At 49.3% G+C, this 57,671-nt stretch carries 53 protein-coding genes, 1 tRNA gene, 1 pseudogene and 1 riboswitch (2 of these 56 only partly in view); of the genes and pseudogenes, 2 read left to right on the forward strand and 53 right to left on the reverse strand.

Annotation, left to right across the window (positions count from 1 at the left end; all coding sequences use genetic code 11):
* The 21 genes from rplC to Q4E64_RS02805 form a co-directional block, all read right to left on the reverse strand.
* Nucleotides 1-239 carry the beginning of a 50S ribosomal protein L3 gene (rplC, locus tag Q4E64_RS02705; protein ID WP_293728719.1) on the reverse strand. The gene continues 406 nt to the left of window position 1, outside the view, so only the first 239 of its 645 coding nucleotides appear in the window; the start codon lies at nucleotides 237-239; its stop codon lies off the left edge, out of view.
* Nucleotides 240-254: 15 nt separating this feature from the next.
* Entirely contained in the window at nucleotides 255-566 is a 312-nt protein-coding gene (gene rpsJ, locus Q4E64_RS02710; protein WP_277247731.1) for a 30S ribosomal protein S10, read from the reverse strand.
* 185 nt (nucleotides 567-751) lie between these two features.
* Nucleotides 752-1,942: an elongation factor Tu gene (gene tuf / locus Q4E64_RS02715; protein ID WP_303166111.1), complete on the reverse strand. Its 1,191-nt coding sequence runs from the start codon at nucleotides 1,940-1,942 to the stop codon at nucleotides 752-754.
* A gap of 36 nt (nucleotides 1,943-1,978) precedes the next feature.
* Complete coding sequence (fusA, locus tag Q4E64_RS02720) at nucleotides 1,979-4,081, reverse strand: elongation factor G (RefSeq protein ID WP_303166112.1); 2,103 nt, start codon at nucleotides 4,079-4,081, stop codon at nucleotides 1,979-1,981.
* Nucleotides 4,082-4,116: 35 nt separating this feature from the next.
* On the reverse strand, nucleotides 4,117-4,587 hold the full coding sequence (gene rpsG, locus Q4E64_RS02725; RefSeq protein WP_009144757.1) for a 30S ribosomal protein S7: 471 nt from the start codon (nucleotides 4,585-4,587) through the stop codon (nucleotides 4,117-4,119).
* A gap of 46 nt (nucleotides 4,588-4,633) precedes the next feature.
* Entirely contained in the window at nucleotides 4,634-5,014 is a 381-nt protein-coding gene (gene rpsL, locus Q4E64_RS02730) for a 30S ribosomal protein S12 (RefSeq protein ID WP_009144758.1), read from the reverse strand.
* A 68-nt stretch (nucleotides 5,015-5,082) separates the two neighbouring features.
* Nucleotides 5,083-5,334 carry a ribosomal L7Ae/L30e/S12e/Gadd45 family protein gene (locus Q4E64_RS02735; RefSeq protein WP_303166113.1) on the reverse strand — a complete coding sequence of 84 codons (252 nt, stop codon included), beginning with the start codon at nucleotides 5,332-5,334 and terminating at the stop codon, nucleotides 5,083-5,085.
* A gap of 330 nt (nucleotides 5,335-5,664) precedes the next feature.
* The gene (locus tag Q4E64_RS02740; RefSeq protein WP_303166114.1) at nucleotides 5,665-7,053 is read right to left on the reverse strand and encodes a sodium:solute symporter family protein; all 1,389 of its coding nucleotides are present in this window, start codon (nucleotides 7,051-7,053) and stop codon (nucleotides 5,665-5,667) included.
* A 328-nt stretch (nucleotides 7,054-7,381) separates the two neighbouring features.
* Nucleotides 7,382-10,099, reverse strand: coding sequence for an NHLP bacteriocin export ABC transporter permease/ATPase subunit (locus tag Q4E64_RS02745; RefSeq protein ID WP_303166115.1), 2,718 nt, complete (start codon nucleotides 10,097-10,099; stop codon nucleotides 7,382-7,384).
* A 12-nt stretch (nucleotides 10,100-10,111) separates the two neighbouring features.
* The gene (locus tag Q4E64_RS02750; RefSeq protein ID WP_303166116.1) at nucleotides 10,112-12,265 is read right to left on the reverse strand and encodes an NHLP family bacteriocin export ABC transporter peptidase/permease/ATPase subunit; all 2,154 of its coding nucleotides are present in this window, start codon (nucleotides 12,263-12,265) and stop codon (nucleotides 10,112-10,114) included.
* Nucleotides 12,258-13,217, reverse strand: coding sequence for a biotin/lipoyl-binding protein (locus Q4E64_RS02755; protein ID WP_303166117.1), 960 nt, complete (start codon nucleotides 13,215-13,217; stop codon nucleotides 12,258-12,260). Before Q4E64_RS02755 ends, Q4E64_RS02750 begins: the two co-directional genes overlap by 8 nt.
* A complete protein-coding gene (locus Q4E64_RS02760) occupies nucleotides 13,192-14,379 on the reverse strand; it encodes an efflux RND transporter periplasmic adaptor subunit (protein ID WP_303166118.1) in 1,188 nt (395 codons plus the stop codon). The genes Q4E64_RS02755 and Q4E64_RS02760 overlap by 26 nt, the downstream gene beginning before the upstream one ends.
* Nucleotides 14,380-14,468: 89 nt before the next feature.
* Nucleotides 14,469-14,696, reverse strand: a complete 228-nt coding sequence (locus Q4E64_RS02765) for a hypothetical protein (protein WP_303166119.1) — start codon at nucleotides 14,694-14,696, stop codon at nucleotides 14,469-14,471.
* 30 nt (nucleotides 14,697-14,726) lie between these two features.
* Entirely contained in the window at nucleotides 14,727-14,903 is a 177-nt protein-coding gene (locus Q4E64_RS02770) for a hypothetical protein (protein WP_303166121.1), read from the reverse strand.
* Between the two features lie 28 nt (nucleotides 14,904-14,931).
* Complete coding sequence (locus Q4E64_RS02775) at nucleotides 14,932-15,087, reverse strand: hypothetical protein (RefSeq protein WP_303166122.1); 156 nt, start codon at nucleotides 15,085-15,087, stop codon at nucleotides 14,932-14,934.
* Nucleotides 15,088-15,107: 20 nt separating this feature from the next.
* Nucleotides 15,108-15,734 carry a hypothetical protein gene (locus Q4E64_RS02780; protein WP_303166123.1) on the reverse strand — a complete coding sequence of 209 codons (627 nt, stop codon included), beginning with the start codon at nucleotides 15,732-15,734 and terminating at the stop codon, nucleotides 15,108-15,110.
* A 35-nt stretch (nucleotides 15,735-15,769) separates the two neighbouring features.
* Nucleotides 15,770-16,210 (reverse strand): hypothetical protein, encoded by a 441-nt coding sequence (locus Q4E64_RS02785; RefSeq protein WP_303166124.1) that lies wholly within the window; start codon nucleotides 16,208-16,210, stop codon nucleotides 15,770-15,772.
* An 86-nt stretch (nucleotides 16,211-16,296) separates the two neighbouring features.
* A complete protein-coding gene (locus tag Q4E64_RS02790; protein ID WP_303166125.1) occupies nucleotides 16,297-16,941 on the reverse strand; it encodes a hypothetical protein in 645 nt (214 codons plus the stop codon).
* An 84-nt stretch (nucleotides 16,942-17,025) separates the two neighbouring features.
* Complete coding sequence (locus Q4E64_RS02795) at nucleotides 17,026-17,673, reverse strand: hypothetical protein (protein ID WP_303166126.1); 648 nt, start codon at nucleotides 17,671-17,673, stop codon at nucleotides 17,026-17,028.
* A gap of 42 nt (nucleotides 17,674-17,715) precedes the next feature.
* The gene (locus tag Q4E64_RS02800) at nucleotides 17,716-19,089 is read right to left on the reverse strand and encodes a radical SAM protein (RefSeq protein ID WP_303166127.1); all 1,374 of its coding nucleotides are present in this window, start codon (nucleotides 19,087-19,089) and stop codon (nucleotides 17,716-17,718) included.
* A 38-nt stretch (nucleotides 19,090-19,127) separates the two neighbouring features.
* Entirely contained in the window at nucleotides 19,128-20,036 is a 909-nt protein-coding gene (locus Q4E64_RS02805) for an N-acetyltransferase (RefSeq protein WP_303166128.1), read from the reverse strand.
* A gap of 332 nt (nucleotides 20,037-20,368) precedes the next feature.
* On the opposite strand from Q4E64_RS02805, the gene Q4E64_RS02810 reads away from it, so the two are divergent.
* A tRNA-Arg gene (locus Q4E64_RS02810) sits at nucleotides 20,369-20,445 on the forward strand.
* Nucleotides 20,446-20,757: 312 nt separating this feature from the next.
* Here the strand turns inward: Q4E64_RS02810 and Q4E64_RS02815 are convergent.
* The 12 genes from Q4E64_RS02815 to Q4E64_RS02870 form a co-directional block, all read right to left on the reverse strand.
* Complete coding sequence (locus Q4E64_RS02815; protein ID WP_303166129.1) at nucleotides 20,758-21,240, reverse strand: metallophosphoesterase; 483 nt, start codon at nucleotides 21,238-21,240, stop codon at nucleotides 20,758-20,760.
* Nucleotides 21,237-21,830, reverse strand: a complete 594-nt coding sequence (locus tag Q4E64_RS02820; protein WP_303166130.1) for an XTP/dITP diphosphatase — start codon at nucleotides 21,828-21,830, stop codon at nucleotides 21,237-21,239. Before Q4E64_RS02820 ends, Q4E64_RS02815 begins: the two co-directional genes overlap by 4 nt.
* Before the next feature lie 46 nt (nucleotides 21,831-21,876).
* Nucleotides 21,877-23,202, reverse strand: coding sequence for a histone deacetylase (locus Q4E64_RS02825; protein ID WP_303166131.1), 1,326 nt, complete (start codon nucleotides 23,200-23,202; stop codon nucleotides 21,877-21,879).
* On the reverse strand, nucleotides 23,202-24,860 hold the full coding sequence (locus Q4E64_RS02830; RefSeq protein WP_303166132.1) for a hydantoinase/oxoprolinase family protein: 1,659 nt from the start codon (nucleotides 24,858-24,860) through the stop codon (nucleotides 23,202-23,204). The genes Q4E64_RS02825 and Q4E64_RS02830 overlap by 1 nt, the downstream gene beginning before the upstream one ends.
* Nucleotides 24,861-25,023: 163 nt before the next feature.
* Nucleotides 25,024-25,425: a putative toxin-antitoxin system toxin component, PIN family gene (locus Q4E64_RS02835; protein WP_303166133.1), complete on the reverse strand. Its 402-nt coding sequence runs from the start codon at nucleotides 25,423-25,425 to the stop codon at nucleotides 25,024-25,026.
* On the reverse strand, nucleotides 25,422-25,697 hold the full coding sequence (locus tag Q4E64_RS02840) for an AbrB/MazE/SpoVT family DNA-binding domain-containing protein (RefSeq protein ID WP_303166134.1): 276 nt from the start codon (nucleotides 25,695-25,697) through the stop codon (nucleotides 25,422-25,424). Before Q4E64_RS02840 ends, Q4E64_RS02835 begins: the two co-directional genes overlap by 4 nt.
* A 248-nt stretch (nucleotides 25,698-25,945) precedes the next feature.
* Entirely contained in the window at nucleotides 25,946-27,181 is a 1,236-nt protein-coding gene (locus Q4E64_RS02845) for a Glu/Leu/Phe/Val dehydrogenase (protein WP_303166135.1), read from the reverse strand.
* A 209-nt stretch (nucleotides 27,182-27,390) separates the two neighbouring features.
* Nucleotides 27,391-28,581: an HD domain-containing protein gene (locus tag Q4E64_RS02850; protein WP_303166136.1), complete on the reverse strand. Its 1,191-nt coding sequence runs from the start codon at nucleotides 28,579-28,581 to the stop codon at nucleotides 27,391-27,393.
* A 35-nt stretch (nucleotides 28,582-28,616) separates the two neighbouring features.
* The gene (locus tag Q4E64_RS02855; RefSeq protein WP_303166137.1) at nucleotides 28,617-28,982 is read right to left on the reverse strand and encodes a YccF domain-containing protein; all 366 of its coding nucleotides are present in this window, start codon (nucleotides 28,980-28,982) and stop codon (nucleotides 28,617-28,619) included.
* Between the two features lie 149 nt (nucleotides 28,983-29,131).
* Nucleotides 29,132-30,475 (reverse strand): sodium:alanine symporter family protein, encoded by a 1,344-nt coding sequence (locus Q4E64_RS02860; RefSeq protein ID WP_303166138.1) that lies wholly within the window; start codon nucleotides 30,473-30,475, stop codon nucleotides 29,132-29,134.
* Nucleotides 30,476-30,602: 127 nt separating this feature from the next.
* Nucleotides 30,603-30,695, reverse strand: a riboswitch (glycine riboswitch).
* Between the two features lie 162 nt (nucleotides 30,696-30,857).
* The gene (locus Q4E64_RS02865; RefSeq protein WP_303166140.1) at nucleotides 30,858-32,438 is read right to left on the reverse strand and encodes a glycosyltransferase family 39 protein; all 1,581 of its coding nucleotides are present in this window, start codon (nucleotides 32,436-32,438) and stop codon (nucleotides 30,858-30,860) included.
* Between the two features lie 81 nt (nucleotides 32,439-32,519).
* Nucleotides 32,520-32,894, reverse strand: a complete 375-nt coding sequence (locus Q4E64_RS02870) for a hypothetical protein (protein ID WP_303166142.1) — start codon at nucleotides 32,892-32,894, stop codon at nucleotides 32,520-32,522.
* Nucleotides 32,895-32,946: 52 nt separating this feature from the next.
* Here Q4E64_RS02870 and Q4E64_RS02875 point away from each other — a divergent pair, with 52 nt between their 5' ends.
* Nucleotides 32,947-34,008: a Fic family protein gene (locus Q4E64_RS02875; RefSeq protein ID WP_303166144.1), complete on the forward strand. Its 1,062-nt coding sequence runs from the start codon at nucleotides 32,947-32,949 to the stop codon at nucleotides 34,006-34,008.
* Nucleotides 34,009-34,160: 152 nt separating this feature from the next.
* On the opposite strand, the gene Q4E64_RS02880 is transcribed toward Q4E64_RS02875, so the two are convergent.
* From Q4E64_RS02880 to plsX, 20 genes and pseudogenes are all read right to left on the reverse strand, one after another.
* On the reverse strand, nucleotides 34,161-35,456 hold the full coding sequence (locus Q4E64_RS02880) for a cell wall metabolism sensor histidine kinase WalK (RefSeq protein ID WP_303166145.1): 1,296 nt from the start codon (nucleotides 35,454-35,456) through the stop codon (nucleotides 34,161-34,163).
* The gene (locus Q4E64_RS02885) at nucleotides 35,446-36,111 is read right to left on the reverse strand and encodes a response regulator transcription factor (RefSeq protein ID WP_303166146.1); all 666 of its coding nucleotides are present in this window, start codon (nucleotides 36,109-36,111) and stop codon (nucleotides 35,446-35,448) included. Before Q4E64_RS02885 ends, Q4E64_RS02880 begins: the two co-directional genes overlap by 11 nt.
* A gap of 217 nt (nucleotides 36,112-36,328) precedes the next feature.
* Nucleotides 36,329-36,835 (reverse strand): hypothetical protein, encoded by a 507-nt coding sequence (locus Q4E64_RS02890; protein ID WP_303166147.1) that lies wholly within the window; start codon nucleotides 36,833-36,835, stop codon nucleotides 36,329-36,331.
* Nucleotides 36,836-36,919: 84 nt separating this feature from the next.
* Nucleotides 36,920-38,047, reverse strand: coding sequence for a hypothetical protein (locus tag Q4E64_RS02895; protein WP_303166148.1), 1,128 nt, complete (start codon nucleotides 38,045-38,047; stop codon nucleotides 36,920-36,922).
* Between the two features lie 111 nt (nucleotides 38,048-38,158).
* Nucleotides 38,159-39,091 (reverse strand): hypothetical protein, encoded by a 933-nt coding sequence (locus Q4E64_RS02900; RefSeq protein WP_303166149.1) that lies wholly within the window; start codon nucleotides 39,089-39,091, stop codon nucleotides 38,159-38,161.
* Nucleotides 39,092-39,127: 36 nt separating this feature from the next.
* A complete protein-coding gene (locus Q4E64_RS02905; RefSeq protein ID WP_303166150.1) occupies nucleotides 39,128-39,784 on the reverse strand; it encodes a hypothetical protein in 657 nt (218 codons plus the stop codon).
* Between the two features lie 409 nt (nucleotides 39,785-40,193).
* Complete coding sequence (locus Q4E64_RS02910; protein ID WP_303166151.1) at nucleotides 40,194-40,583, reverse strand: hypothetical protein; 390 nt, start codon at nucleotides 40,581-40,583, stop codon at nucleotides 40,194-40,196.
* Nucleotides 40,584-40,637: 54 nt separating this feature from the next.
* Nucleotides 40,638-41,162 (reverse strand): NAD(+) diphosphatase, encoded by a 525-nt coding sequence (locus Q4E64_RS02915; RefSeq protein ID WP_303166152.1) that lies wholly within the window; start codon nucleotides 41,160-41,162, stop codon nucleotides 40,638-40,640.
* A gap of 77 nt (nucleotides 41,163-41,239) precedes the next feature.
* Nucleotides 41,240-45,262 (reverse strand): DNA-directed RNA polymerase subunit beta', encoded by a 4,023-nt coding sequence (gene rpoC / locus Q4E64_RS02920; RefSeq protein ID WP_303166153.1) that lies wholly within the window; start codon nucleotides 45,260-45,262, stop codon nucleotides 41,240-41,242.
* A 20-nt stretch (nucleotides 45,263-45,282) separates the two neighbouring features.
* Nucleotides 45,283-49,020, reverse strand: a complete 3,738-nt coding sequence (gene rpoB / locus Q4E64_RS02925; protein WP_303166154.1) for a DNA-directed RNA polymerase subunit beta — start codon at nucleotides 49,018-49,020, stop codon at nucleotides 45,283-45,285.
* A 276-nt stretch (nucleotides 49,021-49,296) separates the two neighbouring features.
* Nucleotides 49,297-50,283 (reverse strand): ComEC/Rec2 family competence protein, encoded by a 987-nt coding sequence (locus tag Q4E64_RS02930; RefSeq protein WP_303166155.1) that lies wholly within the window; start codon nucleotides 50,281-50,283, stop codon nucleotides 49,297-49,299.
* 227 nt (nucleotides 50,284-50,510) lie between these two features.
* Nucleotides 50,511-51,278, reverse strand: a pseudogene (locus Q4E64_RS02935) (cyclase family protein).
* A gap of 137 nt (nucleotides 51,279-51,415) precedes the next feature.
* A complete protein-coding gene (gene rnc / locus Q4E64_RS02940; protein WP_303166159.1) occupies nucleotides 51,416-52,135 on the reverse strand; it encodes a ribonuclease III in 720 nt (239 codons plus the stop codon).
* 17 nt (nucleotides 52,136-52,152) lie between these two features.
* Complete coding sequence (gene fabF / locus Q4E64_RS02945) at nucleotides 52,153-53,412, reverse strand: beta-ketoacyl-ACP synthase II (protein WP_303166161.1); 1,260 nt, start codon at nucleotides 53,410-53,412, stop codon at nucleotides 52,153-52,155.
* A gap of 16 nt (nucleotides 53,413-53,428) precedes the next feature.
* Nucleotides 53,429-54,379, reverse strand: a complete 951-nt coding sequence (locus Q4E64_RS02950; protein WP_368501491.1) for an NAD(P)H-dependent flavin oxidoreductase — start codon at nucleotides 54,377-54,379, stop codon at nucleotides 53,429-53,431.
* A gap of 95 nt (nucleotides 54,380-54,474) precedes the next feature.
* A complete protein-coding gene (locus Q4E64_RS02955) occupies nucleotides 54,475-54,705 on the reverse strand; it encodes an acyl carrier protein (protein WP_021720057.1) in 231 nt (76 codons plus the stop codon).
* Between the two features lie 43 nt (nucleotides 54,706-54,748).
* Entirely contained in the window at nucleotides 54,749-55,492 is a 744-nt protein-coding gene (gene fabG / locus Q4E64_RS02960; protein WP_303166163.1) for a 3-oxoacyl-[acyl-carrier-protein] reductase, read from the reverse strand.
* 28 nt (nucleotides 55,493-55,520) lie between these two features.
* Nucleotides 55,521-56,462 carry an ACP S-malonyltransferase gene (gene fabD / locus Q4E64_RS02965; protein ID WP_303166165.1) on the reverse strand — a complete coding sequence of 314 codons (942 nt, stop codon included), beginning with the start codon at nucleotides 56,460-56,462 and terminating at the stop codon, nucleotides 55,521-55,523.
* A gap of 81 nt (nucleotides 56,463-56,543) precedes the next feature.
* Complete coding sequence (locus Q4E64_RS02970) at nucleotides 56,544-57,533, reverse strand: beta-ketoacyl-ACP synthase III (RefSeq protein WP_303166167.1); 990 nt, start codon at nucleotides 57,531-57,533, stop codon at nucleotides 56,544-56,546.
* Between the two features lie 12 nt (nucleotides 57,534-57,545).
* A protein-coding gene (gene plsX / locus Q4E64_RS02975) for a phosphate acyltransferase PlsX (protein ID WP_303166168.1) crosses the window boundary here: on the reverse strand, nucleotides 57,546-57,671 show its end. It continues 882 nt past the right edge of the window; 126 of the gene's 1,008 nt are visible here — the last part of the coding sequence; its start codon lies off the right edge, out of view — the gene reads right to left on this strand; it ends in the stop codon at nucleotides 57,546-57,548.

Raw genomic sequence — 57,671 nt, forward strand, 5'->3', positions numbered from 1 at the left:
ACAAACTTAACAGGCGCAACGCCAGCTTTGTCAAAATGGCCTTTCATCGGTTTGGTGGTATGTTTTTCTTTAATTTCACCAAAACCAAGTTGAACAGCATTATAACCGTCTGTTTCTTCGGTTTTGTTTTGAAGTACAACGCAGGGACCTGCTTCTACAACAGTCACAGGAATCAGTCGTCCGTCAGCTTCAAAAATTTGGGTCATGCCCAGTTTTTTGCCTAAGATACCTTTAGCCATTATTGCACCTCCTCCTTACAGTTTAATTTCGATATCTACGCCAGCGGGAAGATCCAAACGCATCAAAGCGTCAACGGTCTTAGCGGTGGGTTCCAGAATGTCTACAAGTCTTTTGTGAGTACGCATTTCAAATTGCTCACGGGAATCTTTGTTTACATGCGGGGAACGCAGAATAGTGTAAATATTTTTTTCAGTAGGAAGGGGAATCGGACCGGAAACCTGAGCACCGGTACGTTTTGCAGTTTCTACAATCTTGGTAGCACTTTGATCCAGTGCTTTGTGGTCATACGCTTTCAGGCGTATTCTAATCTTTTGAGACTTAGCCATTAAAAAATATCCTCCTAAATCGCCCAGTTTCTATGAACGGACATACTCCGTGAAAATCTCCCTGTCTAACAGGCAAGCAACCTTTCACATCATCGCAGGGCCATACCAACAAACATAAGAATATGAGGGGGTCCTTTTAGCCCCCCTCATACCAGGGATCTAACTAAAATAAATTACTTGGTAAATTATACTTCTTCTACTTCGGAAACAACGCCGGCGCCAACGGTACGACCGCCTTCACGGATAGCGAAACGCAGGCCTTTTTCGATGGCGATCGGAGTGATCAGCTCTACTTCCATGGTTACGTTATCGCCAGGCATTACCATCTCTACGCCTTCCGGCAGCTCGGTTACGCCGGTTACGTCGGTAGTACGGAAATAGAATTGCGGACGGTAGCCGTTGAAGAACGGAGTATGACGGCCGCCTTCTTCTTTGGTCAGTACATATACTTCGCCTTTGAATTTGGTGTGCGGATGGATGCTGCCCGGTTTTGCCAGTACCTGGCCGCGCTCGATTTCCTTACGGTCCACGCCGCGCAGCAGGCAGCCGATGTTATCGCCGGCTACTGCTTCGTCCAACAGTTTGCGGAACATTTCTACGCCGGTTACTACGGTGGACTTCTTCTCGTCCTTCATGCCGACGATTTCTACGGTGTCGCCTACTTTTACGGTACCGCGCTCTACACGACCGGTTGCTACGGTGCCGCGACCGGTGATGGTGAATACGTCCTCGACGGGCATCAGGAACGGTTTGTCGGTTGCGCGCTCAGGCAGCGGAATGTAGCTGTCTACTGCGTCCATCAGTTCCATAATCTTTGCTTCGTATTTCGGGTCGCCTTCCAAAGCTTTCAGTGCGGAACCTGCTACTACAGGAATGTCGTCGCCGGGGAAGTCATAGGAGCTCAGCAGTTCGCGAACTTCCATTTCTACCAGTTCCAGCAGCTCTTCGTCGTCTACCATATCTACTTTGTTCAGGAATACTACCATTGCAGGTACGCCTACCTGGCGGGCCAGCAGGATGTGCTCACGGGTCTGGGGCATCGGGCCGTCGGCAGCGGATACTACCAGGATAGCGCCGTCCATCTGAGCTGCGCCGGTGATCATGTTCTTTACATAGTCGGCATGGCCCGGGCAGTCAACGTGTGCATAGTGGCGGGTTGCGGTTTCATATTCAACGTGTGCGGTGTTGATGGTGATGCCGCGCTCGCGCTCTTCCGGAGCCTTATCGATCATGGAATAGTCCATGAATTCTGCGCCGCCGCGTGCTGCCAGTACTTTGGTGATGGCTGCGGTCAGGGTGGTCTTGCCATGGTCAACGTGACCGATGGTGCCGATATTCAGATGCGGTTTAGTTCTTTCATATTTAGCTTTTGCCATTGTGAATTTCCTCCTTAGGTTTTGTTAAAACTAGGCTTAGTTAGTGCCTTTGTTTTTAGCAATGATTGCTTCAGCAATGTTTCTAGGTACGTCTTCGTAATGGTCTACTTCCATAGAGTAGTTGCCGCGGCCCTGGGTCTTGCTGCGCAGGTCGGTTGCATAGCCGAACATTTCAGCCAGCGGAACAAATGCGCTGATAACCTGAGCGCCGTTACGAGCTTCCATACCGTCGATACGACCACGGCGAGAGTTGATGTCGCCGATTACGTCGCCCATGTATTCTTCAGGAACGGTAACTTCGACTTTCATGTAAGGTTCGAGGATAACCGGATTTGCTTTTTCAGCGCCGGCTCTGAAGCCCATGGAACCAGCAATCTTGAAGGCCATTTCAGAAGAGTCGACTTCATGGTAAGAACCATCATATACAGCAACGGCGATGTCAACCATCGGATAACCGGCAACTACGCCGTTTTCCATAGCTTCCTTAACGCCTGCTTCGATAGGAGCGATATATTCCTTAGGAATAGCGCCGCCGACAACCTTGTTTTCGAACAGGAAGCCTTCGCCAGGTTCGCGCGGAGTAATCTCCAGCCAGCAGTGACCGTATTGGCCTTTACCGCCGGACTGACGAACGAACTTGCCTTCGGATTTAACGGCTTTGCGAATGGTTTCACGATAAGCAACCTGCGGATTACCAACAGTACAGCCTACTTTGAATTCGCGCAGCAGACGGTCAACAATGATGTCCAGGTGCAGCTCGCCCATACCGGAAATAATGGTCTGGGAGGTTTCCGGATCAGTGTGAACGCGGAAGGTCGGATCTTCTTCTGCCAGTTTTTGCAGGGCAATGCCCATCTTTTCCTGGTCAGCTTTAGTTTTAGGTTCAACTGCAACAGAGATTACAGGATCGGGGAATACCATGGATTCCAGAATGATCTCGTTTTTCTCATCGCAGAGGGTATCACCAGTGGTGGTGTCTTTTAAGCCTACAGCAGCTGCGATATCACCGGAATAAACCTGTTCGATTTCTTCACGGTGGTTAGCGTGCATTTGCAGGATACGGCCGATACGCTCGCGTTTGCCCTTAGTGGAGTTGTATACATAAGAGCCAGCGGTCAGGGTACCGGAATATACACGGAAGAATGCCAGCTTACCAACGAAGGGGTCGGTAGCAATCTTGAAGGCCAGTGCGGAGAACGGAGCCTCGTCGCTGGACGGGCGCTCGTCTTCTTCGCCGGTGTCAGGATTTACGCCTTTGATATTCGGAATATCGGTAGGAGCGGGCATGAATTGAACTACTGCATCCAGCAGAGGCTGTACGCCTTTGTTCTTATAGGAAGAACCACAGCATACGGGGGTCATGTTGCAAGCGATGGTTTGCTTACGGATACCGGCGATCAGTTCCTCCTCCGTCAGCTCTTCGCCTTCCAGATATTTCATCATCAGTTCGTCGTCGCCCTCGGCAACCGCCTCAACTAAAGCTGCACGGTACTCTTCGGCTTTTTCCTTCATGTCTTCCGGAATATCAACGAACTCTTCTTCCTTGCCCAGCGCATCGTCATAAACGATAGCTCTCATTTTAATCAGGTCTACCATGCCCTGGAAGGTATCTTCAAAGCCGATAGGCAGCTGAATGGGAACTGCGTTGGCGTTCAGGCGGGTTTTCATCATATCGATTACGCGATAGAAGTCAGCGCCGGTAATATCCATTTTGTTTACATACGCCATACGGGGTACATGATACTTGTCAGCCTGACGCCATACGGTTTCAGACTGAGGCTCAACGCCGCCCTTAGCGCAGAAAACTGCAACGGAACCATCGAGTACACGCAGGGAACGCTCAACCTCTACAGTGAAGTCAACGTGGCCCGGAGTGTCGATGATGTTAATGCGGTGCTTGTCGAATTGATGCTCAGAACCTTGCCAGTAGCAGGTGGTAGCAGCAGAAGTAATGGTTATACCACGTTCTTGCTCCTGAACCATCCAGTCCATAGTAGCGGCGCCTTCATGAACTTCGCCGATTTTATGGGTTTTGCCGGTATAGAACAGGATACGTTCGGTGGTAGTCGTTTTACCGGCGTCGATGTGAGCCATGATGCCGATATTTCTAGTTCTCTCAAGCGGTATTAATCTGCCCACTTCTAAATCCTCCTCAAAACAAATGAGTCAGGCCATTACCAGCGGTAATGAGCAAATGCTTTGTTTGCTTCTGCCATTTTGTGGGTATCTTCGCGTTTCTTAACGGCTGCACCAGTGCCATTGGATGCATCCATGATTTCACCGGCAACGCGCTCGTACATGGTTCTTTCGCCACGCAGACGAGAATAGTTTACCAGCCAGCGAATACCCAGAGTGGTTTTACGGTCAGCACGGACTTCCACCGGAACCTGATAGTTGGCGCCGCCAACACGGCGAGCACGAACTTCCAGCAGCGGCATTACGTTCTGCATAGCAGCGTCGAATACTTCCAAAGGATCCTTGCCGGTTTTTGCACGAACCAGGTCGAATGCATCGTATACGATACGCTCAGCAACGCCTTTTTTGCCGTCGAGCATAATTTTATTAATAAATCTAGTTAAAAGCTTAGAACCGTACACCGGATCCGGCAGTACGTCTCTTTTAGTTACAGGGCCTTTTCTCGGCATGTGTTTCCCTCCTTAGGATTAAATCATTCTTAATGTTTTCTTGAAATTATTTCTTTGCTTTAGCACGTTTTGCACCGTACTTAGAGCGAGATTGGTTGCGGTTAGCAACGCCTGCAGTATCAAGAGCACCGCGAATGATATGGTAACGCACACCAGGAAGGTCCTTAACTCTTCCGCCTCTGATCAGAACAACACTGTGTTCCTGAAGATTATGGCCGATACCCGGAATATAAGCAGTAACCTCGATGCCGTTGGTCAAACGTACACGAGCTACTTTACGAAGTGCAGAGTTAGGTTTCTTCGGGGTAGTGGTGTAAACACGGGTGCATACGCCACGTTTTTGCGGGCATTCTTTCAATGCCGGAGCAGTAGATTTGCTTTTCAGAACTTCTCTGCCTTTGCGTACCAGTTGGTTAATTGTAGGCATATCGGCACCTCCTTTCCAAACAATTAGATTTTAATGATTATAAAAACTCGGCTTGCGCCAAGCCCTTATCAAGCTTTGAGTATTGCAGCAGCCGCAGCCTTGACGTTAATGCCGCACGCCCGTCCGATATCCACCATGCTTTCCGTCGTAACGGCAGGCACGTTGTTTTCCCGGCACAGCGCGAGCAATTTCCCGGTAACGCGCTCGTCCGCATCAACAGCAATGTAGACCAGCTCCGCCGCTTGTCTTGCCACAGCCTTTTCCGTCTGCTTTACGCCGACAGTCCGCTGCTCAGCTTGCTTTAAAGCCTCAAGCGTCATCAGGTTACCTCCTTCATAGAGCGCATAGCTCACCCGCGATACTGATATATTGTAACATCTTAAACAAAGCGTGTCAACACTTTTTGCTAAAAAACTTAGGATTTTTAAGTGCGTTTTTTGCCCTGTTAATGGGCGTCTTTCTTTCCACGTTTCCTAGTGTTTCATTATGCGTGCCACGAACATTTGCGAAAACTAAAAGACATGTTCCCGTATCAAAATTATAACGCTGCTTCACTGTATTTCACAGTTTTTTTACAAAAAAAAGAGCTGTCACATTAGACGCTTTATTTTCGTCAATGCTACAGCTCCTTAGCTTTACAAAATATTTTATTAAGCCTGCTTTTTAGCCGGGCTGATAAGAGCAACCAGAACGTAAGCGGCAATGCACACCAACCACTCCATATAAATGACGTTCGGGAAAACGCGTACTGCCGGAGTAAGCTGCCACAAAACTAGCAGCACCAAGCCTGCCAGCAGCGTCCAAAAGCCTGCGGCTTTAGAAGTGTATTTGGGCATAAACAGCGCCACGATAACAATAACGCTGAAGGCCGCAGTCAAAGATAGGCCAATCATAATCGTGCCCAAAATACTGGAAACGCTCATAGCCAGCCCCAGCGTCAAAATACCGCTAATCATAACGCACAGGCGAGTCATAAGCAACTGCCGGGAATCGTCGCAGGACGGATTGATAAAACGCTTGTAAATGTCACTGGAAAACAGTGTGCCTGCGCTCAGCAGTAAATTGCAGGCCGTCGACACATCTGCCGCCCACAAAGCCGCCAGCGTAATACCGGCCAACACCGGCTGCAAGCCTACGATAACCTGCGGTAAAGCCAACGCAGCCTGCGCGTCAGGATACATAGCTTTAGCTACAATTCCCAGAAAAGCGGCCAGCACACCTACCGGCAGCATCAAAATGCCGCCCCAGACAAAGCCCTTTTTAGCCGTTGCCGCATCCTTAGCACCCAAAGAAATTTGCAGAATGCTCTGCAGGGAAAGATTTACCGTAATCAGCGTAACCACCCAGCTGGTAATCGTCACAGGGCCTACGCCGTCGATAAAGCTGAACCAGGGCACATTGGTCGGCAGCGCCGCAGCCAAATGCTCCATAGTGCCGATTTTGTTAAACTGAATTACCGTAGCGGCCAAAATACCAGCGTAAATCAGAATGATGTTCAGCACATTGGAAAGAGAAGCTGACCACATGCCGCCGATAAAGGTAATACCGATAAAAGTAATAGCGCTGACAATCATGCCTGTTTTGAAATCAAAAATATCGGGCAGAATAGCGTGCAGGATACTGCCGCCGGCAATATACTGCAAGGAAATAATAACCAGCTGAATAACAATCTGGCAGAACACGCCTAAGATTACCGCGCCGGTACTGTGATGGCGTTCGATAAGCTCGGTAATCGTCGTGATATTCTGCTCGCGGTATTTTTTTGCCATAAACAAGCCCATAACAATAGCGCCCAAGGCCCAGGCAATAGTATACCAGCCCGCGCTCAGGCCTACGCGGAAGGCATGCTCCGAAACGCCTATGGTAGAAGCGCCGCCCACGGCCAAGCCGATAATGGTTACGCAAATCAGCGGCGCTGACAGCTTACGTCCGGCCAGAGCAAAATTCTCATTGTTGCCCTCGCTGCGTTTCTTAGCGAACCAGGAAATGCCGAACAGAGCAGCAATATACAATATTAAAATAACTAGGGAAACGGGCACAAAAAATCCTCCTTCAAAATATATACGACTGTCAAAAAATACAACGCCCATACTGACGGGCACCTCTGTGCCGTCCTATATGGGCCTGATCGTGCAGCCTTTAACAGCATATATGCAACAGACATTTGTATTCATTATTATGCGCCCGCATCGTTTATACTAACAATCATCCCCATGAAAGCCCCATATAAACCTCTTGATGCTCACTGCATAGCAATAATACAGACATTAGCTAAATTATAGGCTATCGCTAAAAATTCGTCAATAAATTTTCACAAGAAAGCATTGACAAAATAAAAATAGCCTCATACTTTTCCTGCAAGCTGCATTAAACCAATTGCCGTTTAACCAAAGAGGCGAATACCCCTCCCATATTTATAAGTTCATAATAACTGCCGCTTTCCACTATGCGCCCCTTGTCCATAACTAAAATACGGTCGACGTTTTGCACGGTACTCAAGCGATGTGCAACGATAATTCTTGTCACACGCATAGCGTCTATACTATCGGACACCTTTTTCTGCGTCACATTGTCCAAAGCGCTGGTGGCCTCGTCCATAATGATAATCCTAGGATTATTTACCAAAGCACGCGCTAATAAAATCCTTTGCTTCTGCCCGCCGGAAATATTACCGGCGCCCTCGCTGATAATAGTTTCCATGCCCATGGGCATATTCATAATATCCTTATCCAGCCCTACCTTTTCTGCCGCCTTCCACGCGTCTTCCCTCGTCAAAGGCAGTGTGCCGACTATATTATCAAAAATTCGCCCCGTTAAAAGCCGACCGTTTTGCAAAACCACGCCCATCTGCGAGCGCACCGACGTTATGTCGATGTCCTCTAAATTATATCTGTCATAATAAATCGCCCCATATGCAGGTTTTTCAAAGCCCAATAACAACCTTATAAGAGTGGACTTGCCGCAGCCGCTTGTCCCGACAATAGCCACCGCCTCTCCCTCTTTAATATGCAGCGTTAAATTATCCAACACCATAGGTGCATTCTCGTCATACCTGAAAGATACTTTTTCTAAATCAATATCTCCGCGTAAAACGCCAACCTCTATATTATCAGAAGCAACCTCCGGAACGGTCTCCAAGACGGGAACCAGTCGCTCAAGATTAGGTTTAATGTTTAACAAATCACTAATCGTTGGCACTACAGAAATAATAACGGCATTAAAACCGCTAAAGGCGGCCTGGAAAGCTAAAAAGGTTGCATAATCCATATCCGGATTAGCGCCCTGGGCCGCCGCTTCTTTAATCCAATGCATGGTCATCGCATAAATTATCAGTGGCAATAAAAATCCCAAAACAGTATTTACCGCTTCAAGATAATTGCGCTGCCTGCGTTTTTTTACGTTCCAACGCCATTGTTCGCCGAATAATTTGGCCCATAAAGAATACGCTTGCTTTTCCGCGCCAGCTATCCTGAATTTATTCAAGCCGTTAAATATTTGTAAAACCAAAGCGGTTACCTTGCCGGATGCAATTACTATCTGCCTGTTTATACGCACAATATTATAATATATTACGCCTACAATCAGCAGATAGACAAACCACAAGGCCAAAGCGACAACAGTAAGCTTAGCGCTGTAATACAGCATCAATGCCAAACTCCAGAAAGAAAACGCCATATTAAACACAGCGCCGATACTGCTTCCCATTAACGAGTCGCATATACCGTGAATACTTTCTATACGAGTAAAAAGCTCGCCCACTTGATATTTACGGAAAAAACTCATCGGCAAAGACAGCACCCGCAGCATAATACCGCTGCTTAATTTTATATCGACGCTATTCTTTATGCGCATGATGGCAATATTGCGCGCATAGCCAATCCCCGCCATAGTAAAAGCGGAAACCAACAGCACCTGCGTAACCGTGCTCAGCGCCCGCCGATCGTTAATCGGTATTATATCGCTAAAAATAGTTCCTGTAATCAACGGCGTAAGCAGCGGCACCATGCCCGCAATAACGCTTATGAGCATAATCGCCGCAAGATCGTGCTTCCAGATATTCCGCAATACAAAGTTCAGCAAATCGCGCAGATTCAATTTAGGCTGCGTCAAAGCGGCGTAGCATACGAAAAAATTCTCCTGCAGTAATGCCGCTACGCTTTCGTCAACGCTAACCCCCAAAGGCTGGCTGGCGCTATAAGCTTTATAGCTTGTCGGCGTATCGGGCAGCAAAGCCGCCGGTTCGCCGGTATCCTTCCAAAATCCTATCAGCACGCCGCTATCGTTCCTATACCAAGCGTTATCCGGCTTTACCAAGCGCACATATACCCCTAGCCTCCGCAGCATTTTTTGCAGCAAGGATACGGCGTCGCCATTACTGCTTTCCAAATCCTGAAATTTTGCTACAGGCAAGGCAAAATATCTTGCTACGGCTTTTACCACCAATAAAACAGGTTTACCGCCGTCTTCCAAAGCGTTGGCGGCATAAGCCAGCTCCCGCCGTTCCGTATGCAATAAATTAGCGGCGGCGGCAGCCATGAGATTATCCTGCTGTTGCGCGCGGTTAACAAAGCTGAGTCTGGCCTGCTCCAGCTTTGCTTTAAATTCTTGCTGCGCTGCCGCTGCTAAAAGCCGACGGCTGTAGCAAAACTCCAACCAAATAGTTTCTTCCGGTGTTTCGCCTGTCAAGACGTCCTCTGCCTGGGAAAGTCCGTTGTAGATATCGCTATAACGAAGCCAGCGGCAGTCTTTAGTACTATAAAACCATTGGTTCATTTTGCGCCGCAAATAAGTCAGCTTTTCTCTTTCAGGCTCCGCCTGCAAAAGCTCCGCCACGGTTATAAAGGCAATCTCGCAATCTTCCAAGGCGGATATGTACAAGCCTATTTCTTTATTGTCCGGTACATTAAAAACCAAATGCCCTTCGCCGACCGTCATCAGATAAAGCTGCTGATAGTCTACGCCTTCTTCCCCGCGCGTCAAATAGACTTCCGCCTGCCCGTGTACGAGCTGGATAATCTGCTCCTCGCCGTACAGCGCGAAGCGCTTTCCCTGAGGCAATACTTCTTTTTTATAAAACTTAAACACGTTATTGCCTCCTCAATTTTCCACCAGCACGCGATAAAGACCCGCTTGCGCCATCAGCTCGTCATGAGTGCCGCGCTGTATTATCTTGCCCTTATCCATAACGATAATTTCGTCGCAATCGCGAATCGTACTCAACCTATGGGCTACAATTAAGCAGGAACAGCCGCGCCTGCGGATATTGTCCAACACTCTTTTTTCCGTAAGCGGGTCTAAAGCGCTTGTCGCCTCGTCCAAAACCAGCATTGCCGGATTATGCACCAAAGCGCGCGCCAGCTCCATTCTTTGCCGTTGCCCGCCGCTGAAATTCTTGCCGCCTTCGTCTACAGGCGCTTCATAACCGCCGTCAAGCTGCATAATAGTTTCGTCGATTTCCGCGTCTATCGCGGCTTCGCGCACATCCTTCGGCGTAATATTTTCGTCAAATAAGGTTATATTATCGCGTACCGAACCGGAAAAGAGAAATATTTCCTGATTAACAGCCGCGACGCCGTACGAAAGCAAATTTCTATTTAACTGTTGCCGTTCATAGCCGTCAAATAAAATTTTCCCGTCCCACGGTTTTTCTTCCCCTAAAACTAATTTTGCAACCGTTGACTTACCGCAGCCGCTGCCGCCTACCAAAGCGACCCAACGCCCCGGCCGCAAGTGCAAATTAAAATTTTCCAGTAACGGCGCAGATAATTTACTGTAGCCAAAAGTAAGGTTTTCCATACGCAGCTCGCCGCTAAAATAATCCTTCTGCGCCGTATTTTCCGAAGAATTATATAAGTAATCGTCCTTAGGGTAATTATAAATATCGTCCAAACGCCTCAGCATCATTTCGGTATTTTGCAGCCCCTGTCCTAAGGACAGCAATTTATTAACAGGCTCAGAAAAATTTCCCATAAGCATTTTAAAAGCTATAAAAGTACCGGCTGATAAAACTCCGTCCATGATTTGAAAGCCGCCGATAGTCATAATTAAAGCCACGTTAACGCCGCCCAAAAATTCCGGCAGCAAGCTTACGTTTTGACTGATAAACTGAATCTTTTGGCTTTCCTTCATCATTTTATTTTGCGCCCCGGACCATTTAGCAAAAAAGTCCGCTTCATTGCCGTTAGCCTTTAACGTATCGATGGACTGCAAGCCGTTGATGGTAATGGCCTGCAAAACGCCGTTTTCCTGCAGCATGAGCATGGCTTTTTCCATAATAAAGCTGCGCATTTTAAACAAAACGGCAATATTGAGAGCGCTGAACAACAAGCCAATCAGCGTAAGGGTTATGCTGTACTGGAACAGCAGCGCCAAATAAAAAATAGCAATAAACGTATCTATAACGGCAGTAGCTGCCTGCCGCGTCAGCATATCGGCTACCGATAAATTAAAGCCTATTCTGGAAGCTATTTCTCCCGCATGACGCTGCTGGAAAAAGCTGCCTGGCAAATGCAAAATATGCCACAAGAATCTTCCGGAATCCTGCAAGGTCAGCTTCGTTTGCCAGCGCGTCAGGCTCCATGAACGCAGACCCACTAAAAAAGCCTGCACTATACCCGTAAACGCCAACGCCAATAAAACGTTAAAATTCCAATCGGCATGACGCATAGTGATTACGTCGTCTAAAAACGTTTCGCTGATTGCAGGTATAGCTAAACCCGGCACGACCATGCACAAGCTTAAAATACTGATAAACAACGTCGCTTTGCGATCAGCTAACAGCTTCTGCCCTAAAACGCGACGTATATTATATTTTTTGCCGCCTGGCTTAAACGCCGCATCGGGCTCCATGTGCAGCGCGATACCGGTATACGAATAGCAAAATTTTTTAAAATCAATCGTTCTGTGCCCCGCCGCAGGGTCGTTAAGATAAACCTTATCACCCTCTATTCCCTCTAAAACTACAAAATGATTAAATTCCCAATGCAAAATTGCGGGCCACGGTTTATCGCGCAAGCTTTCCGCCTTCCAGCGAAATCCGCTCGCCTTCATATTATAATTTCTCGCGGCTTTTACAATGTTCAGCGCCTTACTTCCGTCGCGGCCGATGCCGCAGTCCTGACGTAATTGCTCCAATGGCACCCACAAGCCGTAATAAGCCAAAACCATAGCTAAAGACGCGGCGCCGCATTCCACAGCCTCCATTTGCAGAATGGACGGCGTTTTAACATGTTTTCTTTTTTTATCAGTCATTGCGCAACCAATTGCTGAGCTTGCCGAAAACTTTGCTGATAGGAGGCTTTCTTTCGACAATTATCATCCCGCTGTAAACGCTGCCGGGAGTAACCATAATATTATTATCAATCACCGACGACCATAAATATCCGCTGCTATTATCCTTATCACGAATCAATTCCACATGGATTTCCATCGCCGCTCCGTCGCATTTTTCCAACGCCACGTCCGCCAGCGCTTTGTTGCCTAACGTCTTGACCATACGCTCCGCGCTCACGGGATATTCCGAAGTTTCGCGTACTATCCCCAGCAAGCTACCGTATTCCGAAGCGTCGATATCGTTAGGCTGCATTTGCACAACCATGCCCGGCTTAACCTTTTTGCCGCCTGCAGCCGGAGCATACATTACGCCGTGCATATCGTTGCTCTTCTGGTCGCGGCGAACGGAAAATAAATCCGTTCCTGCGCCGACAACAGACCCATCGGTTATTTTTATTTCGCTGACGATGCCGTCGAACGGGCTGTACACATAACGGTAAGTATCGTATTTTTGCGTAATACTATCGTATTGCGCTAAGCTCGACATAGCGTCGGTATTTGATTTTGCCAGGCCGATACTATATTCGGCCATAATTTTATCCTCCGCCAAATCCGGCTGCTGCAATACCGCCAGCAAATCTCCCGCCTTAACGCGCGCGCCTTTATGAACATAAATTTTTTCTATCTGTCCCGAACTCAAACTTTCTACATTAACTATACCGCCGGAATCGACGAGCATACCAAAGCCGTTGACTTTTTCGGCAATAACGCCGAAGACAGACCACACGCAAACGGATAATACCAATAACGCTACCGCAAGCAAAGCCGCCCAGCCGCCCAAAGGAATAATCGTCAGCAGGGAATCCATCTGATCCGGATTGCGTAAACGCTCCAAGGCCTGACTGCTAAAAAGCTTCTCTGATTCCTTCACGCCTGTACACCTCCACCTTCGCGCCTTCCTGCAAGCCTTCCTTGCCGGAAATTATAACCTCGTCGCCTTCCTCAAGCCCACTTAAAATTTCTGTATATGTATCGTTAGCAGCGCCCGTAGTTACCTTTCGTAACTGCAGGCGTTTGTTTTCATCCACAATAAACGCTGCCTTTCGCTCATCGTCGATATTGAAAAGCGCTTTATTATCTACGCACAACGCTTTATAGCTAATAGCGTCGACTATTTTTACATCTCTATATACGCCCGTTTCCAAAAGCCCGGCTCTGTTGTCAACCTTCCAAGTGATAGTATAAATAGGAGCCTCCACATCTAAAGGCGGTTCTGTTTCCGCCAACGCAAGCTTAACTTTATTTTCTATATTCTGCCCCTGCAGCTTATATGAAGAATCAAAACCTTTTTCCAAAAAATCCGCTTCATTAAACACTAAATATTGTTCCGATTCGGACAAGCGTAAATTCTTGACGTCCCTATAGGAAAGATTTTTTTGAAAATAAAGCTCGCGAAAATCTCCGATTAAAGCGACGGACTGACCCTTCTGCACATAATCGCCTTTTTCGGCGTATAAGAGTAGCGCTTCGCCGTCCAGCGGAGCTGTAACCGCCTGATTGCCGTGCATATTTTTTAATTGCTGGTATTCCGCTTCCAAAACCTCTACCTCGGTGGCGGCGGCTTTAGCCGCCGCTATATAAGAATCGTATTCCGAACGCGAAACTGCGCCAACCTTCACCAACGTCGCCCTGCGCTCCTTATCCGCCTCAACCTTGACATATTCCGCCTGCGCCGCCGCTATCTTGCTTTGCAGCTTGGACAATTCCAAATCCATATCGTCGTTATGGATTTTATATAAAACCTGCCCGCGTTTTACCGCTTGGCTCTTTTGCACATAAACGTCCGTCACCCTGCCTTCAACGCGGGCGACGACGTCCGTCATGGTTTCGGAAAATAATTTTATACTGCCATAGCTGTACTGAGGCGCCAACATCCTGTAGCCTACTTCGGCTACTGTCAACGAATGAGCGCGTTCCTCCATCATTTTAGCTATGTTGTTTTCACTTTTAATATTCAAATAAAACCCATAAACAACGAGCGCAGCGCTCAACGCAATAACGCCGCCCACCGCGTAAAGAAAATATTTTTTCATAATTCCAATCCTTAAATCCCATGGCTTTATTCCGGTGTTTTAACTATTCGGCCGTTTTCCAAACTACCGGTCGTTCAAGCCCGGCTCTTTCACCATTCTCCTGAACGTAAAAGGTTTTCCACCTTTTTCAAGTTACTATCCTCCAACTCCTTTTTCATTTTGTTTAACATAAAAGTATCCGTCGAGTAGCTGCCGCCTAAGCCCGCTCGTTTCACCCCGCTACATTCTATACTGCCGCCGCCTGCTACCGCTTCCATTTCTTTTTCCGTAAGCTGTTCATTTTTGGCATTGGCGATAAATTCTTTGTTCCCCTCCATAATGGCCCTTCCTTTCGTTTATACTTTTATTTAATTCTTGGTTTCCCAAATTACCGACTTTTTCGCTTCCTCCTCTAGTATCCTAATCAGCTCTTTGGGTTTCTGAAACTCCAGCTTATAGAGGCTGCCGCCTGCTACCGCTTCCATTTCTTCGTTCGTAAGCTGCTCGCTTTTAGCATTAGCGATAAATTCTTTGTTCTTTTCCATAATAATCCTTCCTTTCGTTAATATTTCTTTAATCCTCGGTTTTCCAAATTACCGGCTTTTTCACTTCGCTCAAGAAAGCTGGCGCCTTAACTCTCAACTTTAAGTCGCTACCCCCTGCTACCTTTTCCATTTCCTCGTTCGTAAGCTGCTCATTTTTGGCATGATCGATAAATTTTTTGTCCATAATTCATTACCTCCTTAACCCTAAAAATCCCTCGCCACGAATTTTCCACAGCCGGGAGCGTGGATATCGCATTTATTGCATTTCTTGCCGCCGGCCACCGCCAGCAAATCATCGTCCGTTAATTCTTCTTTGATGCCGAAGTTAATGCGCACGTCGTCCTGTCCCAAAGTAAACAGCAGAACCTTAGCGTATCCGTCAATTTTTTCGTCGACTACGCATTCCTCGTTTTCAAAAATTCTTACGGCGTGTCCATCCTCAACATTACCTGCAAACACCGCGTAAAAACCGCGCGGTACGATTACTTTATCGAACTCTTTTAATTCCGCCGCCATGTATTCGCCCTCCGGCAACGCTTTAACAGCCTCGCCTTTGATTCCTTGGGCGTAAGTTTCTATCACCGCTAATTTAGGAACAAAAGGAATTTTTATGTCCGCACAATCCTTATCGACGGTAAAATTTTTGCCGCTGCCGTCGGCATTTTCATAAAACGCCGCTCGCGTAAAATCCGCAACCTTAACGGAACCGACGACGGAAAAATCTCCGGCGCTATACTCGCCGCGTTTTAAGCGATTGCAATTTCCCTGATAAAAAGCTTTAGCAAAAATTTGCACAAAGCTCGCGCTTTCGCTGCTGTTTATAAAACGCATTGCCACTCCCCTCCCTAAATTTTATTTTTCAAACGTCATCTGGTTACAAGATGTTCGATGCAAAAACGATAGCTGTCATCCAGCGGTCCTTTATGCTCGGCGCATAAGGAGGGGCAGTCGGTAACAAATATTCTGCAGCTCTCCTTGCGTTTGCCGCCAGCCACAGCTAATAAATCCTCGTCGCTCAGTTCTTCCTTAATACCTAAATCGATATGTATACCTCGCTTTCCCAGGTTGAATATTAAAATTTTATTATATTCGTCAAGATGCGAATCGATTACGCACGCTTCATTTTCAAACACCCTGACCTTATTCTTATCCTCTTGGTGAGCAACAAACGCCGCATAAAAACCTCGCGGCAATAATATTTTGTCAAACTGTTTTAGCTCTTCCGCAAGGTATTCCCCTTCCGGCAACTGTATTATATTTTCTCCGCGCACGCCTTTAGCGTAACTGTCTGCCTCGTAAACTAACATACGTTGCTCCTTATTTTTCAGCAGGCGAAAAATAGCCAGAGCGACGAACTAATACATCCGCCGCTTGGCCACGCCGTCAGTATATCTTATAACCCTACCTCGATACCAGTACGGTTACCGCAGAAAGTGCCGCTGCCGGCGCCCGCTTTAATTTTATTGCCGCAGCCCTTGCCGCCGGCCACTACCAGCAAATCGTCGTCCGTCAATTCTTCTTTGATGCCGAAATTGATGCGCACGTCGTCCTTACCTAAGGTGAACAACAAAACCTTAGCGTATTCGTCAACCTTGCCGTCAATAACGCATTCTTCGTTTTCAAAAATTCTTACGGTGTGCTCGTCCTCGTTGTTACCGGCAAATACTGCGTAAAAGCCGCGCGGCACGATTACCTTATCGAACTCTTTTAATTCCGCCGCCGTATATTCTCCCTCCGGCAATTCTTTGGCAACGTCGCCCTTAAATCCTTTGGCATAAGTTTCTACCACCGTTAATTGCGGCGCAAAAGCTACCTCCGCCGCAGCGCAGTCCTTGTCCACGATTACGTGCTTGCCGCTGCCGTCGGCATTTTCATAAAACGCAACGCGCGTAAAATCAGCAACCTTAATTGAGCCTACAGCCTTAACGTCGTCGTATTCGCCGCGCGCCAGCTTGAGCGCTTCGCCCTGGTACCCAGCCGCCGCAAAAATTTCCGCAACGCTTTCCGTCGCCACCGTGCTCACAAAATTCATTTTCATAGCGCTTAACCTTCTTTCAATACAAAAATTTTTCAGAAAAACATTATCCTACATCCGTTGATAACAGAACCGGGGAAAATAAAATTATTTTTTCACATTGCCAATGGAATCGTTACCGCAGGAATCAAACGGATTGCAATCGCCCATCTCAATATCGTTGCCGCAGGCTTTGCCGCCAGCCACTGCCAGCAAATCGTCGTCCGTCAATTCTTCTTTGATGCCGAAATTGATGCGCACGTCGTCCTTGCCCAAAGTGAACAGCAAAACCTTCGCGTATTCGTCAACCTTGCCGTCGATAACGCATTCTTCGTTTTCAAAAATTCTTACGGTATGCTCGTCCTCGCTGTTACCGGCGAACACCGCATAGAAGCCGCGCGGCACGATTACTTTATCGAACGCTTTTAATTCCGCCGCCGTATATTCGCCCTCCGGCAATTCTTTAACGGCGTCGCTCTTAATTCCTTTAGCGTAAGTTTCTACCACCGTTAATTGCGGTGCAAAAGCTACTTCCACCGCAGCGCAGTTCTTGTCCACAACGACGTGCTTGCCGCTGCCGTCGGCGTTTTCATAAAACGCAACGCGCGTAAAATCCGCAACCTTGACGGAGCCCACGGCTTTGACGTCGGCGTACTCGCCGCGAGCCAGCTTTGCCGCCTCTCCCTGATATCCTGCCGCTGCAAAAATTTCCGCAACGCTTTCCGTAGCTACTGTGCTCACAAAACTCATTTTCATATTCTTGTGCCTCCTTATAAAATATTTATAAATAGAACACGGCTAAACAAATTCTTCCGCTTGCGCCATATTCTCATTTATCGCGTATAATTGCAGCCGCTCGCGTAAATTATTTTTCAAGCTGCGGCAGGACGCGCCATAAGCTCCCGTTTTATCAGCGCAGCCCCCTGCGCACTGCGGCAGCGCTATACATTCGTAGCATTCCTCATATTTCAAGAGCGGCCGCGTCAGCCAATTCTGATAAAGCTTGTTCTCATAAATTTTTTGGCAATCGCCGATATTGCCGACGCTCAGCTTGGCGTCGGATACCGTGTTCCAGCATTTATGCACACTTCCGTCCGGCAAAATCACAAAGCTGTTTCTGCGCACAGCGCCGCACAAGCTGCCCAATCTTATCGGCAGCCCCGGCGTATGTAATTTTAAAGCGACGGCTTTCTTTAAAAGTTTCAGCTCCAACGCGCTAAAATTTTCCAAGCTCATTACTTCGTCCGCATTTAAACCGGCCGTCCCTATTCCGATATCCACGGGCGCAAAATAAACGTTAAAATTTTCGCGCCCGCCAAAGCCCTGCTCGCTTAAATAGAGCAATAAATTTTCTATACTGTCCTTATTGCGTTGGTCAATATTCACTCTGATATTAAAATTCAGCTTGTTTTCAAGAACTACATTCCGCAAATTCTCCATAATCGCGGCAAACGTAGCTCCGCCTCCTTTTAAATAACGGCGGCTGTCGTGCGCCTGCGCGTCTCCGTCTATGGTTATCTGCACGGAACTGATTTTGCATTGCGCCAGTCTGTCCGCTACCGCAAACGTCAAGTTGAAACCGTTCGTTACGATACTCGCGCTGTAATCGCAGCCGTTATTTTCACATAGAGATAATATTTTCCCTGTCAAGCTTTCGATAACGGGCACGGCCAGCAAAGGCTCGCCGCCATACCACGTAATATGCACGCCTTTTTTATCGTAAATATTATTCCCAATGAAATTAAGAACTTGCTCCTGCACTCTTTGCTCCATAGGTTTGCTTGCGTCATGCAATCCCTGAAAGCAATAATCGCAGGCAAAATTGCAGGCCATGGTAGGAGCGACGGTTAAAGAAAGCGCTTTTTCCTTTTTATTTTTTAAGATAGCAATAGCTTGCTCGAAAAGTTTTAATTCGTCGCTGGCTTTTTTCAGGACGAACATTTCATGGATAAGGCTATCCAAAAACTTACTTAAATAAAGCTGGCTTGGCGCAAGCCTCGCCGCCTCCCGCTGGCTGCCTCCGCCCGCCAATAAATCGTAAATTGCTTTTTCCAAAGCCGTCCAGCGTTTGCAAACGCCGCCCATGCCGCTGTAAGCGAGCGCTCCGTCCTGCAGCGGCAACAAAATATTAAACTTCGACGGCTTATATAAATTGATATTGCGGTAAATCATTCTGCAACTCCTATCCGCCTCAAAAATTTCTTACGAGCTTATTTTGCTGTTCTATCTTTATAGAAGGTAGTTAATTTTATTTCTTTGCTGCCCGGGAACGAAACCGGCAGCTTCCCCAACATATTGGTAAGTTTTTTATCGGCCGCGTCAATATTAAAAATTACTTTCTTTATTTTGTCAGGCGAGGCGGCTACATATTCTAAAGTTTTCAGCAAAGTCCAGACGCCCACGCCGGTATTTTTATAGCTGTCCAAACAAGCGCGGCAAGATACTTCCGCCACCTGAGGATTATTTGGCAATTCCGTTAAAGCGAGATAACCCACCGTTTTCTCATTTTTAATTACTAAAAAGCTTCCCTCGTCGATTCTCTTACGCCTTTCGCTAAACGGATCCAGATATGAGGGATAAGCTTTTCCTATTTCATCTTTAATTTGCCGTAAACTTTCCGCGTCGGCTTCGCAGAAATTTTTTATAACGAAGCGGCGTTTTTTCATAAAAGAATCCAATCTGTCGCCTTCTTCAGCCATATATTTATGAAAAACGCTTCTGGTATGAGGCGTACTGGTGTTGATAACGCTGATGGATTCTTTTTTTACGTAAAACCCTGACTTTTCAACAACCCGGCGCAAAGCAGCGTTTTTCTCCACAACAAATTCCAAAGCAACAGAGCGGCAGCCTTGAGCGAAAAAATTTTCCGCAGCATAAAGCAAAAGTTTTTGCGCAATCCCCTGATTACGCATTTCTTTCTTGACAGAAATATATTTAATCATGCCTACGCCATCGGCGCTTATTTCGCCAAAAACCGCTCCGCCATATTGTTCGCAATCGTCTACGGCAACAAAGACTTCGCACTCGCCCTTTAAAGCAATTTTTGCATAATACAGAAACAAATTGCTTTCATCAAAAGCCAACGCTTTTCCTTTTATTAAATAATTTTGCAAAATCATCTCGGCACACCTACATCAGATTAAAAATTTACAACAAAAGTTTTTCGATTTATACTATATTTTCATTATAACACGCTTGTCCCCCCCCGACAAGCTTTTACTACGCAAAAAATCCTTACTTTCTCTAGCTTGTCGTCATTTCATTTTTCCTAAGCCAACATAATGAAAACCTCACATACAAGTACAAGCATAAAATATTTTGCAAACCGCATGGCGTCCTGTTTATTTTTAATCTTTGGCAATAAAGGTCAGCGTTAAAAATTTCGTCAATAAATTTTCACAAAAAAGTATTGACAAAAGCGCCGTCCCTAGTTATAATTAATTACGTTGTTGGCCTCATAGCTCAGCTGGATAGAGCGTTTGACTACGAATCAAAAGGTCGCAGGTTCGAGTCCTGCTGAGGTCACCATTATGAATGTCTGGGGTTGTCACACTTTTTTTAGTGCGACAGCCCCTTTTCTTTTTTCCTGCGTACATCAAGCAAACACACCATTTTGATCTCTAGAACCGTTACTATCTCAGTAACGGTTTTTCTTTTTCCATGCGTACATCGAGCAAATACACCATTAAGAAATTCAGCCGTTACTACCGCAGTAACGGCTTTTTATTGCGTAATCTAGCAAATACATCAAAATAGCCTACTGAGCCATAAAAATACCGACCTCCCATAGTTAAATTTTTAGGTCTAACTTTTGGTGGTCGGTACATAAAAGCAGCGATTTTATTTTAATTCTATAAGCTCTACCTCCGGCTTTGCGCCCCGCTGCAAGGTCAGCACGGCAAAGCAGGGCTTGGAGCCGCCGCGAGGGCGAGCAGGGCTGCCCGGATTAACGAGCAGCGTATCGCCGTAATAGGCGTTGACCGGCGCATGCGTATGCCCGTACACAACTATATCCTGGTCCAGCTGCCTGGCCCAATAGCCCAAGTCCGCCTTCTCGTTCCACTGAATATATTTATGCCCGTGCGTCAGCCACAGCTTAAAATTTTCCAGGACAAGAAATTCGTCGTACTTTGCGCCGTTGTCCAGCAAATCGCAGTTGCCGCGCACACAGACCGTTTCAATCCCCGTCAGATTTTGCAGCAGATTGGCGTCCGCCGCATGGTCGCCCGTATGCAGCCACAGCTCCACCGGCGGCGTGAGCTGCAATATTTTGCGAATGGCCTGCACGCTGCCGTGAGTGTCGCCGGTGATGCCTATTTTCATTTCTTTTTGCTCCAAATAGCCACCAGCTTACGGATAGCCTTACCACGATGGCTGATTTTATTTTTTTCCTGCATGCTGGCCTCGCCCATACCCTTGTGCAATTCCGTGGACCAAAAAAGCGGGTCGTAGCCGAAGCCCTCGCTGCCCAAAGGCGCGTGCAGCAGCATACCGTCGCAAACGCCGTCCACCTCGTTCAGCACCTTGCCGTCAGGCTGGGCCACGCATAAGGCGCAGCGAAAGCGGCAGGTACGCTTCACCTGGAATTTCATATTGTGCAGCAGCAGGTTATTATTATCCTCGTCGCTGGCTTCTTCTCCGGCATAACGGGCGCTGCGCACGCCGGGCGCCCCGTCCAAAGCCTGCACCTCCAGCCCGGAATCGTCGGCAATGCAGGGCTTGCCCAGCTTTTTAGCGTAATACACGGCCTTCAACCGCGCATTAGCCGCAAAGGTGCGGCCTGTTTCCGCAGGCTCCTCCACTTTATCAAAATCCGCCAAATATTTAATTTCGATGGGCAAGTCCTTCATTAAAACTTTAAATTCATCTACCTTGCCCTGGTTATGAGTAGCAATAACCAATTCCTTTAACATGCAAAAACCTCGTTTCCAAACATTTTATTTACCTAGCCGCGTCCCATTACAGCTCCTCAATCACACCGCTGTCTATATTTTGCACCAGCACATACTGCCATTTGCCGCGTTTCTTTTCCCGCAGGGCTTCGTCATACGCAGCCTGACGGCACTTGGCGCACACGCCGCGCGGCAGGCAAACGATAAAAGCGCTTTGGTCGCCGAAGCGCGTGCCCTCCGCCGCCGTCTGTATAGTAAAATAGCCGCCGCAGGCACGGTACGCACAATAGCGCAGAGTTTCCAGCTGCTCCTCGCGAATGCCTTCCTCATCATAATAAATATGCTTGCGCCGCTGCCATGTGCCGCCGCATTGAGCCAACAGGCGCTGTTGCATAGCCGCTCGCTGAAAATAAATTTCTCCGGCCTGCTCGATAAGCTGGTCCACCCGCTTATTGCAGCGCGGGTCCTGCCGCCGCAGCATACTGCTGTCCGGCTCCACTACCTTGCTGTAGTCCAAACCGGCCATGGCCAAAATAATGCCTGTGTTCACATAGGGAAGAGCGCTTTCAATAGAATAACCGCCCTCCAGCACAGCAATATCGGCCTGCAGCTTAGCGGCCAGACGCGCATAACCCTGCGCCGTCACCTGCATGGAAGCCAAGGGATCGCTGAAATGATTGTCCTGACCGGCGCTGTTGATAATCAGCTCCGGCTGAAAATCCTCTAAAATATGGCTGATGAGCCCGTCGTACAAACGGTGCAGGCCCTCGTCCCCAGTTCCCGGCAGCAGCGGCAGGTTAATATTGGTGCCCCACGCCGCAGGACTGCCAGCCTCCTCCGGAAAACCGGTACCCGGGTACAGCGTGCGCCCGTCCTGATGAAAAGAAATATATAAAGTATTGGGATCGTGGTAAAAAATATCCTGCGAACCGTCGCCATGATGCACGTCCGTGTCCACCACGGCGATTTTACGGATATTATACTTGCTCCGTAAATATTCTACCATGATCGCTTCGATATTAACAGTACAAAAGCCGCGAATTCCGTGAACAACGCGCATAGCGTGATGTCCCGGCGGCCGCACCAGCGCAAAGGCGCGCCGCACCTCCCGCTGCATTACGGCGTCCGCCGCCGCTAGGCAGCCTCCGGCAGAGGTAAGATGCGCAGGCGTTATCAGCCGGGCAATATTGGGCACGCCCACGTGCGCCCGCTGCAAATCTTCTATCTGCGCCAGACGGGGACGGTATTCGCGAATTTCCTCGCAATCGAACAAGCCTTCTTCCTCCAGCTGGTCGCGGGTATATAAAAGCCGTTCCTGGCGCTCCGGGTGTCCGGGGCTGATCATCCAGTCAAAGGCCGGAAAAAAAACTAAGCCTAAAGTATTTTTAGCCATTAAAAGCGCACCTCCCTGCCGCGAACCTTGTGCAGAATGCCGGGCTTGAGCTGCATGCGCAGGCTGTAAATATCGCCCCGGTCATAATAGCCGTGTACGGTATTAAAATGCTCGTAGCTGATTAGCTCCGTTTCCTGATCGGGCAGCAGCCATTCCGCCGTCTGCTCCCGCAGCCACTGGCTAAGAATATCCTGCGCCATAGCCTTGCCGAAGCCCCGCGGCAAACGCTCCCGCCGTCCGCTTTCCGGTATGATGTAATAGCCGTCGGTAGTGTCCGCCCGCAGGCCAGCGCTCAAAGTGGGTCTCGCTACCGCCGCGCCGACGGCGTTGGCCACCATCGCGCCCAAGGGAATATCCACGGGCAGCCCCATCGCCTCGCCCAAAGCCGTAATCAGCCCGGGAGCGCCGCCGCCCACGCCGATTAAACGCTGAGGCACAAACTCCGTGCCGCGGATAACGTCGTCCACCGTATAAACGGGCTGCTTGGCCCACTCGTCCAGCATTTCCTGAATCGTGCGCCGGATAACGGCTACTGCGCCGGCAATAATCTGCCGCGCCGTCGGCTCCGGCTCGCCGCCCAAAGCGGCAATGGCCTGCCGCGACCGCTGCGGCTCGCCAAAGCTTACATAGCCCGCCGTAATCAGCGCGTCGGACAAGGTGGCCTTACTGCCGCCCACGGCTGCCGCCGGGCCTTCGCGCTCCGGTCCCACCTGATAACCGCCGTCCGCCAGCTTATGAATGCGGCTGTCGCCGCCGATGCCGATACTGCGCATATGGAAGGAGCGCACCGCCGTAGGATAGCCGTTGATAATTGCGCCGCGCTTGGCCATCAATGGCAGACTCTTTTCCCAAAAGGCAATATCCGTAGTTGTGCCGCCAACGTCCAGCGAAATGCTGTTGACCGACGGCGCAGCCAAAGCCTCGATGCCCAGCACAGAAGCCGCCGGTCCGGTAAACACCGCCTCCACGGGCTGCTCCAAAGCTACGGCTAAAGGCAGCGTGCCGCCGTCCGCCTTTAAAATATGCACCGGCGCAGTAATGCCGCGCTCAGCCAAAGCCCTTGCGATACGCTGGCTGAAACGCTTAAACAAAGCGTAGACCTGCGCCGCAAAATAAGCGGAATTAGTCCGGCGGATAAAATTCAGCTCGCCGCTCAGCTCGCTGCCCAGAAAAATCTTTTCGTAACCGCATTTTTTCAGCTCATGCTGCGCCTGAAATTCCAGCTGCGGATCGCGCACGGCAAATTTGCCGCTGACGGCGCACACGCCGCGCCCTTGTCTGTTTAACAAATCGCGGTGCTTCGTCCAATCCAGCTGCGCCGTAATCTTGCCGCGATGATCCACATAACCGCTCAAATAATAAGGCGTTACCGGCACATGACCTTTAATATTCATGCCGGGGCCGGTAATGACCGCCAGCAACACCGGGTCCAGCTTGCCTTCCGTCAGCGCATTGGTAACTATGGTGCTGGAAATTACTACCCGCTCTAATTTTTCCGCCGCCCGCTCTGCCTGCGGCAATACCGCGTCCAGCGCGGCCAGCAAACAGTGCAGCACATCCTCGTGGGTCGTGGGAACCTTGGCCTGCGCCGCCACCTCCGCCTGCTCCAGCAGCACCGCGTCCGTAAAAGTGCCGCCTACATCTATACCTAACAGCATTGAGTTCCCTCCTTTGCGACAAAACTTGATGTGTTATAATTCCATAAGCAGGAAGATTTTTCCTGCCTGCGGAAAAAGAAAACTGCACGTCCCTCAACAAAATGGCCGTACAGCTTTCTAAACGAAGTACAAAAGAAATTATAAAACTTTTTTGTTATTTTCCTTAGTATTTTAGAAACTCAGCAGGAGTCATAACCGCAGGATTCTTAATGCCTGACTCTAAAAAATCTTTATCGCCCGTAAGCAAAATATCAGCTTTAGCTTTAATAGCAGCCCTCAAAATCGGACGGTCATTTATATCGCGGACGTAGATTTCATAAAAATTTTCTTCTGTTGGGACAGGTACCAACTCCAAGGTCAAAAGAGCGACAGAAAGGAACTTATCCAAAGCTGTAATGCGTTCAGGAAATTTTTTATGAAATATCCGCTTCATTTCATCAACATTTTGCTCGCAAATCAAGCCATGATTCGGATATGATGCCGCTTTAACATAAGCCTGAAAAGGTACGCCATTTTCGTTCAAAGCAGCGGAAATTAAAACATTGGTATCTATCAAAACTCTCATGCAGACTTATCCTCAGTTCGCAATTCTTTAACAAGCGCCACAATATCGTCATCAGAATTTATTCCTGCACGTTCCGCTTCCCCAGCCATCTCTTTTTGTAAAACCTGCATAGCATAAATGGCCGAATTAACAATCCGAACGCTATTGCCTTCAACGATAAACGTAATACGGTCGCCGCTTGCTACGCCAAGAATTTTTCTTATATCTTTCGGAATAGTGATTTGCCCTTTAGCCATGACTTTAGCGTTATCAACAAACATATTCGCCAGCATAATTTCAACCTCCTTCTCAAGTATGTAAAGTAGGGATTTCTATGCTTTTATTATACATAGAAAACGCAAGAAAAACAACTCTGGTACGCAACTTAAAATTTTCGCCAACGAAACGGTGGCCATAAAGCTTCTTATTTTAAATTTACCTTACAGCATTTCAGTGCACACTACAAAAATCCCCGGCAACCAGTTGATTGTCGGGGATAAGCTTTTTATTGCTCCGCAGAGTCAGTTTTTATTTTTTACTTTCAGCACATTCCGCGAATCTTCATCGCTTCTACCAAACTGTTCAAAGCGACGATGTACGCCGCTACGCGCATATCGACGCCGTATTGCTCGGCTTTAGCATGTACTTCTTTGAAAGCTTTGATCATCATAGCGGTTTGCTTTTCGATAACCTCTTCCTCCGTCCAGAAGTAACGATAGAGATTTTGTACCCATTCAAAATAGCTTACGGTTACGCCGCCGCCGTTAGCCAGAATATCGGGCACAACCATAATTCCCTTAGCGTCCAGAATTGCGTCGGCGTCGGGAGTCGTCGGGCCGTTAGCGCCTTCGCAGATAATCTCGGCCTGCACTGCGTCCGCATTGTCGGCGGTAATTTGCAGCTCCATAGCGCACGGAGCCAGAACCGTAACCTTCATTGCCAAAAGCTCGGCGTTAGTGATGGGATGACTGCCCGGATAGCCGACTACGCTGCCGGTTTTCTTCACATATTCGTCCACAGCATAGCAATCGAAGCCGTCGGCGTTATAAATAGCGCCGAATACGTCGCTCAAGGCCACAACCTTTACGCCTGCGTCGCAGAACAGTTTAGCAGTCCAGCTGCCTACGTTGCCAAACCCTTGTACTGCTGCGGTAGCGTCGGCGGGAGCGATGCCTTTCAGCTTCAAAGCCTCCAACGCGGCCACAACCACGCCGCGTCCCGTAGCGGCAGTACGTCCCAAAGAGCCGCCTACGGCGATAGCTTTACCGGTAATAAAGCCGGGCTCGTATTGTCCGGTCAGCTTGCTGTATTCGTCCATCATCCAACCCATGATTTGAGCGTTGGTATTCATATCAGGCGCGGGAATATCGCGTTTTTCACCGATAATCGGCGCGATTTTATCAATAAAGCCGCGAGTCAGCGCTTCCAATTCGCGTTTGGACAGCTTGGACGGGTCTACGATAATGCCGCCCTTACCGCCGCCGTAAGGCAGACCGGCAACTGCGCATTTGCAGGTCATCCAAAAAGCTAAGGTTTTAACTTCGTCCATGTTAACGTTTTGGTGATAGCGCACGCCGCCCTTAGCCGGGCCAAGAATGGTGCTGTGCTGGCTGCGGTAACCGGTGAAAACCTTTGTCGTGCCGTCGTCCATCTTTACCGGAATAGCAACCTCCAGAGTACGCTCAGGATTAGCGATAATCTGCGCTGCGCCTGCGTCCAATTTCATGGTTTCAATAGCTTTATTCAGGGGAATCTGAGCCATTTCAAAAATATTCATAATCTGACCTCCTTTAAACAATGAATGGGAACTACTTACCTACTACCTATATTATAGCTTGTATACTGTATACTGTAAATGCTTTTTCGAGAAAATTTTTGCTATTTTCTGAATGCTGAGCCTTTTGAGTTATGCTAATAGCGCGTCTTCAGCGTTAATATTGCGCTCTATTGATTGCAGGGCCGACGTAAAAGCGCCGGCCCCAATCTTTATTCAAACTCGTCGTAGACGCTGCCAAAATCAATACCGCCGATAATTTTACCCTTATACATCTCCCTGATGCTTTGCTCTCCCTCAGTCATGTGCTTAGAAGTAATGCCATAGCGGCGCGACAACCACACTTCTACGAAAGCAGCCAGATTATCGCAGGCCTTGAGCACCGTGCCGTCGATAGCGTGACAGCCGTCGTAATTATATTTTTCGTCCAGCTCGTCGATGTCCACCTGCATTGTCTTACCGTCCAGCCTGATGCGGTTCGTAAATTCGTTTTGCGTATAATATAAAATATCCTCGTGCCAGCCGTAGGGCAGGAGCGGCAAAATTTTTTCCGCCACCAGACGTTCCTCGATACGTTTAATCAAATCGTCCAGCCCCGGCACGCTGCGCTTCACCGGACTGATGATGTCGCGCGTCAGCACCTCCGGCAGGTCGTGGAACAAGCCGCACAAAAAGTCGCCCACAATGCGCTCGTCGCAAGCGCCCAGCTTGACGGCGCAGAAATAAGCCATTATCGCCACTAACAGCACGTGCCCCATAACGGAGGTTTCCGGTACGCGCGGCGACTGCGCCCAACGCTTTTGAAAGCGCAGCTGCCCCACCAAATCGATAAACTTGCTGCTCTTGCCGTTTAACGCCAGCTTCTTCACCGCCGCCAAATCGTAATGGTCCTCCAGCTCGTTATCGATTAACGCCTTCGTATCCTCGCTGCCGTAAATGCCTTCGTTAAAGTGGTAAATGATTTCAAATTCCCATTTCGTCGCCAGATAATGCGCCGCCCGCAGGATTTTCTTTTCCATGGGGCAGTAAGCGGCGTCCTCAAAATAATTGCGCATCTTTTCCATAAAATCGTCCTGAATATCGGGAATGCGGCGGCGCAGCTCCTCGTACACCCAGGCGTTGAGCTCCTTGCCGTAGACGCGCATCATCTCGTGAAAAACCGGCGGCTTGATATCCGTCAGCACGTTGCGCTGTAAAAATTCAAAAATGCCGCCCTCGATGAGGCTGCGCCAGTTCAGCTTAACGCCGTGGTCGTCCTCCTCATGCCGCGCCAGCACGTACATAATCATCATCTTATGCGCCTGCTTATCCAGCTCCGTAAAGCCGCCGGGACGGATATGCTCGTTCCAGCGCTGGATATGCGCCGCGTCGTACAAAAATTCAATAAAGCTTTTCGTCAGCATCAAACCATCTCCAGTCTTTCCTATTCATCCCACCGTCAATCTTCGACTATTTCCGCGCCGAAGGGCAGCAGCGCCAGCTTGGCCAGCTTAAAATGCTGCAAACCGAAGGGAATGCCGATAATCGTCACGCACAGCGTCAGGCCAAAGGTGACATGGGCCAAAGCCATTTCCACGCCGCCGAAAATCAGCCACAAAATATTCAGCAGCAGGCTGCCCGCGCCTCCGCCGTAGGTAATGCTCTTGCCAAAGGGGAAAAAGCTCAAACGGCCAAATTTAAAGCATTGCAGGCCTACGGGAATGCCAATAATCGTCGCGCACCACAGCACGCCGATGAAGAACCAGCCGAGACCGGCAAAAATTCCGCCGAAAATAAACCAAATGATGTTGCCCAAAATACTCATGACGCCACATCCTTTCTCAAGTAAAAGCTTACCGCCGGTTAATTGGCAGTAATAGCTATATTTCCATTATAGCAAAGCTAACGCCTTCTGCATAGCAAAAGAGGGCTCTTTTCACAAAGAAGCCCTCTTTAACGCATTTTCGTTACAATTTATTTTTCGTTTTCCTTTAAATGCTTTTGGTAAGCTTTCGTTTCAGCAACTACCACGCCGGTCAAAGCCAGCAAAGCGATCAAGTTAGGGATGGCCATAAGGCCGTTGACGATATCCGCCAGCACCCAGATTTCCTCCAGCTTGAGGAAGGGGCCGCAGGCAATAAGAATAATGAAGATAACGCGGTAAGGCATAATCGCTTTAACGCCCAGCAGATATTCCACGCAGCGCTCGCCGTAATAGTTCCAGCCCAGAATCGTCGTAAAGGCGAAGAGCACCAGGCCGATTAAGAGCAGCATGCCGCCCCACGCGGGGAAAGCCATTCTGAAAGCCGCGTCCGTCATGGCCGCGCCGTTCAAATCGCCGCACCAAACGCCGGTAACGGTTAAGGAAAGACCGGTCAAAGTACAAATAATAATGGTGTCGATAAAGGTACCGGTCATAGAAACCAGGCCCTGCTCGGCAGGCCATTTGGTTTTAGCGGCCGCAGCTACGATAGGAGCGGAGCCCAAGCCGGATTCGTTGGAGAAAACGCCGCGGGCCACGCCGCTGCGCATAGCCAGCATAACAGTCGCGCCTAAAAAGCCGCCCTGCGCCGCAGTCGGCGTAAAAGCGTCATGCAGTACGGTGGCGATAGCAGCGGGCAACTGATCGGCGAAGGCGATCAAAATGCCAACGGTCGTCAAAAAGTACAGCACGGCCATGCCGGGAACAACCTTAGCCGCTACGGTCGCGATGGATTTCAAGCCGCCGATGGTAACTGCCGCTACCAACACGGTCAAGGCAATACCGGTGTAAATAACGGGAATGCCGGCGGAAATTTGCGTAATTTCCACGATGGAGTTTACCTGAGCGAAGGTGCCAATGCCAAAGTAAGCGCACAGCACGCCAAAAGCGGCGAAAATAACAGCCAAGGGCTTGTAGGCTTTGCCCATACCGTTTTCAATATAATACATCGGGCCGCCGGAAATATTGCCGTCGGCGTCCACCGTGCGGTATTTTACGGCCAGCAAACATTCGGCGTATTTCGTAGCCATGCCGAAGAAAGCCGCCATCCACATCCAAAAGAGCGCGCCGGGCCCGCCCGCCTTAATCGCGGTAGCCACGCCGACGATATTACCGGTGCCAACCGTAGCGGCCAACGCCGTACATAAAGCCTTAAAGCTGTTGACGTCGCCGTGCCCGTCGTTCTTGGCGCTAAAAATCAATTTCAAAGCGCTGCCCAGTTTGAAAACCTGCAAAAGCTGCAGGCGGATGGTCAGCCAAATGCCCGTGCCGACCAGCAGCACTAAAAGCGGCGGCCCCCAGACGAACGAATCAATCGCGTTTAAAGTATCCAACATAACAAAACATCTCCCTTTTCCCTCATTTGGTTAGCGTAAAATTGCGTAAGTAAATAAAAAACCGGAGTATTGCGCTCATACTCCGGTAAAAGTCAATGACAATATGAAGGCTCTGTGCAGCCTTGCATAAGCTTTCTCCGTCCTTTGGCCTGAGAGATTAGGATGCGTCGCATCCGTGCACCTTCGGCGCCCATTTAAGGGACTCTCCAGAGTTGTGTCGGCATACGGTTCCGCTTCAGCGAAGCACCTGAGAGTTTTGCTCCTTCGGTAGGCAAGGCCTTCTCCCATATACGTCATCCACTCAATATTTACTTATGTACGTCATTATAACACAAATTTGAGAAAATGCAAGCGTTTTTTAGAATTATTTTTGCCGAACTGCTCAACTGCGCCACAGCTGCCATTGCCCGGCCTGCCCCGCCAGCTTGCGCTTAGCGCAGCCTTGCTTAGCCAGGCCGTCGGAATCCTTTGCGCGCGCGATTATCCAGCGGCAGGAATTATTTTCCCACAAGGTATACGGCATAACGTTTTTGCTGCTCCAGGAATTATTCTTCGGCAGGTAAGCCGCCTCGTCCTTTTGGTACAGCAGCTTCAGCAAACGGCTGTCGCTGTAGAATACGGCGGACGTGGGATACGCGCCGTACACGCACGCCGTTTCAATCTGCTTATCGCGCAGCAGCAAGCCCAGGCCTTTAGCTGAACGCATCTCGCTTAAAGGAACGGCCAGCCCCGCCGTCAATCCCAAATAAAACATCAGGCACACCGCGCCCACGCCCATAGCGCGGCGTCCGTTAAAAAACAGAATCACAAAGAACAGCAGCCCCACAATCAGGCTCAGCGGCAACAGGAACAGCTCCGTAATCGGCACTATGCCCTTATCCTGCACATACCAGGCCGCGCCCAGCAGCAGCACAAAGAACGCTTCCAAAAAGAAACAATAGCCCTTGGTAAAACAACGCTCGCCCTTTTCCGCCAGCAGCTTGCCTATCAGAAGCGACGCCGGGAAGAGCAGCGGATAGGTATACGTAATATATTTAGTCGCCATGCACTGGAAGAAAACGAAAACGACAACAGCCCACAGCATCAGGAAGCCTTCCTGCGGTTTAATCTCCCAGCCGTCTTCGCCGCAGTAGCTGCGCACCATAGCAGGCAGCAGCCCGCTCCAAGGGAAGAAGGCCAGCAAATTGACCAGCGCGTAATAGTAAATAACGTCGTCCTTAGGGTGTTCCGATACCGAAGCGCGCAGGAAATTATGCACGCCGAAAAAGGTATTGATAAAATCCATGCCGTGCTGATGATACATAAAAACATACCACGGCGCGGCGACAAGCGCTAAAAGCGCCGTACCGCTAAACAAACGGCAGCGAGTCAGCACGCGCCAATCGCGCCGCCACAGGAGGAATAAGGTGATAATCAGCCCCGGCAGCAGCACGCCGACAGGTCCCTTCGTCAGCACCGCCAGCGCCGCGCTGACGTACATTACATACCAGTCGGCCGCCTTACCGTCGCGATATCCCAAATAGAAAAACAGCAGCGTCGCGCTGAAAAAGAAAAACAGTACCGCATCCGTAATAACCGATTTGCTGATGAGGAAAAATTCCACGCTGCTCAAAAGCGCCACGCCGCTGTAAAAGCCGACGCGCTCGTCGTACAAGCGCCTACCGCCCCAGCAAACCAGCCCCAGCCCCGCTAAGCCGAATACGGCGGGAAATAACCGCGCGCCAAATTCCGTAAAGCCGAACAGCTTAAAGCCCAACGCCGTCAGCCAATAAAACATTATCGGCTTGTCGTACCAATAGCGCCCGTAAATTTGCGGCGACAGCCAATCGCCGCTCACAACCATTTCTTTAGCCGTCAGCGCGTAATTGGATTCCACGCTGTCGGTAACAAGCAGGCTGCCGTTGCAAAAAAACAGCAGCAATACGGCAGCCAGCCACAAGCCCAGCCAATACTTACTCTTCATAAAAATCCCCCTTAATAATCGCTGCATTATGCGCTCATTATAACCAAGCGTTCTTAATCGATTATTAAGAGGGTGTTCATTTTAATTTAAGCTAAGCTCAAAAACAGATTTTGGAGTAAGCAAGGTGATATCACTTATTTCGTTGATATCAAAACTGCCTTTATATAGATTGGTCACTGTAATTTGTAAGCGATGGTTAAAGTGTACCCCTTGTTGTCTACCTTCTTTATCCCTTTTTCCACAAATAAATCGCTCAGATTGCACATATTGGACACCTCGCTTTTCAGATTTGTGGTCATGGTGATGTTGAAGCCTTTGCTTATTAGTTTCTGCTTTTGGGTATGTGGTATCCCAGCAGGCAGCTCTGCTATGATTGTGGTTATAAATTTGCCGGGACGAAGGATCTGTCAGTTCGTGAGGCGGATGAGAGGTAAAGCCGAAAAATATCTCTATCAAGAAAATTGCTATCTCCATCATTTAGTGTTAAAATGATGGAGATAAAATAAAAATGAAGGAGATAATTATGAGACATTTTGATTACAGGAAAACTCCTGAAAAACTGTTGAATATGGAGATAGTACAGATGCTTGGGCGTATTCATGAATATAAGGGAAAACAGGAGCTTTTTATTGAAGCGAATAGCGACGAATTAAAAACTCTGCTTGATGTTGCACTTATCCAGAGTACAGGCGCGTCAAACAGAATTGAAGGTATTTATACAAGTGATAGGCGTTTGGAAGAGTTAGTCAGCCAAAAATCTGAACCCAAGAATCGTTCTGAACAGGAAATTGCCGGGTATCGTGAAGTTTTGGCAATAATTCATGAAAGTTATGAATATATCGCTGTCCGTCCTAGCGTTATTTTGCAGCTGCACCGGGATTTGTATTCCTTTTCGCAAAGTGCGATAGGTGGCAGATATAAAAATTCTGATAATGTTATTGCTGAAACAGATGCTAATGGTAATCAGAAAGCAAGGTTTATTCCGGTTCCTGCATTTCAGACTGAGGAAGCGATGAATGAACTTTGCAGCAATTTCTTTGAAGCATGGGAAAAAGATCGTATAGATAAGCTGTTACTTATTCCTATGTTTATTTTAGATTTTCTCTGTATACATCCTTTCAATGATGGTAATGGGCGTATGAGCCGCTTATTGACTCTTTTGCTTTTCTATAAGGCCGGTTATATAGTTGGCAAATATGTAAGTATAGAAATGCTTATTGAAAAAACAAAAGAAACTTATTATGAGGTGTTACAATCGAGTTCAAGCGGTTGGCATGAGAACGAAAACAGTTATGAGCCATTTATAAAATATTACTTGGGCGTAATATTGAAAGCATATGATGAATTTGAGAACCGGGTGGGACATTTGATTGATCGGAAGCTTTCTAAACCTGCTCGGATTAAAGCCTTATTTAATAATAAAATTGGAAAGATAACAAAAAAAGAAATTATGGAATTTTACCCGGATATCAGCAAGGTAACTATTGAAAGGACTTTGACAGAACTTGTAAAGAGCGGCTATATTACAAAAGTTGGGTCTGGCCCGTCTACAGGATATGTACGGTTGTGAGCTGTTGGTAGTTCACTATAATTTACTCGATGGAACCTTCAGGAAACTTTGAGGTATCTTGCATGAAAAAAGGCTGTCACATCGACGAAGCTCTATCGTCAGGTGTGACAGTCTTTGGTTATCGATAGTCCCTTTTGTATTTTTAATTTAAGCTAACCGCAAGCATTAGTCGGCAAAAGCACTTGCACAATCGTGCCGCGCGGCGTATTATCGAGCAGCTTGATGCTGCCGTGATGCTGCCGCCCTATGGCCTGCGCCAGCGACAGCCCCAACCCCAGGCCGCCCTGACTGCGGCTGCGCGCTTTATCCACGCGGAAAAAGCGGTCGAAAACCTTCTTTTTATCATCGTCGCTGATGCCGCAGCCCTCGTCCCGCACCTCCATGAGCAAGTAGCCGCGCTGCATAGCCACCCGCAGCGTCACCGCCGTACCGGAAGGCGAATATTTACTGGCGTTATCCAATAATATTACCAGCAAGCGGGTCAGCGCCGCTTCGTCGCCCATAATGCGCAGGCCGCCGTCGATTTCCGTCAGCAAGGTCTGCCCTTTGGCGGCGCACACCAGCTCCAGCTTCTTAGCCGCCCGGCGGCACAGCTCGCTCATATCCACGTCCGCCATAGCCGCGATCAACGCGCCCTGGTCGCTGCGCGCCAGCTCCATCAGATTTTCCGTGAGCCGCGTCATGCGCAAAGTTTCATCGTGAATCATGGCGAGCGATTCTTTAGCAAAGTCGCTGTAACAGCTGTCTTCGTCCTCCTGCAAGCTTTTGATAGCCAGCCGGATTACGGCCAGCGGCGTGCGCATTTCATGGGAAGCGTCGGCTGTGAACTGCTGCTGTTTGGCGTACATGCGGCTGACCGGCAAAATCGTGCGCCCCGCCAGCCAATAGCCGAAGAAGCAGGCCGCTAAAAACAGCGCCGCGGCGACGCATAAAACTTTAAACAACGTATTGAAGGCCGCCGTATAATAAAATTCTACGTTTTTAAACATATACAGGCTGCCAATTCTTTCGCCCCCGCGATCAACCGGAACCACCGCCGCCAAATAACGGTAACGCGACGCGACGTCCTCGCCCACGCCGTGCATGCGCAGCAGCCTCGTTGAATTAAATTCGCGCGGCCAATCGTTGCGATGATTACCAATAGCGCGGCCCTGCGGCCCGCTGCCCAACTGGTCCAGAATAACCGTTTTGCCGTCGGTTCCCACAAAATACGCCAGCATCCGCCCCTGCCTGATCGCGTCGTTGGAGCAGGGAGCTTCGCCGCTGTTCAGCCATTCTTCCACCTCGTGGTGCGCCTGAGTAACCAGGCCTTGCTTTTCGTGGTCCAAAATCGCCCACCAGATGAAAGCGTAAGCGGCCGCCACCACAAACAAAATCAACGCCGCAAAAATACCCGCGTAAATACAGGTCATGCGGCGGCGCAAATTTTCCACCAGTTTATTCCACATAATAGCCAACTCCGCGCATCGTTTTGATTAGCTCCTCGTTGTTCAGCTGGGCTATTTTTTTGCGCAGCAAACGGATATGCACGTCCAGATTATTATCCGTAACGTCGCTGTCAATGCCCCAGATGCGGTCCTGCAGCACGGCGCGGGGAATAACCTGCCCCTTGTTGCGCAGCAAAAATTCCAGCAGTTTGTATTCGCGCGGACGCAGCTCCACGCGCTTATTTTCATAAACGAGGCAATAAGTCGCCGCCTCCAGAGTATACGCGCCGCAGGTCAGATTATCGGCGACGTACTGGTCGTGACGGCGGCACAGGGCGTGCAGCCGCGCCGTCAGCTCTTCAACGTCGAACGGTTTGACGAGGTAATCGTCCGCCCCGGCGTTGAGCCCCTGCACCCTGTCGGCCACCGCGTCCCGCGCCGTCAGCAAAAGTATTTTGCCCTGGTATTCTTCTTCGCGCAAGCGCTTGCATAAATCGAGCCCGCTAAGCCGCGGCATCATCCAGTCCAGCACCGCTACGTCGTAGCCGTCGCTGTAAATTTTTTCATAAGCCGCTTCGCCGTCCTGCACCCAATCGACAGCAATGTTACGCTTGCGCAGCAAAACGCTCAGTAGCTTGCCTAAATTCAAATCGTCTTCAGCTAATAAAATTTTCATAGCGTTATCCTCCCGCTGATATTATACCACAGTACAGCTTATCAGCTTCAGCTTAATTGTAGCTTAACTTTGAAAAATTTATGTTGGGCATGACAAAACAATATAGACCTACTGAGCACAAAAAATCCGCGCAGCTTACAAACTCCTGCGCGGATAACGGTTCTTTTAAATTTTTAGCTTGCCGCTCCTTACTTGGAGCGATAAATCACTTTTAGCCTTACCAACGAAAGCTATTGATTGACTGCGTTATTAATTCGGCATAGCCGTCTACCGGCAAGGTAATGGCCGCTATGTTGTATATAAATTTACCATCCGGTACGCTTTCCATAATAAATACATAACCTTTACCGTTTCTTTTGAAAGCGAATAAAGTGAAATAAGCGTCATGGTTATTCAGCGTTACACGCTGCTGCGACACAATCTCCCCGTCCATAGCAGCCGCCGCTTTAGACCCATACTCAAACAACCATTCTCCCAATCTATCGTCTGCGACCGAAATATCTGCTCTATTTGCCATTATAATATTAATCATAGCAAATTCGTCTTTTCCATGAAAAATCATAGGAAACTTGATTTCCGGATTGATTCTGAAAGTATCTGGAATCAGAATACTATAGCCGTATTCCGTATTCCTGTATTGTGCTAACGACTTAGCCGCCGCCCAGCAGGGCAGACTAAAAAATAACGCGCATACTAAAACCAGCGCCTGTATCTTTCGTTTCATCCTCTGCTCCTCTTATCAATAAAAACGCTACGTTATCCGCCTATTTTTGAATTGAAGCGGCTTTATCAAAAATCCATCAAAGCGTTACAGTTTATATATCTTTTCAATGCGAATTTTATCTTCATCCTTTGTTTTAATCCAAACCGTATCCGGCTTTCCATTTTCTATCGTATAAACGACTACCGCAGGATATATTTCTTCAAAAGTATCATTGATTCCCATTGTTTTAGTTAACAAGTCCAATAAACCTTTTGCCGGTTTTTTCCTGCCTATCCAAAGCTTGCACACATAATGCTTGGACGTAGGCGCGGAAGCTTCCGTCTGCTTATTCTGTTTTTCAGCTTGAAGCCGCATTTTTTGCAAAACCAAGCAGCCGTCATGCAAGGTCCCTGCGCCAAAATATTTTGCCAGCGCAGCGTTGACTCCTTTCCTAATACGTTTAGCAAGCTGTTTTTCTTCTTTAGAAAATTTTGGGATTGCTTCTTCAGCATTGAATATATAATCGTCATCTAACAGCTCTACCGGCAGAATTGAAGTTAACTTAACGTCGTATGCAGCCTTGTCTAATTTAAAGCTGGTTAAAGACGCTTCTGCTAATCTTTTATCTTCCTCTTCATTATTTAATTTATTCTGCGCAGTATCGTCGGTTTTCTGATTATTAGCAGGCTGCTCATAAGGATTCGCCATATTATATACATCTTTAAATAACTCTCTGTAATATTCTCTTAATTCGCTATAACTTTCTTTTTTTACTTGTTCTGCAATTTCGGGAGGGGCCTCAGAAATGTCAAAATCTTCATTTATTCCATTATGATTTAAAGCAACTTGTAAAATTCTTTCTGCTTTTGCAAATAATTGCTCCGGCGTCCCAGGGCCATAATATTGCCGCGGATCCCATCGGTTATATTGCTCAATATATTCTTTAGGATATTTATAATGAACTTGTATAGTTTCGGCTCCATATTGCCTTTGAGTACCCAATGTTATCCATGCAGAATCAACGTACCCAATGCCTTGATTATACAAATATAAACTTTTTTGGGGACATAACGCTATAGTATATGATACTGTTGGCATAGAGTCAACAGTCACATTGCATGCGCTGGCAGCATTAACAATAAACATACCACCCAATGTTAAACCCAATAATTTTTTTGATAATCTCATCATAACGGCTCCTTTCCTTTTTCCAATTACTTTATTTTTCATCATACGCAGTACCGTCCATTCTTCCCCACGCTATTCATAAACGAAAGTAAGACGACAAAATTTTACACGCATCACTCTACTCAAACGGCGTTATTATTTCTCTTCTGCGCAGCTTCAAATATTCCATTCGTCGATTGACTGCAGGTATTCTTTTACTACCGCCACTTCATCTAATGTTCCATTTTTTATCACAGGATTTCGAGCTAATTCGCTAAAATAATGCCATTGATTATTGAACCTATTATGCATTATCAGGTTACTGCCCGCATCATATCCTCTCGTTTCAAGTCTTAATCTTTGATTAGGATAATCAACAATATATTCAATCACAGCAAAAGGATACTGTATGTTTCTCGTCCAACGACAAAAACGTAATTCCCCATTTTGAATCCTAATGGAATTGGTAGGAATAAACGATTCACTACTCTCGCTATATTTTTCATACGCAATTATCTCTCTTTTATTCGCAGCTATGCGCTTAGCATGCTCTTCCATGGCTTTTCTTTCGCGTTCCTTACGTTCTTCCTCTTGGCGGCGATATTCGCGCTCCTCCTCCTGACGGCGTTCTTCTTCCTTTCGCTTTTCTTTATAAGCAAAGTCGTTCTTTATTTTGTATTTATCCCTAAAAATTTTAGCGTTATCTTCAAACTCCTTATACAATCCTAGAATTTTAGCAACATGACCATCCTGATTCTCGCTGTCGAGCATGGCGCAAATAATCTCAAGACGTTTGCTCTCATTCATATATAAAGATTTCACTTCATCTGCCAGCTGCTTATCCTTTGCCAGCCTCAAACTGTCTATACGAGTAGCCAGCTGCTCCTGCAGTTCCTTACTTTCCTTGCGTCCCAGCTCCCAATAGCCGCGGCCTTTAGAGGTATCAACAAGTATTTGGTCAATCTTCGTTTCGTTAGCGTCCAAAACTGCAAAATATTCCTGCGGCGTAATTTGCTTGCCCCCGCAGCCCGCTATAAGCAAAACGCTGCAACATATCGTTAAACACCATAAAAAAATCGTACCTATCCCTTGCCGTCTGCTTTTCATCATCTATCACCTGCCCTTAAAATACTTCTATTACCTCGCTTACTTAAAGCCTTCCTTACTAGCAGCAGCCGTCGTCGCTATTTGCCAAATTTGCAAAAAAGTCTGCGTTAAGGAGCTGTAATTTTTCATATCAGCCAGCGCCGCCCGCAATGAAATGTATTTGACGCCTTGCTTGCGCAAAAAAGCATTTTCGTCGGGAACAATATAAATTATTTCAGCTTCATCACGAAACTTTTCCTGAGCAGCTTCCACACGCTGTGCCTGCTGAGCGTAGCGTTTTTTATTGCCTTTGACAATTTCCATATAATCCCCATACGTCTCGGAAAATTCACCGGCTTCGGCCAGACTCCGGTATTTTTCAAGTTGTTCTCCTTTCACAGACCCTTTGTCTGTTTTCAATTCCACTAAATACATTTTATCGGCGCAGCTCAGCAAATAATCAATACAAAAAGAGCGCTTATTATCTTTGTCTATATCAACACGATGGCTAAGTATAGGATATTCCTTAACAACAAATTTAAAATCTTCGCAGTTCTCTTTGCCCAAAGCTTTACTTACAAGTTCCACGACTATTTCCGGCAATAATAACGTATCGAAGACTACTTCTGCTTTAAATCTAGGCGTTCCATAATCAATCTTTAATTGCTCCAGAAACCTTTCCCAATATTGTTTATTTGCCAATACATTTTCATACATTTAATCCACCTCCGCAAACACTATATGATTATCGTCAAGATTCAGCAAATTATCGCTAAATTTTTATCTTCTTTCAAAAAGAATTATATCACCTCGTCCCCCCCAATCAAGCTAAAATCCGCATTGAGCGGATTTTATTTGAGCGCTGACGCGCTTACGATAAACTAGCGTCTTAAAGCAAATTACTAGTCATTACAAATCCAGTTTTGCCAAAAATTTTTAGAATAAATCTTTTAAGTAAATTTTTTGCCGCAATTTTTAGGCTAAGAAAAAAAGCTGCCTGCGTCAAAAACGCAAAGCAGCTCCAAAACATCAAACGCCCCGGCGCTGTCTGCACAGTGCGCTGGGGCGTTATTTTTATAAAATTTTTCTTCAGACAACGCTGCGTTACGGGAAAAGCAAACCCCTTTTACTTATACCTGTTCAGTTCCACCAGCAGCTCGCCGTAAACGCCCTGCTTATCAGCCAGCATCAGGTTCAAGGCCCACATCCTCTGACCGATATCGTCCTGAGTACGCGCGGCCTGCAAGGGCCGCCGTCCTGCCTTAAAGAGCAAAATCCCCTCGCCCTCCAGCAGCAAATACATATCGTCGCGGCAATAAGCCTCCAGGCCCGCGTCGGCAAACAGCACCGTCAGCATCAGCATATCGTCCATGCGCCAGCATTCCAAACGGTAAGCGCGGCCGTCGCTGAGTTTGCCGGTTTTATAGCCCACGTCCATAACGCCGTCTTCGTCAGGCTCATAGGGCGAAGGCACATAATCCACCCGGCAGGGAGCAGGAAAATTTTTAATCAGCATAGCAAATACTCCTTTTAACATTGCGCAAGGCGCGTTTACATTATTTTTTAACCGTTAAATATTGCAGCGAGCGCCTTCAGGCTGTTTTTGCGCCTTTAAATATTGCGCCAGCATGGTATGGGTAATGTTGCCGACAGGATAAACCTTCTCCAAGGCCTGCGCCGCCGGCAGCCACACGGCTTCGTCCACCTCGCCGGACAGCGTGAAGTCTGTTTTTTCAGCCTTGGCCATAAAGCCCAGCAGCAGCATTTGCTGGTCTTCCACCCAGTGGCTGCAAATAAAATGCAGGCTGCGCGCCGTAACGCCAATTTCCTCCCGCACCTCGCGCACGGCGCAGGCTTCGGCCGTTTCGCCGGGCTGCACATAGCCGGAAACAAAATTATAATAGTCGCTGGACAGATATTTTTGCTTGAGCAAAGCGACTTCGTCCAATTCGTCGACCACCATGGTAATCGCCACCACGGGAAAAATTTCAAAATAAGGCTTATGGCAATGACTGCACCAAGGCGTCGTCCCGTCGTCGCCGAAGGGACGGCTGTCCAGCCGCCTGCCGCATTGAGGACAATAAAAAAACTGCATAAGCGTCTCCTCAAAATTACTTGTTTACAGCAAAGCGCCCCGGAGCTTTGCAGACTCCTGAGGCGCTTGCCAATAAATTATTCCTGCTCCGGTTTATCGGCGGCAGCTTCCGCCGGTTTTTCGCCCGGCAGGTTATATTTTACTTTAATGTCGCGATAACGGCTCATGCCGGTTCCGGCCGGAATCAGCTTGCCGATGATAACGTTTTCCTTGAGTCCCAGCAGCGGGTCGACCTTGCCCTTGATAGCGGCGTCGGTGAGCACGCGGGTCGTTTCCTGGAAGGAAGCGGCGGACAGGAAGGAATCTGTTGCCAGAGAAGCCTTGGTGATACCCAGCAGGATGGGGCGGCCTTCGGCCGGCTCCTTGCCGGCCTCGCGCATAGCGGTATTCTGCTCCTCAAATTCCGCTACGTCCACATACTCGCCCGGCAGCATCGTGGTATCGCCGGATTCGTCGATACGAACCTTGCGCATCATCTGACGCACCATTACCTCGATATGCTTACTGTTGATATCAACGCCCTGAGACTTGTAAACGCCGACAACCTGGGAAACCAGATAATTCTGCGTAGCCTTCACGCCGCTGATACGCAATACGTCGTGAGGATTGAGGGAGCCCTCGGTGATGCGGTCGCCCTTGGCGATAACGTCGCCGTCGGCCACGGCCAGCTTAGCGCCGTAAGGAATAGCGTATTCCTGGCCCAGACCGTCCTCGCCGGTTACGATTACGCGGCGCATACCACCTTCTTCGATAATATGCACGCTGCCGCTGTTTTCGGTAAGAATGCCAGGATGCTTGGGCTTGCGCGCTTCAAACAGCTCCTCAACACGCGGCAGGCCTTGGGTGATATCGTCGCCGCCGGCAACGCCGCCGGTATGGAAGGTACGCATGGTAAGCTGGGTGCCGGGTTCGCCGATGGATTGTGCGGCGATGGTGCCGACAGCTTCGCCTACGTCGACGTTCCTGCCCGTAGCCAGGTTGCGGCCATAGCATTTGCGGCAGACGCCGAATTTAGATTTACAGGTCAATACGCTGCGAATCTTAACCTTGGTGCGCAGCTGGCAAATGCGTTCGGCAATCGGCTCGGTAACGTAGTCGTTAATATGGAACAGGACTTCGCCGTTTTCGTCCAGAATATCCTCCGCCAGATTGCGGCCGATAATACGGTCGTGCAGGGATTCGATAATGGTCTGATTCTTTTTGCCTTCGGTGATGGCTTCCACTTCGATACCGGCAATATCGTTATTGCGGATACGGATTTCCTTCACAGTGCCGTCGTGCAAAATAGCGTCGATAACAGCCTCGTTGATAGCGGCTCCTGCCGGTACCAGAACCTCGCCCGCGCCGTTGACAATGTCGGCTGCGGCTTCCTTGCCGTCGAAGTTGTGCATCATAGCTTCCTTGAGCACCTTATGCGCGAACTCGTCGCTGATATTGATGCGGACAGGCTCAACGTCCTCGCCGTTCATATCTTCAGTAGAATACAGGCTGATTTCTTCAACCTTGGCTCCGTTAAGCTTAGCGAACAGCTCCTCGGTAATGTTGGTATCCGCCTCGGCAATTAAATTGCCCTCTGCGTCCAGCACGCCGCTGGCCAAAGTGCGGCCCATAATTCTTTCGCGGATTTTATTCTGGCTGGCGCCCAAAACGGCTTTGCTCAGACGGCTGCGCTCCTTCACCAGATTCATACCCACAACGTCGCAGTCGTCCTCGCGCACGATAACGTCCTGAGCGACGTCTACCAGACGGCGGGTCAGATAACCGGAGTCGGCGGTACGCAACGCAGTATCGGCCAGGCCTTTGCGCGCGCCGTGAGAAGAAATGAAGTATTCCAAAATGGTCAGGCCTTCGCGGAAGTTAGACTTGATAGGACGGTCGATGATACGGCCGGACGGGTCGGCCATCAAACCGCGCATACCGGCCAGCTGACGAATCTGCTGCTGGTTGCCGCGGGCGCCGGAGTCGGCCATCATGTACACGGGGTTGAACTTGTCCATGGTGGATTTCATCAACGCTTCCGTAACCTTGTCGGTAGCCTGGTTCCACAGCTCGATAACCTTGCGGTAACGCTCGTCGTTGCTCATCAGGCCGCGGCGGAACATACGCTCTGCCTTATCGACTTCTTTTTCCGTTGCGTCCAGGATAGCCTGCTTTTCGGCAGGAATCTTAATATCGGAGGTAGCGATGGAAATACCGGACTTGCAGGCGTTATCATAACCCATTTTCTTAACGATATCCAGAATTTCGGCAGTACGCAGATTGCCGAACAGCTTATGAGCTTTGGCAACCAGTTTGCCCAGCTCTTTCTTGTTGATCAGCTTGCCTAAATGCCACTCCTCGTTGCCGTCGGCGTCTTTTTCCTTATGGAAGTAACGCATTTCTGCCGGCAGCTCGCCGTTGAAAATGGTATTGCCCACGGTCGTAGTAACCAGGGATACGCCCTCGTTTTTCGGCTCGTCAAAAATTTCGCTGTTGGGAATATATACTTTAATCAGCGCCTGCAAATCTACCGCGTGATGGAAGTAAGCCAGCTGGGCTTCGTCAACGCTGCTGAAGCGTTTGCCCTCGCCGAAAGCGCCCTCCTTCACGATAGTCAGATAGTAAGCGCCCAAAACCATATCCTGGGTAGGTACGGCGACAGGCTTGCCGTCCTTGGGAGCCAGAATATTATTTACGGACATCATCAGCATACGCGCTTCGGCCTGAGCTTCTACGGACAAGGGCAGATGGACGGCCATCTGGTCGCCGTCGAAGTCGGCGTTGTAAGCGGTACATACCAAGGGATGCAGCTTAATAGCGCGGCCCTCGGACAAAATAGGCTCGAAAGCCTGAATACCAAGTCTGTGCAGCGTCGGCGCACGGTTCAGCAGTACGGGGTGCTCCTTGATTACATCCTCAAGGATATCCCAAACCTCGGCCTCGGCGCGTTCCACCTTACGCTTAGCGCTCTTGATATTGGTTGCCAGTCCGCTGGAAACCAAACGCTTCATAACGAAGGGCTTGAACAGCTCCAAAGCCATTTCCTTCGGCAGGCCGCACTGGTGCATTTTCAGTTCCGGGCCGACAACGATTACGGAACGACCGGAATAGTCGACGCGCTTACCCAGCAGGTTCTGACGGAAGCGGCCCTGCTTGCCCTTCAGCATATCGGACAGGGATTTCAAAGGACGGTTGCCGGGGCCGGTTACGGGACGGCCGCGGCGGCCGTTATCGATTAAAGCGTCCACAGCCTCTTGCAGCATACGTTTTTCGTTGCGCACGATAATATCGGGAGCGTGCAGCTCCAGCAGGCGTTTCAGACGGTTATTGCGGTTGATAACGCGGCGGTACAAATCGTTCAGGTCGGAGGTAGCAAAGCGGCCGCCGTCCAGCTGTACCATGGGGCGCAGTTCGGGCGGGATTACCGGCACAACGTCCAGAATCATCCATTCGGGACGATTGCCGGATTTCAAAAAGGCTTCGCAAACCTCTAAACGGCGTACTGCGCGTACCTTGCGCTGGCCGCTGACTTCCTTCATCTCGGCGCGCAGCTCGTTAGTCAAAGCCGGAAGGTCGATCTCCTCCAACAGCTCCTTAACGGCCTGAGCGCCCATGCCTACGCGGAAGTCATCGCCGTATTTGTCGCGGGCTTCCACATATTCGGCTTCGGTGAGCAGCTGCTTTTTAGCCAACGGCGTATCTCCCGGATCCAGTACGATGTAGCTGGCAAAATACAGCACCTTTTCCAGATTACGGGGAGAAACATCCAGAATCAAGCCCATGCGGCTGGGAATACCTTTAAAATACCAGATGTGGGACACGGGCGCAGCCAGCTCGATGTGGCCCATGCGCTCGCGACGCACCTTGCTGCGCGTAACCTCAACGCCACACTTATCGCAGATAATACCCTTATAACGGATACGTTTATACTTGCCGCAATGACATTCCCAGTCCTTAGTAGGGCCAAAGATTCTTTCGCAGAACAAGCCGTCGCGTTCCGGCTTTAAGGTTCTATAATTGATGGTTTCCGGTTTTTTTACTTCGCCATAGGACCAGGCTCTGATCTGATCAGGAGAAGCCAAACCGATACGCATAGAAACGAAATTATTTACATCTAACAAGAATCGTTCGCTCCCTTCTCTTAATTATTGTCGTAAGCATCCAGGTCGATGTCCGGAGTTTCTCTGATGGACATGCCGTCCGGATAATTACCTACGTCGGCAATAATATCTGAAATATCGTCGGTGGAGTCATTGTCAGCATAATCGTCAGGCTGTTCGCCTGCATTTTCTTCATAATGGCTTTCCATATTGCCTATTTCGCGGACGTTGGTTTCTTCGTCGCTTTCATGCACGTTGACCTCGTCGTCCTCATCGTCGCGCAGGGAAATTTCTTCCTCGTCCTCGTTGAGTACTTTAATATCCAAACCGATGGACTGCAATTCCTTAACCAATACCTTGAAGGATTCAGGAATGCCGGGATCGGGCACGTTTTCGCCCTTCACGATGGCTTCGTAGGTCTTAACGCGGCCAACCACGTCGTCGGACTTCACGGTCAGAATTTCCTGCAAAGTGTACGCGGCGCCGTAAGCCTCCAGCGCCCAAACCTCCATCTCGCCGAATCTCTGGCCGCCGAACTGCGCCTTGCCGCCCAAAGGCTGCTGCGTAACAAGGGAGTACGGTCCGGTGCTGCGGGCGTGAATCTTATCGTCAACCAAATGGTGCAGCTTCAGATAATAGGTGAGGCCGACGGTTACCGGGTTGTCGAAGGGTTCGCCGGTACGGCCGTCATACAATACGGTCTTAGCCGTCTTATCGATACCTGCCAGCTCCAAAGCGTCGGCAATATCCTGCTCGTGCGCACCGTCGAAGACAGGCACGGAAATCTGTACGGCCTTAATGCTCTTGTCGCCGAATTTATCTATCTCTACAGTCTTAGGCATGCCGTATTTTTCTACGTCGTAGCCGTATTTAGTCAAGCGCTCAACCAGACCTTGGGCGTCGTTTTCAATCTGCATGCCCAGAGCGCGGGCAGCCCAGCCCAAATGGTTTTCCAAAACCTGGCCGATATTCATACGGGAAGGTACGCCCAAAGGATTCAGTACGATATGCACCGGCTCGCCGCTGGGCAGGAAGGGCATATCCTCGCGGGCCATAATGCGGGAAACGACGCCCTTGTTGCCGTGACGGCCAGCCATCTTATCGCCTTCGGAAATTTTGCGTTTTTGCGCGATATGTACGCGTACCTGCTCGTTTACTCCCGGCGGCAGGTCGTCGCCGTTTTCGCGGCTGAACACCTTAACGCTGACAATCTTACCGGCTTCGCCGTGGGGTACGCGCAGGGAACTGTCGCGTACTTCGCGGGCTTTTTCGCCGAAGATGGCGCGCAGCAGGCGTTCCTCTGCGGTCAGCTCGGTTTCGCCCTTAGGAGTAACCTTGCCTACCAGAATATCGCCGGGGCGCACCTCCGCGCCGATGCGGATAATGCCGCGCTCGTCCAGATCCTTCAACGCTTCCTCGCCTACGTTGGGCAGCTCGCGGGTAATTTCCTCTTTGCCCAGTTTGGTATCGCGGGCGTCGCAGTCGTATTCTTCAATATGAATAGAAGTAAAGATATCAGCCTTGACCAAATCCTCGTTCAGCAGAACGGCGTCCTCGTAGTTATAGCCTTCCCAAGGCATATAAGCGACGATAACATTGTGGCCCAAAGCCAGCTCGCCGTGGTCGGTTGCCGGGCCGTCGGCCAGAACCTGCTTTTCCACTACCTTATCGCCTTTGAAAACGATAGGACGCTGGTTTACGCAAGTGCCCTGGTTGGAGCGTTTGAATTTCAGCAGCGGGTAAATATCCACTTCGCCGTTTTCCGCACGCACGCGAATTTCGTTGCCGACAACGCGGATTACTTCGCCAGCGCGTTTAGCCAGTACGCAAACGCCGGAGTCGACGGCCACCTTGTATTCCATACCGGTACCGATGATCGGGGCCTGAGTACACAACAGGGGAACTGCCTGACGCTGCATATTCGCGCCCATCAAAGCGCGGTTCGCGTCGTCGTTTTCCAGGAAGGGAATCAGCGCCGTTGCAATGGACACTACCTGCTTAGGAGAAACGTCCATTAAATCGCAGCGCTCCGGAGCGATGGAAAGTACGTCGTCCTTGGCGCGGGCAGTAACGCGCTCGCCCAGGAAATAGCCTTCGTCGTCCAAGGGTTCGTTGGCCTGGGCAACGATGTACTTATCCTCTTCGTCGGCAGTCATATATTTAACTTCGTTGGTTACGCGTTTATGTTCCTTATCTACAATGCGGTAAGGAGTTTCCATAAAGCCGTATTTATTGATAACGGCGAAGGTGGACAAGGAGCCGATCAAGCCGATGTTCGGACCTTCAGGCGTTTCAATGGGGCACATACGGCCATAGTGGGAGTTATGTACGTCGCGGACTTCGTAGCCTGCGCGTTCACGGGACAAGCCGCCGGGGCCCAGTGCGGACAGACGGCGTTTATGCGTCAGCTCGGCCAGCGGATTGTTCTGGTCCATAAATTGGGACAGCTGGCTGCTGCCGAAGAATTCCTTAATTGCGGCCACAACTGGACGGATATTGATTAAAGCCTGCGGCGTGATAACTTCGGTATCCTGAATGGACATACGCTCGCGCACTACGCGCTCCATGCGCGCCAAGCCGATGCGGAACTGGTTTTGCAGCAGCTCGCCTACGCAGCGCACACGGCGGTTGCCCAAATGGTCGATATCGTCGCCGGTGCCGTAACCGTCCATCAGGTTCAGCAGATAATTAAAGGAAGCTAAAACGTCTTCTACCGTAATAATATGCTTCTTTTCATCGATACCGGTAGTAAAGAGCATCCGCATGGGCTGCTCGTGGTGCATAACCTTCAAACGACGCAGGCCTTCTTCGGCGTAAACGCCGCTGGCTTCTACCTTATCCAGATTTTCCTCCGTCATTTTAGTGCCTTCCGGCAGAATAATTTCGCCGGTTTCCTGATCCACCAAAGGCTCTGCCAGCACCGTGCCTTCCAAACGATGGCGCCAGCCCAGCTTTTTGTTCAGCTTGTAACGGCCGACGCTGGCTAAATCATAGCGTTTATTATCAAAGAAAGTAGCTTCGATGAGGGAAACGGCGTTTTCCAGAATTGTAGGCTCGCCGGGACGCAGCTTTTTATAAACCTCCAGCATAGCCTCGTCCCTGTTTTTAGTGGTATCCTTTTCCAGGGTAGTAATCAAAGCAGGGTGCTGACCAAAGCAGGAGATAATCTCGTCGTTGGAGGACAAACCCAAAGCGCGCAGCAGCACCGTAGCGGGCAGCTTACGGGTGCGGTCTACGCGGGCATAGATAACGTCGTTGACGTCGGTTTCATATTCAATCCAGGCGCCGCGGTTAGGAATCACAGTTGTGCCGTACAGCTTTTTGCCGCTGGGGTCGATGGTAGCGCTGTAGTACACGCCGGGAGAACGCACCAGCTGGCTGACGATAACGCGCTCCGCACCATTGATAACAAAGGTACCGGTTTCGGTCATCAGCGGAAAATCGCCCATAAATACGGAGGATTCCTTAATTTCGCCGGTATCCTTATATACCAGGCGCACTTTTACGTTCATCGGAGCGGAATAAGACTCGTCCCTTTCCTTACACTCCTCAACGCCGTATTTAGGCTCGCCCAGGCTGAAGCTTTCAAAATACAGCTCCAGATTACCGGAAAAGTCTTTTATCGGAGAAATATCATGCAGAATATCTACAAGACCTTCCTTGATGAACCACTCATAGGATTTCCTTTGAATGTCGATCAAATGAGGCATGGGCAATATTTCTTTAATTCTGGCATAACTATACCGAGTTCTGTCACCTACTTGAACCGGTTTAAACATGTAATTCCTCACCCCTTCGTTTATTCTTGAACACATTAAAAGCAGCGCATCCAATCGTGACAAAAAAAACAAGGTTCTTACCACAAGGACCTTGTCTGTTGTCTGCGATGATGTGCCTCATCCTTCATTATAAGCAAGATACGCCGTTCAACCACTGACCCGGCAATATTTGTTGTCAATTACACCTGCACTTACTGATAGTGATGTAGTATGATATGTTATCACATTACGGGCAGTATGTCAAGAAAAAATTTTAAGCAAAGTCACTATTCGCAATCACCGCTCCGCTTGTACCTCGAAGGCTTTGCCGTCCGTCGTCACCGTCAAATTGCCGCGCTCAAACGTGGTCATGACGCGCGCTCCCAAATGCTGCAAGCTGCCCACGACGTTTTTATTGGGGTGGTTATAAATTTTGAAAGCGCCGCAGCTTATCAGCGCGTACTGCGGCTTTACGCGGCTGATAAATTTATAAATGGACGACGTTTTGCTGCCGTGATGCCCCACCTTGAGCACGTCGCTTTTTAAATTATCGCCGTAACGCTTTTGCAATGCGTCCTCCACAGGCGCTTCGGCGTCGCCCGTAAACAGCATAGTAAACTCGCCGTAATGCAGTTTCATCACGATGCTGGTATTATTCAGGTTTTTCAAATCCTTGGCGGCAATAAAATCTCCCGGCGACAGCACCTCCAGATAATAGCCCTTGCCGAAATCCACCTTATCCCCCGCCTTGAGCACACGGTTATGATAATGCCCGGCCCGCAGCTCCCGGTTCAGCCACACGGAGGTCTGATTTTTCGTATTGGGCATAGCGTTGTCATAAATATTGCTGACATTATATTTGCCTGCCAGCCATTTGATATTCCCCATATGGTCGCCGTGGTGATGGGTAACGATGACGGTGTTGATTTTGTCGCGTCCTGCCTGCACGCCAGCCTTGGCCAAAGCCTGCTCCAAAGCCGGACGCCCGCCCTTGCCCGTTTCGTCCTTGCGGCTGTCGCCCACGTCGATCAGCACGTTGCGCTTGCCGTCCTGCAATAAAATAGCGTCGCCCTGCCCCACGTCCAGCACGGTAACGCGCAGCTTGCCGTCGGGAACTTCCTTATCCGGCTCCGCAGCCTGGCCCACAAGCTGCTCCCAACGCGGCAGGCCCTGCTGCACCGTGGTACGCGCCTCCTGCCGGTACGGCTCGTAAACTAAATTGTAAGCGAACATGGCGATGATAAAAGCCGCCACAATCTGCATAATCAATTTTATTTTCCGCATAAGCTCACGCTCCTGAAAATTTTATTTTAATTTGCGGCTTGCTTTCGCCAGACTCGCCTGAAATTAAATTTTTGGCAGGCAAAATGATTCTGACCATCAAAAATCCATAAAAAAATTTTGCCGCTGCTCCGCATCGCTGTGTACAACATTATACCATAACAAACGAAAAACGTACACAGGTACGCATACCCATGTACGTTTTCAGAAATAACAACGCCGGCGCTATTTTATTTTTTCGGCGTGATGGCAAAGACGCGAGCGGGCAGGCCGGTAGCGCCTTCGATGCGCGGCCAGGCGGCAAGCAGCAGCGCTCCCGCCGGAGCCACCTTATCCAGATTATTCAGCACCTAGATTTGAATTTTGCCCTTGCTCAGCACATAACGCTCGCAGGCCAAATCTCCGGCGGCGGCAGCAGCGGCGCTGGCGTCCGTATCTAAGGTTTCGTGTCCGTTGGCGGCCGCATTGCGTTCTTCATAAATATATTGCAAAGCCTCCAGCGACCAGCCGGGGAAGTTCTCGCTGCCATCGGCGGCAATGCCGCTCAGCTTGTCCATATCGGGCCAGTTCTTGCTCCAATCGGTGCGCAAAGCCACAAAAGCGCCGTCGGGAATCGGGCCGTACTGCGCTTCGTAAGCTTTAATGTCCTCCACGGTCACAGCGCAATGCACGTCCTCGGCAACCTTGGCAGTAACGTCGATTATACACAAGGGAAAGAGCAGCTGGCCTGCGCCAAATTTTTCGGATAAAGCCGCGCCCTTGGCGAAGTGACCCGGAAAATCGATGTGCGTGCCGAACTGCCCGGGGAATTTAAAAGTTTGAATCAAACATTCCAGCATGGGATTGCCCCAATCAAAACAGGTCTTAGCCAGCTCTACGCTGCCGGCAGGAATCCCCGCCCAAAAGGGACTGTCGTTATTCAAGGAATGGGACAGCTCCACCCATTCGTAAGCGTCCGATTGCAATTCCTGCAAAATATTCCATAATTTAAAAATCATTTTCAACGCCTCCTCACAAAATCATCAAACCAATAGCCTAGTAAATCGGTGGGCTAATTGTATCATCAAACAGCTTCTTTGTAAACAAAAAACGTCTTAAACCCCGTAATGAGATTTAAGACGTTAAGTTTGTAACATTATTTAGGTGTCTGTACGTGCAGCTGCGCCAAAGCTTGCTGCGCGGCATGCTGCTCGGAATCCTTTTTAGTGCGACCCTTGCCCTCGCCGATTACGCGGCCCTGAACCATTACCTCAGAGGTAAAAACCTTATTATGCTCCGGTCCGGTGCTGCTCATCAGCTGGTAGCTGATATCCACATCGCCGTCGCGCTGCAAAAATTCCTGCAAGCGCGTTTTATAATCGTTATAAATACCGTGACGGCAAATATAATCGATCTCCTGCCGCATCATCGCCAACAGGTAGCTCTGCACTTTTTCAAAACCTAGGTCCAAATAAATAGCGCCCAGCACCGATTCAAAAGCGTCTGCTAAAATGGAGGGACGCTCGCGCCCGCCGCTCAGCTCCTCGCCCTTGCCAAGACGAAGGTAAGCTCCTAAATTGATTTTTTTGGCGTATTCAAACAGAGAGGTTTCGCATACCAGATGAGCGCGCAGCTTCGTAAGCTGGCCTTCGGCTAAATCCGGAAAATTTTGGTACATATAGGTGCTGACAATTACGCTCAGCACCGAATCGCCCAAAAATTCAATGCGCTCGTTATGCTGCGGTTTGGGAGTCTGCTTGGCCTCATGGGCATAGGATGTATGGGTCAGAGCCATATCCAGCAGCTCCAGGTCATGCATATGGATACCCAGGCTGTCACAGAAGCCTTGCAGCTGCTGTTTACGTTTATCCTGCATTACTATCAACCTGCTTTTTAGTCAACGTATTTTTTGAAAACAATAGAAGCGTTGTGGCCGCCAAAGCCCAGATTATCGCTCAGAGCTACGTTTACTTCTCTTTCGCGGGCTACGTTGGGAACGTAGTCCAAATCCAAAACGCCTTCCGGATCGTCCAAATCTTTATCGCGGTAGTTGATGGTCGGCGGAACGATGCTGTTTTCAATGGTCATAACGGTAGCGATAGCTTCTACCGCGCCGGCAGCGCCCAGCAGATGGCCGATCATGGATTTATTGGAGCTGATGCACAGCTCGTAAGCGTGCTCGCCGAAAACCTTTTTAAAGGCGATGGTTTCGCCCAAATCGTTGCGGTGAGTGGAGGTGCCGTGAGCGTTGATGTAATCGACTTCTTCCGGTTGCACACCGGCGTCTTTAATGGCAGCCTGAATGCAGGCGGCCGGAGTTTCGCCGGTCGGATCGGGAGCGGTGATATGGTAAGCGTCGCAGTTCATGCCAAAGCCAACCAGCTCGGCGTAAATATGCGCGCCGCGGGCTTTAGCGTGCTCCAGCTCTTCCAGAACCAAGACGCCGGCGCCTTCGCCCATAACAAAGCCGTCGCGCTTTTTATCAAAGGGGCAGGAAGCCTCTTCGGGATGCTCGTTATTGGTGGACAAAGCCTTCATGTTGGCAAAACCGGCAATAGCGATAGGAGAAACGGCAGCTTCAGCGCCGCCAGCCAGCATTACGTCGGCGTCGCCGTACTGAATGGTGCGCAAAGCGTCGCCAATGCAGTTGGTGCCGGTAGCACAGGCAGTAACAATCGCCGTGTTAGGCCCCTTCATACCGGTAGCGATAGCAATCTGACCGGCGGACATATTGGGAATTTCCATGGGAATGAAGAAGGGGCTGATCTTGGACGGGCCCTTGTCGCCGTATTTCAGGGATTGCTCCAGGAAGGTATGGATGCCGCCGATGCCGCTGCCAACGCAAACGCCGCAGCGCAGGGGATCTTCCTTGGTCATGTCCAGCTTAGCGTCCTCGATAGCCAGTTTAGCCGCAGCCACTGCAAAGTGAGTCACACGATCCATACGCTTGCCTTCTTTTTTATCAATAAAGGCAGTATAATCAAAATCCTTGACCTCACCGGCAATTTTTACAGTAAAACCTTCCGTATCGAATTGGGTAATATGACCAATGCCGGACTTACCGGCAACCAGATTGCCCCAGAATGTATCCTTACCAATACCGATAGGGGTTACAGGGCCCACGCCGGTTACTACAACTCTTCTTTTACTCAAAATTGTTCACCTCACACTAAATTTTTGCTATTTCTTCTTTTATGCGTCTAAAGATTTCCTTAACAGGCAAAATCTCTTTAATTTTCCACATATTGGCGCCCGTAAACACCAGGCCCGTTTCCACGTCGCCCTGCTGCGCTCTGGTTAAAGCGCGGATAATACAGAAGCTGTGTGTGCAATGCTTTAAGCACAGGTCGCATTGGGTAGGTTTGGGAGCTTTATTTTCCAAAGACAACTGCGCAAAGGGATTGCGGATTGCGCGTCCCTTATAGCCCACGGGGCTGTCAATCTGCACAACGTCTTCTTTAGTCATTTTCAAATAAAATTCTTTCAGCGCAGGCGCGCCGTTGGATTCCTCACTGGCGGCAAAACGGCTGCCCATCTGCACGCCGCTGGCGCCCAAATTCAAAAGATCTGCCACGTCGCGTCCGCATACTGCGCCGCCTGCGGCAATAACCGGTATATTAACGGACTTTACAATTTCCGGAAGTATCTCTTTTATGGACTGTTGGGTACCAAGATGTCCGCCCGCTTCCGTGCCTTCCACAACGATAGCGGATGCGCCCAGCTTCTCAGATATTTTAGCCAGCTTAACAGATGATACGATAGGTACTACCTCAACGCCATATTTACGTCCGACGGCAAAAATATCTCTTGAAAAACCGGCGCCGGCCACGATTAAGTCAATTTTCTCTTGTGCGGCAGTAGTTATAAGGCCTAAAAACTCTCTGGCTGCAAACATGGCGTTGATACCGATAATGCCTTTGCCTCCGGTCAATTTCCTTGCCAAACGAATTTCTGTGCGTAATTCGTCAAAGCTCATACCGGACGCAGCGATAAGGCCGATACCGCCTTCGTTTGCTACGGCCGCTGCCAAACGGGCAGTGGAAAGCCTGATAGCCATGCCTCCTTGTATAATCGGTACTTGAGCTACAAGCTTACCGATTTTCAGCACTGGTAGTTTCAACAAATATCCCCCATTTCAGGACTTAAGCAGCTTGTGCCGGGGAACCGCGAAGGTTCCCCCAACATAAGCCGGCAAAGAAAATTACAATGAAAGAATTATTTCTCTTCATCCAGCAGCTTAACAGCGTCAGCTACGGTGCGAATCTTTTCTGCTTTTTCGTCAGGAATTTCTACGCCGAATTCCTCTTCGAAAGCCATGATCAATTCAACGATGTCGAGGGAGTCAGCGCCGAGGTCATCGATGAAAGCGGATTCCATCTTTACTTCGTCAGCGTCAACGCTCAGTTGTTCAACAGTGATGTCTCTTACTTTTTCGAAAGTGCTCATTACGATTCACCTCCTTCCAATGGCAAATTTGCAGGTTGCCCTATTACATTACCATACCACCGTCGACATGTAAAGTCTGTCCGGTTATATATTTGGCATCGTCGCTCACAAGGAAGACGACAGCCTTGGCAATATCGCTGGTTTCACCCAATCTATTCAGCGGAATATTAGTCAGCAGTCCTTCGACCACCTTGTCGGAAAGCACGGCGGTCATATCGGTTTTGATGAAGCCGGGAGCCACGGCGTTGACGGTAATGCCGCGGGCGGCCACCTCTTTAGCCACGGCTTTGGTAAAGCCGATTACGCCGGCCTTAGCTGCGGCGTAATTAGCCTGGCCCGCGTTGCCCATCAAGCCCACTACGGAGCTGATGCTGACAATGCTGCCGGCCTTTTGCTTCATCATATATTTTACGGAAGCCTTGGTGCAATTAAATACGCCTTTCAGATTGGTGGTCAAAACGGCGTCCCAATCCTCTTCCTTCATACGCATCAGCAAACCGTCGCGGGTAATGCCCGCGTTGTTCACCAGAATATCGATGCGGCCAAATTCCTTAACTACTCCATCCACCATAGCGGTAGCCGCTTCGTTGGAAGAAATATCGGCCTGAATAACCACAGCCTTGCGGCCCATGGCTTCAATCTCGGCTGCCACCTCTTTGGCTGCCGCTTCGCTGCCGGCGTAGTTTACGGCTACGTCCGCGCCTTCGGCTGCCAGCGCCAAAGCGATAGCGCGACCAATGCCGCGGGAAGCGCCGGTTACAAGGGCTTTTTTGCCTTCTAATTTCATAATTCTTCTCTCCTAAATCTCTCCGATTTTATTTTGCGAAATGCGCCAAAGTTTTTTCCAGGCTGGCCGGGTCTTCCACGTTCAGAGCGGTCATGCCCTTGGCGATTTTCTTGGTAAAGCCGGTCAATACCTTGCCGGGGCCAACCTCTACGAAAGTATCCACGCCGCCTTCCACCATATGGCGGACGGAAGTTTCCCACAGAACTGGCATAGCTGCCTGCTTAATGAGCAGCGCTTTAATTTCTGCGCCGCTGGTTACCTCATGCGCGGTTACGTTAGCCACAACGGGAACGGTAATATCCTTAATCTCAATGGGAGCCAGAACCTCAGCCAAACGCTCGGCTGCGGGCTGCATCAGCGTGCTGTGGAAGGGAGCGCTTACGGGCAGCAGCACGGCGCGCTTAGCGCCTGCTGCCTTCAAAGCTTCGATAGCCTTATTCACAGGATTTACAGCGCCGGCAATTACCACCTGGCCGGGGCAGTTAAAGTTTACTGCCTGTACGGCTTCGCCCATTTCAGCCTCTACATTGCGGCAGATTTCCACAATCTTTTCGCTTTCCAGGCCAAGAACGGCCGCCATGCTGCCCTCGCCTACGGGAACGGCCTCCTGCATGAACTGGCCGCGTTTATTAACGATGCGGACAGCGTCGGCAAATTTCAGCGCGCCGACGTTCACCAACGCGGAATATTCGCCCAAGCTGTGGCCTGCGGCAATATCGCAGCTCACGCCGTGTTCCTTCAAAACGGCGGCGCAGGCAATGCTGGCAGTCAAAATAGCCGGCTGGGTATTAAAAGTCAAACGCAGCTGATCCTCCGGTCCTTCAAAGCACATTTTGCTGATGGAAAAGCCCAAAGCGTCGTCCGCCTCTTCAAAAATTTGCTTTACCACAGGATAAGCGTCGTAAAAGGCCTTGCACATGCCGACGGTTTGGGAGCCTTGTCCCGGAAATACGAATGCGATCTTGCTCATGGGAATAAACCTCGCTTTCTTTAATTATACTCTCTAATTGCAAAACCATCTATAAGTAAATGCGATATTCCAAAAAAATTATTACTTGCTCCACTTGAGCACGATAGAAGCCCAGGTAAGACCGGCGCCGAAGCCGTCCAGAATAATATTGTCGCCCTTTTTCAGCTTGCCTGCCGCCTGCGCCTCGCACAAAGCGATAGGGATGGAAGCGGCGGAGGTGTTGGCGTATTTATCCACATTCACCCAAACCTTATCCATGGACATTTTCAGGCGTTTAGCTGCAGAGGTAATAATGCGGTAATTCGCCTGATGCGGGAACAGCATATCCAGCTCCTCCGGCTTCATATTAGCGTTAGCCAAAGCGCGTTTCGCCGTTTTGCCCATAATCTGAATGGCAAATTTGAAAACTTCCTGGCCGTTCATATGAATCGTGTGGTCGTTAGCCGCTACGGTTTCTGCGGTAGCAGGCTGACGGCTGCCGCCTGCGGGCTGCAGCAAATGCTTGCCGCCGTTGCCGTCCGCGCCCATATCGATGCCCAAAACGCCGTAGCCCTCTTCTACCTCGCCGATGACGGCAGCGCCTGCGCCGTCGCCGAACAGTACGCAGGTGTTGCGGTCGGTCCAGTTCATAATGCGGGACAGGGTTTCCGCGCCGATAATCAAAATTTTATTATACAGGCCGCTTTTAATCATCTGGCTGGCAACTGCCAGGCTGTAAACAAAACCGCTGCAGCCGGCCGCCAAATCAAAGGCAGCCGCGTTCTTCGCGCCCAGGCGCGCCTGCACCAGACAAGCGGTGGACGGGAAAATATAATCGGAAGAAGCCGTGCCCACAATTACCAAGTCCAGCTCTTCAGCGCTTACGCCCGCGTCCTTCAACGCTTCCACAGCAGCCTTATAAGCTAGGTCGGAGGTTGCCTCCTCAGCAGCCGCAATATGGCGCTGTTTGATGCCGGTACGCTCGGTGATCCATTCATCGCTGGTCTCGACAATCTTTTCCATATCCTTATTCGTGATAATTTTTTCAGGAACGTAATGTCCTACACCTAAAATACCAACTGCTCTTGTCATTGATCTATTTCCTCATTTCTTCTGAGATTCGGCAATCCTTTGCGCGATAATGCTTACTACGTCCTGATCGGCAAAATCCATAGCCACGCGGATAGCGTTGGTGATGGCCTTGGCCTTGGAGCTGCCATGACAGATAAT

The sequence above is a fragment of the Phascolarctobacterium sp. genome (assembly GCF_030531065.1).
GTDB lineage: Bacteria > Bacillota > Negativicutes > Acidaminococcales > Acidaminococcaceae > Phascolarctobacterium_A.

Bases quoted from the DNA above. Each gene is read 5' to 3' on its own strand.
- rpsJ (WP_277247731.1), bottom strand. From the start codon at position 566: ATGGCTAAGTCTCAAAAGATTAGAATACGCCTGAAAGCGTATGACCAC.
- tuf (WP_303166111.1), bottom strand. From the start codon at position 1,942: ATGGCAAAAGCTAAATATGAAAGAACTAAACCGCATCTGAATATCGGC.
- rpsG (WP_009144757.1), bottom strand. From the start codon at position 4,587: ATGCCGAGAAAAGGCCCTGTAACTAAAAGAGACGTACTGCCGGATCCG.
- rpsL (WP_009144758.1), bottom strand. From the start codon at position 5,014: ATGCCTACAATTAACCAACTGGTACGCAAAGGCAGAGAAGTTCTGAAA.
- Q4E64_RS02735 (WP_303166113.1), bottom strand. From the start codon at position 5,334: ATGACGCTTGAGGCTTTAAAGCAAGCTGAGCAGCGGACTGTCGGCGTA.
- Q4E64_RS02750 (WP_303166116.1), bottom strand. From the start codon at position 12,265: ATGACTGATAAAAAAAGAAAACATGTTAAAACGCCGTCCATTCTGCAA.
- Q4E64_RS02760 (WP_303166118.1), bottom strand. From the start codon at position 14,379: ATGAAAAAATATTTTCTTTACGCGGTGGGCGGCGTTATTGCGTTGAGC.
- Q4E64_RS02765 (WP_303166119.1), bottom strand. From the start codon at position 14,696: ATGGAGGGGAACAAAGAATTTATCGCCAATGCCAAAAATGAACAGCTT.
- Q4E64_RS02770 (WP_303166121.1), bottom strand. From the start codon at position 14,903: ATGGAAAAGAACAAAGAATTTATCGCTAATGCTAAAAGCGAGCAGCTT.
- Q4E64_RS02775 (WP_303166122.1), bottom strand. From the start codon at position 15,087: ATGGACAAAAAATTTATCGATCATGCCAAAAATGAGCAGCTTACGAAC.
- Q4E64_RS02780 (WP_303166123.1), bottom strand. From the start codon at position 15,734: ATGCGTTTTATAAACAGCAGCGAAAGCGCGAGCTTTGTGCAAATTTTT.
- Q4E64_RS02785 (WP_303166124.1), bottom strand. From the start codon at position 16,210: ATGTTAGTTTACGAGGCAGACAGTTACGCTAAAGGCGTGCGCGGAGAA.
- Q4E64_RS02790 (WP_303166125.1), bottom strand. From the start codon at position 16,941: ATGAAAATGAATTTTGTGAGCACGGTGGCGACGGAAAGCGTTGCGGAA.
- Q4E64_RS02795 (WP_303166126.1), bottom strand. From the start codon at position 17,673: ATGAAAATGAGTTTTGTGAGCACAGTAGCTACGGAAAGCGTTGCGGAA.
- Q4E64_RS02800 (WP_303166127.1), bottom strand. From the start codon at position 19,089: ATGATTTACCGCAATATCAATTTATATAAGCCGTCGAAGTTTAATATT.
- Q4E64_RS02805 (WP_303166128.1), bottom strand. From the start codon at position 20,036: ATGATTTTGCAAAATTATTTAATAAAAGGAAAAGCGTTGGCTTTTGAT.
- Q4E64_RS02815 (WP_303166129.1), bottom strand. From the start codon at position 21,240: ATGAAAATAGGCATCACCGGCGACACTCACGGCAGCGTGCAGGCCATT.
- Q4E64_RS02820 (WP_303166130.1), bottom strand. From the start codon at position 21,830: ATGTTAAAGGAATTGGTTATTGCTACTCATAACCAGGGCAAGGTAGAT.
- Q4E64_RS02825 (WP_303166131.1), bottom strand. From the start codon at position 23,202: ATGGCTAAAAATACTTTAGGCTTAGTTTTTTTTCCGGCCTTTGACTGG.
- Q4E64_RS02830 (WP_303166132.1), bottom strand. From the start codon at position 24,860: ATGCTGTTAGGTATAGATGTAGGCGGCACTTTTACGGACGCGGTGCTG.
- Q4E64_RS02835 (WP_303166133.1), bottom strand. From the start codon at position 25,425: ATGAGAGTTTTGATAGATACCAATGTTTTAATTTCCGCTGCTTTGAAC.
- Q4E64_RS02840 (WP_303166134.1), bottom strand. From the start codon at position 25,697: ATGCTGGCGAATATGTTTGTTGATAACGCTAAAGTCATGGCTAAAGGG.
- Q4E64_RS02845 (WP_303166135.1), bottom strand. From the start codon at position 27,181: ATGAATATTTTTGAAATGGCTCAGATTCCCCTGAATAAAGCTATTGAA.
- Q4E64_RS02850 (WP_303166136.1), bottom strand. From the start codon at position 28,581: ATGCTGACGAAAAGCTTTATTGAATTTTTGTACGACGCGGCGCATATC.
- Q4E64_RS02855 (WP_303166137.1), bottom strand. From the start codon at position 28,982: ATGAGTATTTTGGGCAACATCATTTGGTTTATTTTCGGCGGAATTTTT.
- Q4E64_RS02860 (WP_303166138.1), bottom strand. From the start codon at position 30,475: ATGTTGGATACTTTAAACGCGATTGATTCGTTCGTCTGGGGGCCGCCG.
- Q4E64_RS02865 (WP_303166140.1), bottom strand. From the start codon at position 32,438: ATGAAGAGTAAGTATTGGCTGGGCTTGTGGCTGGCTGCCGTATTGCTG.
- Q4E64_RS02875 (WP_303166144.1), top strand. From the start codon at position 32,947: ATGAAGGAGATAATTATGAGACATTTTGATTACAGGAAAACTCCTGAA.
- Q4E64_RS02880 (WP_303166145.1), bottom strand. From the start codon at position 35,456: ATGTGGAATAAACTGGTGGAAAATTTGCGCCGCCGCATGACCTGTATT.
- Q4E64_RS02885 (WP_303166146.1), bottom strand. From the start codon at position 36,111: ATGAAAATTTTATTAGCTGAAGACGATTTGAATTTAGGCAAGCTACTG.
- Q4E64_RS02890 (WP_303166147.1), bottom strand. From the start codon at position 36,835: ATGAAACGAAAGATACAGGCGCTGGTTTTAGTATGCGCGTTATTTTTT.
- Q4E64_RS02895 (WP_303166148.1), bottom strand. From the start codon at position 38,047: ATGATGAAAAATAAAGTAATTGGAAAAAGGAAAGGAGCCGTTATGATG.
- Q4E64_RS02900 (WP_303166149.1), bottom strand. From the start codon at position 39,091: ATGATGAAAAGCAGACGGCAAGGGATAGGTACGATTTTTTTATGGTGT.
- Q4E64_RS02905 (WP_303166150.1), bottom strand. From the start codon at position 39,784: ATGTATGAAAATGTATTGGCAAATAAACAATATTGGGAAAGGTTTCTG.
- Q4E64_RS02910 (WP_303166151.1), bottom strand. From the start codon at position 40,583: ATGCTGATTAAAAATTTTCCTGCTCCCTGCCGGGTGGATTATGTGCCT.
- Q4E64_RS02915 (WP_303166152.1), bottom strand. From the start codon at position 41,162: ATGCAGTTTTTTTATTGTCCTCAATGCGGCAGGCGGCTGGACAGCCGT.
- rpoB (WP_303166154.1), bottom strand. From the start codon at position 49,020: ATGTTTAAACCGGTTCAAGTAGGTGACAGAACTCGGTATAGTTATGCC.
- Q4E64_RS02930 (WP_303166155.1), bottom strand. From the start codon at position 50,283: ATGCGGAAAATAAAATTGATTATGCAGATTGTGGCGGCTTTTATCATC.
- rnc (WP_303166159.1), bottom strand. From the start codon at position 52,135: ATGCAGGATAAACGTAAACAGCAGCTGCAAGGCTTCTGTGACAGCCTG.
- Q4E64_RS02955 (WP_021720057.1), bottom strand. From the start codon at position 54,705: ATGAGCACTTTCGAAAAAGTAAGAGACATCACTGTTGAACAACTGAGC.
- fabG (WP_303166163.1), bottom strand. From the start codon at position 55,492: ATGAAATTAGAAGGCAAAAAAGCCCTTGTAACCGGCGCTTCCCGCGGC.
- fabD (WP_303166165.1), bottom strand. From the start codon at position 56,462: ATGAGCAAGATCGCATTCGTATTTCCGGGACAAGGCTCCCAAACCGTC.
- Q4E64_RS02970 (WP_303166167.1), bottom strand. From the start codon at position 57,533: ATGACAAGAGCAGTTGGTATTTTAGGTGTAGGACATTACGTTCCTGAA.